The sequence below is a fragment of the Glutamicibacter uratoxydans genome (assembly GCF_050753455.1).
Classification (GTDB): domain Bacteria; phylum Actinomycetota; class Actinomycetes; order Actinomycetales; family Micrococcaceae; genus Glutamicibacter; species Glutamicibacter uratoxydans_A.
In genome coordinates, this window is sequence record NZ_CP192736.1 from 2,524,458 (window position 1) to 2,580,603 (window position 56,146).

General features: G+C 58.6%; 55 protein-coding genes (2 of these 55 only partly in view). 20 read left to right on the top strand and 35 right to left on the bottom strand.

Annotated elements, in window-relative coordinates; translation table 11 throughout:
- Together ACQQZ8_RS11680 and ACQQZ8_RS11685 are read right to left on the bottom strand one after the other, a co-directional pair.
- Positions 1-124, bottom strand: the start of a protein-coding gene (locus ACQQZ8_RS11680) for a TlpA family protein disulfide reductase (RefSeq protein WP_431709978.1). 500 nt of this gene lie to the left of the window's left edge; 124 of the gene's 624 nt are visible here — the first part of the coding sequence; the start codon lies at positions 122-124; the stop codon falls past the left edge of the window.
- Positions 125-128: 4 nt separating this feature from the next.
- Positions 129-791: a histidine phosphatase family protein gene (locus ACQQZ8_RS11685; protein ID WP_431709979.1), complete on the bottom strand. Its 663-nt coding sequence runs from the start codon at positions 789-791 to the stop codon at positions 129-131.
- A 178-nt stretch (positions 792-969) separates the two neighbouring features.
- Between ACQQZ8_RS11685 and ACQQZ8_RS11690 the strand changes: the two genes are divergently transcribed.
- A complete protein-coding gene (locus ACQQZ8_RS11690) occupies positions 970-1,731 on the top strand; it encodes a DUF3824 domain-containing protein (protein ID WP_431709980.1) in 762 nt (253 codons plus the stop codon).
- A gap of 84 nt (positions 1,732-1,815) precedes the next feature.
- Here the strand turns inward: ACQQZ8_RS11690 and ACQQZ8_RS11695 are convergent, their stop codons facing one another.
- Together ACQQZ8_RS11695 and ACQQZ8_RS11700 are read right to left on the bottom strand one after the other, a co-directional pair.
- A complete protein-coding gene (locus ACQQZ8_RS11695; RefSeq protein ID WP_431709981.1) occupies positions 1,816-2,475 on the bottom strand; it encodes a redox-sensing transcriptional repressor Rex in 660 nt (219 codons plus the stop codon).
- A gap of 49 nt (positions 2,476-2,524) precedes the next feature.
- Complete coding sequence (locus ACQQZ8_RS11700) at positions 2,525-2,770, bottom strand: glutaredoxin family protein (RefSeq protein WP_431709982.1); 246 nt, start codon at positions 2,768-2,770, stop codon at positions 2,525-2,527.
- A gap of 111 nt (positions 2,771-2,881) precedes the next feature.
- Between ACQQZ8_RS11700 and ACQQZ8_RS11705 the strand changes: the two genes are divergently transcribed.
- Complete coding sequence (locus ACQQZ8_RS11705) at positions 2,882-3,700, top strand: HAD family hydrolase (protein ID WP_431709983.1); 819 nt, start codon at positions 2,882-2,884, stop codon at positions 3,698-3,700.
- Between the two features lie 76 nt (positions 3,701-3,776).
- Here ACQQZ8_RS11705 and ACQQZ8_RS11710 read toward each other — a convergent pair whose 3' ends face one another.
- The 5 genes from ACQQZ8_RS11710 to ACQQZ8_RS11730 all read right to left on the bottom strand — a co-directional run bounded on the left by ACQQZ8_RS11710 (position 3,777) and on the right by ACQQZ8_RS11730 (position 7,713).
- Positions 3,777-3,875: a 30S ribosomal protein bS22 gene (locus ACQQZ8_RS11710; RefSeq protein WP_019174583.1), complete on the bottom strand. Its 99-nt coding sequence runs from the start codon at positions 3,873-3,875 to the stop codon at positions 3,777-3,779.
- Positions 3,876-4,013: 138 nt separating this feature from the next.
- Positions 4,014-4,238 (bottom strand): helix-turn-helix domain-containing protein, encoded by a 225-nt coding sequence (locus ACQQZ8_RS11715; protein ID WP_431709984.1) that lies wholly within the window; start codon positions 4,236-4,238, stop codon positions 4,014-4,016.
- A 252-nt stretch (positions 4,239-4,490) separates the two neighbouring features.
- Positions 4,491-5,834 (bottom strand): NADP-specific glutamate dehydrogenase, encoded by a 1,344-nt coding sequence (gdhA, locus tag ACQQZ8_RS11720; RefSeq protein WP_431709985.1) that lies wholly within the window; start codon positions 5,832-5,834, stop codon positions 4,491-4,493.
- A gap of 191 nt (positions 5,835-6,025) precedes the next feature.
- The gene (locus ACQQZ8_RS11725; RefSeq protein WP_431709986.1) at positions 6,026-6,478 is read right to left on the bottom strand and encodes an ArsR/SmtB family transcription factor; all 453 of its coding nucleotides are present in this window, start codon (positions 6,476-6,478) and stop codon (positions 6,026-6,028) included.
- 119 nt (positions 6,479-6,597) lie between these two features.
- A complete protein-coding gene (locus ACQQZ8_RS11730; protein ID WP_431712186.1) occupies positions 6,598-7,713 on the bottom strand; it encodes an acetoin utilization protein AcuC in 1,116 nt (371 codons plus the stop codon).
- 241 nt (positions 7,714-7,954) lie between these two features.
- Between ACQQZ8_RS11730 and ACQQZ8_RS11735 the strand changes: the two genes are divergently transcribed.
- Positions 7,955-9,388, top strand: a complete 1,434-nt coding sequence (locus tag ACQQZ8_RS11735; protein WP_431709987.1) for a TrkH family potassium uptake protein — start codon at positions 7,955-7,957, stop codon at positions 9,386-9,388.
- Between the two features lie 25 nt (positions 9,389-9,413).
- A complete protein-coding gene (locus ACQQZ8_RS11740; protein ID WP_431712187.1) occupies positions 9,414-10,052 on the top strand; it encodes a potassium channel family protein in 639 nt (212 codons plus the stop codon).
- Positions 10,053-10,127: 75 nt separating this feature from the next.
- Here the strand turns inward: ACQQZ8_RS11740 and proC are convergent, their stop codons facing one another.
- The 6 genes from proC to ACQQZ8_RS11770 form a co-directional block, all read right to left on the bottom strand.
- A complete protein-coding gene (gene proC, locus ACQQZ8_RS11745; protein WP_431709988.1) occupies positions 10,128-10,970 on the bottom strand; it encodes a pyrroline-5-carboxylate reductase in 843 nt (280 codons plus the stop codon).
- A complete protein-coding gene (locus ACQQZ8_RS11750) occupies positions 10,963-11,796 on the bottom strand; it encodes a sugar phosphate isomerase/epimerase family protein (RefSeq protein ID WP_431709989.1) in 834 nt (277 codons plus the stop codon). Before ACQQZ8_RS11750 ends, proC begins: the two co-directional genes overlap by 8 nt.
- 48 nt (positions 11,797-11,844) lie before the next feature.
- A complete protein-coding gene (locus ACQQZ8_RS11755) occupies positions 11,845-12,867 on the bottom strand; it encodes a Ppx/GppA phosphatase family protein (RefSeq protein WP_431709990.1) in 1,023 nt (340 codons plus the stop codon).
- Between the two features lie 30 nt (positions 12,868-12,897).
- Positions 12,898-15,678, bottom strand: a complete 2,781-nt coding sequence (gene topA, locus ACQQZ8_RS11760) for a type I DNA topoisomerase (RefSeq protein WP_431709991.1) — start codon at positions 15,676-15,678, stop codon at positions 12,898-12,900.
- Between the two features lie 145 nt (positions 15,679-15,823).
- On the bottom strand, positions 15,824-16,468 hold the full coding sequence (locus tag ACQQZ8_RS11765) for an ArsR/SmtB family transcription factor (protein ID WP_431709992.1): 645 nt from the start codon (positions 16,466-16,468) through the stop codon (positions 15,824-15,826).
- Between the two features lie 23 nt (positions 16,469-16,491).
- Entirely contained in the window at positions 16,492-18,066 is a 1,575-nt protein-coding gene (locus tag ACQQZ8_RS11770) for a DUF7059 domain-containing protein (protein ID WP_431709993.1), read from the bottom strand.
- 60 nt (positions 18,067-18,126) lie between these two features.
- On the opposite strand from ACQQZ8_RS11770, the gene ACQQZ8_RS11775 reads away from it, so the two are divergent.
- Positions 18,127-18,699, top strand: a complete 573-nt coding sequence (locus ACQQZ8_RS11775) for a GNAT family N-acetyltransferase (RefSeq protein WP_431709994.1) — start codon at positions 18,127-18,129, stop codon at positions 18,697-18,699.
- A gap of 81 nt (positions 18,700-18,780) precedes the next feature.
- Here the strand turns inward: ACQQZ8_RS11775 and ACQQZ8_RS11780 are convergent, their stop codons facing one another.
- Complete coding sequence (locus ACQQZ8_RS11780; protein ID WP_431712188.1) at positions 18,781-19,686, bottom strand: rhodanese-related sulfurtransferase; 906 nt, start codon at positions 19,684-19,686, stop codon at positions 18,781-18,783.
- Positions 19,687-19,825: 139 nt separating this feature from the next.
- Here ACQQZ8_RS11780 and ACQQZ8_RS11785 point away from each other — a divergent pair, with 139 nt between their 5' ends.
- Both ACQQZ8_RS11785 and ACQQZ8_RS11790 read left to right on the top strand, forming a co-directional pair.
- Positions 19,826-20,482, top strand: a complete 657-nt coding sequence (locus ACQQZ8_RS11785) for a GNAT family N-acetyltransferase (protein ID WP_431709995.1) — start codon at positions 19,826-19,828, stop codon at positions 20,480-20,482.
- 96 nt (positions 20,483-20,578) lie between these two features.
- The gene (locus tag ACQQZ8_RS11790; RefSeq protein ID WP_431709996.1) at positions 20,579-22,912 is read left to right on the top strand and encodes a DEAD/DEAH box helicase; all 2,334 of its coding nucleotides are present in this window, start codon (positions 20,579-20,581) and stop codon (positions 22,910-22,912) included.
- Here the strand turns inward: ACQQZ8_RS11790 and ACQQZ8_RS11795 are convergent.
- The 7 genes from ACQQZ8_RS11795 to ACQQZ8_RS11825 form a co-directional block, all read right to left on the bottom strand.
- On the bottom strand, positions 22,909-23,283 hold the full coding sequence (locus ACQQZ8_RS11795) for an Rv3654c family TadE-like protein (RefSeq protein WP_431709997.1): 375 nt from the start codon (positions 23,281-23,283) through the stop codon (positions 22,909-22,911). The two genes, ACQQZ8_RS11790 and ACQQZ8_RS11795, sit on opposite strands and share 4 nt — an antisense overlap.
- Positions 23,280-23,621 (bottom strand): TadE family type IV pilus minor pilin, encoded by a 342-nt coding sequence (locus ACQQZ8_RS11800; RefSeq protein WP_431709998.1) that lies wholly within the window; start codon positions 23,619-23,621, stop codon positions 23,280-23,282. The genes ACQQZ8_RS11795 and ACQQZ8_RS11800 overlap by 4 nt, the downstream gene beginning before the upstream one ends.
- Positions 23,622-23,623: 2 nt before the next feature.
- Complete coding sequence (locus ACQQZ8_RS11805) at positions 23,624-23,830, bottom strand: DUF4244 domain-containing protein (protein ID WP_431709999.1); 207 nt, start codon at positions 23,828-23,830, stop codon at positions 23,624-23,626.
- A gap of 126 nt (positions 23,831-23,956) precedes the next feature.
- On the bottom strand, positions 23,957-24,481 hold the full coding sequence (locus ACQQZ8_RS11810) for a type II secretion system F family protein (protein ID WP_431710000.1): 525 nt from the start codon (positions 24,479-24,481) through the stop codon (positions 23,957-23,959).
- The gene (locus ACQQZ8_RS11815; RefSeq protein ID WP_431710001.1) at positions 24,481-25,170 is read right to left on the bottom strand and encodes a type II secretion system F family protein; all 690 of its coding nucleotides are present in this window, start codon (positions 25,168-25,170) and stop codon (positions 24,481-24,483) included. The genes ACQQZ8_RS11810 and ACQQZ8_RS11815 overlap by 1 nt, the downstream gene beginning before the upstream one ends.
- Positions 25,171-25,174: 4 nt before the next feature.
- On the bottom strand, positions 25,175-26,410 hold the full coding sequence (locus ACQQZ8_RS11820) for a TadA family conjugal transfer-associated ATPase (RefSeq protein WP_431710002.1): 1,236 nt from the start codon (positions 26,408-26,410) through the stop codon (positions 25,175-25,177).
- Positions 26,407-27,597, bottom strand: a complete 1,191-nt coding sequence (locus ACQQZ8_RS11825; RefSeq protein ID WP_431710003.1) for a hypothetical protein — start codon at positions 27,595-27,597, stop codon at positions 26,407-26,409. The genes ACQQZ8_RS11820 and ACQQZ8_RS11825 overlap by 4 nt, the downstream gene beginning before the upstream one ends.
- A gap of 87 nt (positions 27,598-27,684) precedes the next feature.
- On the opposite strand from ACQQZ8_RS11825, the gene ACQQZ8_RS11830 reads away from it, so the two are divergent.
- On the top strand, positions 27,685-29,340 hold the full coding sequence (locus tag ACQQZ8_RS11830) for a bifunctional 3'-5' exonuclease/DNA polymerase (RefSeq protein WP_431710004.1): 1,656 nt from the start codon (positions 27,685-27,687) through the stop codon (positions 29,338-29,340).
- Positions 29,341-29,354: 14 nt separating this feature from the next.
- Here the strand turns inward: ACQQZ8_RS11830 and ACQQZ8_RS11835 are convergent, their stop codons facing one another.
- Together ACQQZ8_RS11835 and nth are read right to left on the bottom strand one after the other, a co-directional pair.
- On the bottom strand, positions 29,355-30,032 hold the full coding sequence (locus tag ACQQZ8_RS11835) for an NUDIX hydrolase (RefSeq protein ID WP_431710005.1): 678 nt from the start codon (positions 30,030-30,032) through the stop codon (positions 29,355-29,357).
- A complete protein-coding gene (nth, locus tag ACQQZ8_RS11840) occupies positions 30,029-30,766 on the bottom strand; it encodes an endonuclease III (RefSeq protein WP_431712189.1) in 738 nt (245 codons plus the stop codon). The genes ACQQZ8_RS11835 and nth overlap by 4 nt, the downstream gene beginning before the upstream one ends.
- A 247-nt stretch (positions 30,767-31,013) precedes the next feature.
- Here nth and acs point away from each other — a divergent pair, with 247 nt between their 5' ends.
- Positions 31,014-32,993 carry an acetate--CoA ligase gene (acs, locus tag ACQQZ8_RS11845; RefSeq protein WP_431710006.1) on the top strand — a complete coding sequence of 660 codons (1,980 nt, stop codon included), beginning with the start codon at positions 31,014-31,016 and terminating at the stop codon, positions 32,991-32,993.
- Positions 32,994-33,134: 141 nt separating this feature from the next.
- Positions 33,135-33,590, top strand: coding sequence for a type II 3-dehydroquinate dehydratase (gene aroQ / locus ACQQZ8_RS11850; RefSeq protein ID WP_431710007.1), 456 nt, complete (start codon positions 33,135-33,137; stop codon positions 33,588-33,590).
- A 28-nt stretch (positions 33,591-33,618) separates the two neighbouring features.
- On the opposite strand, the gene ACQQZ8_RS11855 is transcribed toward aroQ, so the two are convergent.
- Positions 33,619-34,806: a MarP family serine protease gene (locus ACQQZ8_RS11855; protein ID WP_431710008.1), complete on the bottom strand. Its 1,188-nt coding sequence runs from the start codon at positions 34,804-34,806 to the stop codon at positions 33,619-33,621.
- Positions 34,807-35,011: 205 nt separating this feature from the next.
- Between ACQQZ8_RS11855 and ACQQZ8_RS11860 the strand changes: the two genes are divergently transcribed.
- Positions 35,012-35,689 carry a Crp/Fnr family transcriptional regulator gene (locus tag ACQQZ8_RS11860; RefSeq protein WP_265155373.1) on the top strand — a complete coding sequence of 226 codons (678 nt, stop codon included), beginning with the start codon at positions 35,012-35,014 and terminating at the stop codon, positions 35,687-35,689.
- A gap of 66 nt (positions 35,690-35,755) precedes the next feature.
- Here the strand turns inward: ACQQZ8_RS11860 and ACQQZ8_RS11865 are convergent, their stop codons facing one another.
- From ACQQZ8_RS11865 to ACQQZ8_RS11875, 3 genes are read right to left on the bottom strand one after another with little or no spacing between them, the layout of a single operon-like run.
- Positions 35,756-36,724 (bottom strand): NUDIX hydrolase, encoded by a 969-nt coding sequence (locus ACQQZ8_RS11865; RefSeq protein ID WP_431710009.1) that lies wholly within the window; start codon positions 36,722-36,724, stop codon positions 35,756-35,758.
- Entirely contained in the window at positions 36,717-37,193 is a 477-nt protein-coding gene (locus ACQQZ8_RS11870) for a RidA family protein (protein ID WP_431710010.1), read from the bottom strand. The genes ACQQZ8_RS11865 and ACQQZ8_RS11870 overlap by 8 nt, the downstream gene beginning before the upstream one ends.
- A gap of 21 nt (positions 37,194-37,214) precedes the next feature.
- Positions 37,215-37,370: a DUF4177 domain-containing protein gene (locus ACQQZ8_RS11875; protein WP_265155370.1), complete on the bottom strand. Its 156-nt coding sequence runs from the start codon at positions 37,368-37,370 to the stop codon at positions 37,215-37,217.
- Positions 37,371-37,407: 37 nt separating this feature from the next.
- Between ACQQZ8_RS11875 and ACQQZ8_RS11880 the strand changes: the two genes are divergently transcribed.
- From ACQQZ8_RS11880 to ACQQZ8_RS11895, 4 genes are all read left to right on the top strand, one after another.
- Positions 37,408-39,723, top strand: coding sequence for a transglycosylase domain-containing protein (locus ACQQZ8_RS11880; protein ID WP_431710011.1), 2,316 nt, complete (start codon positions 37,408-37,410; stop codon positions 39,721-39,723).
- Between the two features lie 107 nt (positions 39,724-39,830).
- Positions 39,831-40,787, top strand: coding sequence for a metallophosphoesterase (locus ACQQZ8_RS11885; RefSeq protein WP_431712190.1), 957 nt, complete (start codon positions 39,831-39,833; stop codon positions 40,785-40,787).
- Positions 40,788-40,993: 206 nt separating this feature from the next.
- A complete protein-coding gene (locus ACQQZ8_RS11890) occupies positions 40,994-42,802 on the top strand; it encodes an ABC transporter ATP-binding protein (protein WP_431710012.1) in 1,809 nt (602 codons plus the stop codon).
- Positions 42,799-44,622: an ABC transporter ATP-binding protein gene (locus tag ACQQZ8_RS11895; RefSeq protein ID WP_431710013.1), complete on the top strand. Its 1,824-nt coding sequence runs from the start codon at positions 42,799-42,801 to the stop codon at positions 44,620-44,622. Before ACQQZ8_RS11890 ends, ACQQZ8_RS11895 begins: the two co-directional genes overlap by 4 nt.
- An 83-nt stretch (positions 44,623-44,705) precedes the next feature.
- Here ACQQZ8_RS11895 and ACQQZ8_RS11900 read toward each other — a convergent pair whose 3' ends face one another.
- The 3 genes from ACQQZ8_RS11900 to ACQQZ8_RS11910 form a co-directional block, all read right to left on the bottom strand.
- Entirely contained in the window at positions 44,706-45,611 is a 906-nt protein-coding gene (locus tag ACQQZ8_RS11900) for a phosphoribosylaminoimidazolesuccinocarboxamide synthase (protein ID WP_431710014.1), read from the bottom strand.
- A 1-nt stretch (position 45,612) separates the two neighbouring features.
- Positions 45,613-46,899 carry a phosphoribosylamine--glycine ligase gene (gene purD / locus ACQQZ8_RS11905; RefSeq protein WP_431710015.1) on the bottom strand — a complete coding sequence of 429 codons (1,287 nt, stop codon included), beginning with the start codon at positions 46,897-46,899 and terminating at the stop codon, positions 45,613-45,615.
- 157 nt (positions 46,900-47,056) lie between these two features.
- Complete coding sequence (locus tag ACQQZ8_RS11910; RefSeq protein WP_431710016.1) at positions 47,057-48,451, bottom strand: choice-of-anchor L domain-containing protein; 1,395 nt, start codon at positions 48,449-48,451, stop codon at positions 47,057-47,059.
- Positions 48,452-48,637: 186 nt separating this feature from the next.
- On the opposite strand from ACQQZ8_RS11910, the gene ACQQZ8_RS11915 reads away from it, so the two are divergent.
- From ACQQZ8_RS11915 to purM, 4 genes are all read left to right on the top strand, one after another.
- Positions 48,638-49,009: a sterol carrier family protein gene (locus ACQQZ8_RS11915; protein ID WP_431710017.1), complete on the top strand. Its 372-nt coding sequence runs from the start codon at positions 48,638-48,640 to the stop codon at positions 49,007-49,009.
- A 9-nt stretch (positions 49,010-49,018) separates the two neighbouring features.
- Entirely contained in the window at positions 49,019-49,369 is a 351-nt protein-coding gene (locus ACQQZ8_RS11920; protein ID WP_431710018.1) for a hypothetical protein, read from the top strand.
- A gap of 106 nt (positions 49,370-49,475) precedes the next feature.
- Positions 49,476-50,999 (top strand): amidophosphoribosyltransferase, encoded by a 1,524-nt coding sequence (gene purF / locus ACQQZ8_RS11925; RefSeq protein ID WP_431710019.1) that lies wholly within the window; start codon positions 49,476-49,478, stop codon positions 50,997-50,999.
- A gap of 80 nt (positions 51,000-51,079) precedes the next feature.
- Positions 51,080-52,222 (top strand): phosphoribosylformylglycinamidine cyclo-ligase, encoded by a 1,143-nt coding sequence (gene purM / locus ACQQZ8_RS11930; RefSeq protein ID WP_431710020.1) that lies wholly within the window; start codon positions 51,080-51,082, stop codon positions 52,220-52,222.
- A 259-nt stretch (positions 52,223-52,481) separates the two neighbouring features.
- Here purM and ACQQZ8_RS11935 read toward each other — a convergent pair whose 3' ends face one another.
- Positions 52,482-53,372: a Sir2 family NAD-dependent protein deacetylase gene (locus tag ACQQZ8_RS11935; RefSeq protein ID WP_431712191.1), complete on the bottom strand. Its 891-nt coding sequence runs from the start codon at positions 53,370-53,372 to the stop codon at positions 52,482-52,484.
- A gap of 198 nt (positions 53,373-53,570) precedes the next feature.
- A complete protein-coding gene (locus tag ACQQZ8_RS11940; protein WP_431710021.1) occupies positions 53,571-53,795 on the bottom strand; it encodes a DUF3073 domain-containing protein in 225 nt (74 codons plus the stop codon).
- A 211-nt stretch (positions 53,796-54,006) separates the two neighbouring features.
- On the opposite strand from ACQQZ8_RS11940, the gene ACQQZ8_RS11945 reads away from it, so the two are divergent.
- Complete coding sequence (locus ACQQZ8_RS11945) at positions 54,007-54,591, top strand: septum formation family protein (protein WP_431710022.1); 585 nt, start codon at positions 54,007-54,009, stop codon at positions 54,589-54,591.
- An 80-nt stretch (positions 54,592-54,671) separates the two neighbouring features.
- Here ACQQZ8_RS11945 and clpB read toward each other — a convergent pair whose 3' ends face one another.
- Positions 54,672-56,146, bottom strand: the 3' portion of a protein-coding gene (clpB, locus tag ACQQZ8_RS11950; RefSeq protein WP_431710023.1) for an ATP-dependent chaperone ClpB. It continues 1,111 nt past the right edge of the window; the window shows 1,475 of its 2,586 coding nt (coding positions 1,112-2,586); its start codon lies off the right edge, out of view — the gene reads right to left on this strand; its stop codon occupies positions 54,672-54,674.

Consider the following 56,146-nt stretch of genomic DNA (forward strand, 5'->3'; position numbering starts at 1 on the left):
GCTGAGCCAGCGGGTCATCCTTGACCGTGCACGCGGCCAAAGGGACAGCTGCGGCGGCTAACAGCATCGAACGCATCAACGCCCGGCGCCCCAACTGTGGTGCGGGCTTCGAAGAATCGGTCATCGTCTTAGGCTCCAGGGATATTCGCCGCGCCGGCTAAAAGGTCGGCATTAGGCTCGGTGTACCGCAGGTCGACCAACTGATCGCCCTCGAATTCAAAACTTGTGACACTGGTCAGCGTGCATTCACGTTGCCGTGGATCATGCCAGAGCCGCTGGCCTTGGGAAGCCCGGCGAGTCACCCAGATCGGAAGCTGGTGACTGACGATCACTACTTCAGCGCCATCCCCAGCTTCACGCACCGCGGCTTGACGGTGTTCCTGCATGGCTTCGCGCATCCGGGTCACCTGATCCCGGTAAGCCTCACCCCACGAGGGCTTAAACGGATTACGCACATAGGACCAGTACTTGGGTTGGCGCAGCTGCGTGGCCACCTTGGACATCCCCTCGAAGCGGTTTCCGGCCTCAATCACCCGCTCATCGGTGTGAATGGGCAAATCGAGGGTGCTCGCGGTTGGCTCGGCAGTTTGCTGAGCTCGCAACAACGGGGATGCCACTACTCGCACCAGCTTGACACCGGCCTGGTGCTGTTCAGCAAAATGCTCACCGGCTCGACGGGCCATTTCGAAACCCAGCTCGGAGAGCCCGTAACCGGGAATCCGTCCGTAGAGAATACCTTCGGGGTTAAACACTTCTCCGTGGCGCAACAAATGGACGGTCGATTTAGGCATGTCCCCAGTCTCTCAAATATTTGCCGCAAAGTTGCACAATTGTGGCCACACTCAACTTTTCACAGCTTGCGCATGGGATTCCCATAAGCAAAAACCATCCTTTAGGAGGTGCCAGTCACAATTGTCTGTCCATTAGGCTTATCAGTAGGAAGATAACAGCATTAGTCGAGGGATACAGATGAGCAACTACGACCCGAATCAGCCCGGGGATCAGGCAGGTTCCGGCCAGCCATATAACCCCTACGGAAATTACCCTTCTCAGCCGCCAAGCCAGCAACCGAATCCTTACGGTCAACCGGCTCCGGAACAACCTAGCCCTTATGGGCAGTCTCAGCAGTACCCGTATCCGCCAGGCGGAGGGTACGCACCGGTGCAGCCGCCCACCGAACGTCCGCAGAGCCTGAAGATTGCTTTCTGGCTGATCATGGGCGCTGGCATCCTTTCAGCCCTGTGCACCTGGCTGATCAATAGCACCCAGCTGCTCACCAACGTGATGCGTTCGGAATGGGCTCTGTTTGAAAGTGAGTTCCGTACGCAGTTGGAATCCGATCCAGCGCTAGCGGATAACCCTGAACTACAGCGGCTGATTGAAAATCCTGAGCTCTTGTTTGACACCCTTGCTCAGGGGATGACCAGTCTGGCGATCTTCAGCATTGTGGTGAGTCTGGTGCTCTATTTCTTGGTGGGCTTCTTTGTCGGCCGCGGGGTGAACGCCATGCGGATCATAGCCACCATTCTGGCAGTGCTCTCACTCTTCGGTCTGGCTACCACGGTGCCGATGATTTCGCTCTACGCCAATTCCGCCGACACCGCGATATTGATGCTCACTTTCGTAGGTAGCATCCTATTAGGTATTGCTGGCGTGGTCTTTGCTTGGCTACGCCCATCGAGCCAGTACATCGCCCAGCGCAAGGCCGCCCGGATGGCTGGCTACCGCTAAACCGTAGTTCTGCCACGGGCCTCACCGTTGCCCCACGCTTCACCCCCGGGTGAATGCGGTGGGCGCCGGTGGGGCTCGCGGTTTTTAAGCTCCCTGCGCGTCTTCTGACGGGGCCAGCGAACGCACCGCGTGATAGGTCAGGATCTGCAGTTCCGTGGACAAATCTACGCGGCGCAGCTCCACCCCTTCGGGCACACGAATCACTTGGGGAGCGAAGCTGAGGATGCTGCGCACACCCAGTACCGCCAGCTGGTCGATCAATACCTGAGCTGCGTCCCCAGGAACCGCCAACACGGCAATATTGATGTCTTCATCCGCAACCACCTTGGCCAACTGCGCCGAATCTTGGACCGTCAGCTCCCCCACGCTGGTACCGATCAGCGCCGGAGCGCTATCGAGGATTGCTTTGACGTGGAAGCCACGGGAGCGGAAACCGGCATACCCGCTCAACGCGCGGCCAAGGTTACCTGCACCAATAATGGCCACGCGCCAGTCCTGATGCAGGCCCAAGGTGCGGTTGATGTGATTTGCTAGGTCCTGCACGACATAACCCACTCCACGTGTCCCGTAGGAGCCGAGCAGGGACAAGTCCTTGCGCAAGATCGCCGGGTTCACCCCCGCCACTTCGGCTAGTACTCCCGAACTGGTGCGTTCCGTGCCCTGGATGCTCAGGGTATTGAGTGCCCGCAGATACTGCGTTAGGCGCATCAAGGTGGCCTCGGGCAGGATTCGTGGTTCAGTCAATGGATTCTTTCGGTCGGTCGGCCAATCCGGCAGCAGCTGCCGCAAAGTTTTAGGCGGTGAGTAGGCGGTGCAGACGTTGCGGGTCAATTCTCCAAAAGTCTCGGACCGCACCATCGATGAGCAATACCGGTACTTCCTCATGATGCTGCGCCAACAGTTCAGGGTGCTCATCGATATCGAGCTCAGCAAATGACAGCCCCAATGACGCGGTCACCTCGTCCACGGTCTGGCGTGCGGCGGCGCACAGGTGACAGTCTTGACGGACTAGGAGCTGAATGTTCGGTGTTTGACTCACCATCCCATGTTCTCATGAGCCCGCCGGGCAACGCGGTGCGTGACCGAATTGAGACTCTCCGAGAGGTGAAGGCACAACAACTTGGCAGGTACTGCGGATAAAATGGGTCAAATGCGTGCTCCCGAAAATTCTTCGCCCCTCTCACCGGATTCGACTCCTGAACCGGTGGTTGCTGCGTTCTTTGATGTGGACAACACCATTGTTCGCGGGGCTTCATTATTCGCGGTGGCCCGCAAAATGCATCAACGAAAGCTCTTCCGCTTTCGGGAGGTGCTGTTCTTCGCCATCAAACAGCTACGTTTTCTGCTCAGTGGTGAGCACATGGCCGATATTCAGATCATTCGCGACCGCGCCCTGAAATTGGTTGCGGGCACCAGCGTGAGCCAGATGGAACAGCTTGGCGACGAGATTTACGACGAGTTCATCCACCCGAAGCTCTGGCAGAACACGGTCGCCATCGCCCGCGGCCATCTGCGCGTGGGTCGCGAGGTGTGGTTGGTGACCGCCACCCCCATGGAGGTTGCCGGAGTTATTGCCCGTCGGCTAGAACTCACCGGGGCTTTAGGCACCCACGTAGCCAGCCATAACGGGCAGTACACCGGCGAACTCATCGGTTCGATTTTGCATGGGGAACAGAAAGCCCGGGCGGTACGACAGCTGGCCGCAGAGAAGAATATTCGGCTGGTGGACTCTTGGGCCTACTCGGATTCCTTTAACGATGTCCCCCTGTTAGAAGCCGTGGGGCATCCAGTGGCGATCAATCCCGATGCACGCTTGCGGGCCTACGCCAAGGCTCAGGGCTGGCAGATCTATGATTTTCGCACCGGGCAGCAAGCCGCGAAGCTGAGCCTCAAACTCGCAGGGGTGATCGGTGCGGTGTGGGCCGCTCAGCGGAGCCTGTCGCGCTTACGGAATATGTGGCGCGGTTAAAACAATAATCGCCACCGCCGGGAAGTCCCGGATCACGGTGGCGATCATTAGTGGCGAAGTAGCTCGAAAGTCGAGACTACTTCTTGTTGCGGCGCTGGTGACGAGTTTTACGAAGCAGCTTGCGGTGCTTCTTCTTCGACATACGCTTGCGGCGCTTCTTTACTACTGAGCCCATAGTGGTTCCTCACAGACTAATAAAATGCATCAACCGCGTGACCGTCAGACCACTAAGATCTTGACGCACGGTCGACCGGACGTTAAACGTTCCTTAATAGATTACCCGCTCTTCGGCCAAGTTCTGACCATCGCGAAGCTAACTACCGTATGATCCCGTTCCCCTGTGAGGATCAACACCTGCGGCTTGCAGGTAAGCTTCGACGGCGTTTTCTGGAACGCGATAGGAGCGGCCAAATTGCACGGCGGGTAAATCGCCGGCGTGGATCAGACGATAAACGGTCATCTTTGAAACACGCATCATCTCGGCCACTTCGGCCACAGTCATGAACCGTGCTCCGGCAAAATTCTGTTTATCCGCCATAGGGGAATATCTCCTGACGCTGATCTCTATTTTGTCGCGCTACGAAAAGCTGTACTTCAACGACTAGTGATCAACATCGGCAATCAAAGTTGGGTACGCTTCATCCCATAGTCTAATGGTTCGTCTTGTCCTTTAAGAAGCAGGAACACACGCGTGACCAAAGAAGTTTGAGAAGTTCTATGGTTAATGCGATTCACCGCACCAGTTAGCGGCACATTGCCGTACTGATGCGGTGAATTTTGTCTTGCTCGCTTAGATTAAGCCCTGTGCCAGCATGGCATCAGCAACCTTCACGAAACCGGCGATATTCGCGCCAGCCACGTAGTTACCTGGCACGCCATATTCTTCGGCGGTCGAGGCACAGCGGTCGTGAATGCCCACCATGATCTCGCTGAGTCGACGCTCGGTGTGAGCGAAGGACCAAGAGTCACGGCTGGCGTTCTGCTGCATTTCCAGCGCCGAGGTGGCCACACCACCGGCGTTGGCGGCCTTCCCGGGACCAAAGAGGATCCCGGCGTCTTGGAAGAGGGAGGTAGCTTGCGCGGTACATGGCATGTTCGCGCCTTCAGCCACGGCAATCAGACCGTTGTTGATCAGCTTCTTAGCCGAGGCAGCACCCAACTCGTTCTGGGTGGCACACGGCAGGGCCACGGTGCAGGTTTCATCCCAGACGTTGCCGCCTTCGACGTATCGGACCTTCTTCGATCCGCGACGTTCAGCGTATTCGCTGATGCGTCCGCGCTCGACTTCCTTGATCTGACGAAGCAACGGCACATCGATACCGTTTTCGTCCACGATGTATCCGCCGGAGTCCGATGCAGCCACCACATGGGCACCGAACTGCTGTGCCTTCTCAATGGCATGGATGGCGACATTGCCGGATCCGGAGACCACAACGCGCTGACCTTCAAAACTGGTGTTGCGGGTAGCAAGCATTTCCTGGGTGAACAGCACCGCCCCGTAACCGGTGGCTTCTGGACGTACTAACGATCCGCCCCAGCTCAAGCCCTTACCGGTGAGCACACCGGATTCGTAGCGGTTAGTGATGCGCTTGTACTGGCCAAAGAGGTAACCGATCTCGCGACCGCCCACCCCAATGTCACCGGCTGGCACGTCGGTGTACTCACCAATATGACGGAACAGCTCGGTCATAAATGACTGGCAGAAACGCATCACTTCGGCGTCCGAACGCCCGCGGGGGTCGAAGTCCGACCCACCCTTGCCGCCACCGATAGGCATACCGGTTAGGGAGTTCTTGAAGATCTGTTCAAAGCCTAGGAACTTCACGGTGCCTAGGTATACCGATGGGTGGAAACGCAATCCACCCTTATATGGGCCCAGTGCGGAGTTGAACTCAACGCGGAAGCCACGGTTAATCTGGACTCGACCTTCGTCATCGGCCCATGGAACGCGGAAAATGATCTGGCGTTCGGGTTCGCACATGCGCTGCAGAATGGCAGCTTCGGCGTATTCAGGGTGCTTCTGGGAGACTGCTTCGAGGCTTTCGAAGACTTCTGTCACAGCCTGATGGAATTCGGCTTCGCCAGGATTTCTGCGGAATACCTCATCACGGATAGTCGCTAGATGCTTGTCCAAGTTGTTCTCCTCATCACTTGGGGCAGGCGCTGGGGCAGACTTCTACCGCAGTACCGGCGTCTTTGCCCCATCGTCGAGAATGCCACGGAAACGGGTCTCCACGGAAATTCTGCGTAAATTTTTTTCTGCCACACGTAACGTATGGCCCGCTGCCCGTGACTTTTCCGGGTGGCGGTTGCTCTTGTCTCGTCTTAGCGTTTGCGCCCAAAGCGGGGAAAACGTTCAATAATTTCCTGGGCTCGTCCAGTGACATGTTCGAGCTTGCGCCCGACGCTGCGTCCCAGAGTTTGCGCCGCCGCCGGGATCCCAGCGGAGTTGGCACCGTTGACCGTCACTAACTGGGTTCCAGCCAGGTCTGCTTCCGGTTCGTCGATGATTTCAGGTTCTGGGAGGAACTGCTCGCACCACTGCCCCAAAGCTTGAACCGCGTCCAGCTCTAATGCGTAGATACGTCGCTGCCCCTGAGCATTCATCGTCACCAAGGACGCTTCACGCAGCACCTTCAGATGCTTGGATACCGTGGGTTGGGAAATCCCTAGCCTGTCGACCAGCATCCCAACCGCCAGCGCCTCGTCCTTGAGTTCTTCAAGGATACGACGGCGAGTCGGTTCGGCCAGCGCAGAGAACAAATCATCAATAGCCACAGACATTACCCTAACGGCATATATGGATTAACAGCGAGAATTTCTTCCAAGTCCTTGCGTGTGAGATCTCATAATCGATACTGCCGCGCGGCGACGGCAGGAGCCGCTACAAGCTCGGCTTAATCGAACCAGGGGTCCAACCCGTAAAGCGGGAACACTTCCTTGCGTGTAGCAATAATTGCCCGGTCCACCGGATCGGCAGGATCATAGCCCACTTCCCAGTTACGCCACCACAGTTGTGCGTCATCACCCATCAGGTAGGGCACGGCCTTCCCATAGGTTTCCAGCACATAGCGGCGGAACTCCTCGGGGACGTACGTGCGCAGCGGCACCGGGGTGCCGGCGGCGATCGCGATCAGATGGCTCCAACTACGGGGTACTACGCCGGTGACGTTATATCCACCGCCACCGGTGGCCAACCAGCGACCCTCACAGATCTCGTCGGCTAGCTGGGAGATGTCCAAGGCGACTTGGCGTTGGGCATCAACGGAAAGTTTTAGATTGGTCAGATCATCATCACGGTGTGCATCACAACCGTGCTGAGACACAATGACCTCTGGCTTGAAGGCGCGCACCAACTGCGGAACGACCGCATGGAAGGCACGCATCCATCCGGCGTCCCCCGTCATAGCCGGTAGGGCCAGGTTGACGGCACTGCCCTCAGCTTGCGGCCCACCAATCTCGTTGGCAAAACCGGTGCCGGGAAACAGGCTCATCCCAGACTCATGCACCGAAATGGTCAGTACCCGTTCATCATCCCAAAACAGGGATTCGGTGCCATCCCCGTGATGTGCGTCCACGTCGATGTAGCACACGCGTTGCACCCCGCTATCGAGCAGGTGCTGAATGGCGGCGGCAGCATCGTTATAAATACAGAATCCGCTGGCTTTGCTTTTCGCTGCGTGGTGCATGCCACCAGCGAAGTTCACCGCACGCACAGTTTTTTCGCTGGCAATTGCTTCGGCGGCTACCAGCGAACCCCCGAAGATGCGGGCACTGGCCTCATGCATCCCGGCGAAGACCGGGTCATCTTCGGTGCCCAGCCCAAAGTCCGGAGCGGAGATACTAGGGTCATCGCTGACCTTGCGCACTTCTTTGATGTACTGAGCATCATGCACCGCGGCCAGCTCGCTGTCCGAAGCCACCACCGGGGTGTCGCGGGTGAGATTTTTCCCACCGAGCACGCCCAGTTGTTCACTGAGCCGCATGGTGAGCTCCAGTCGGCACGGATGCATGGGATGGTAGTCGCTGAACTTGTATTGCAGGTACTTCTCATCCCACACCACGAGGGTTGGACGGGGCGGATACTGAGGCTCTAACACCCTCTCAGGCTACCGGACTGTGACGCATCTCAATACTTTGCCGTTTACTTGGACGGAACAACCTGTCATTTAACCCTGTAGCCTGCACCTGAAAAGAACTGTGCGTAGATTATCTTTGAGGCATGGCGTTGGGCCACGATCAAGGAGGCGATGGGTGAACGATCCTGTAGCACGCCACCGTGTGGGGCTGACCGAACAGCAGCGGATCCGCCGTCAGCGCCGCTGGCAACACCTGAAAACGGCGGCTGCCGATTTTACGGTCCGCTCCCCCGCACGCTTAGCTCTGGCCGCGTTCCTGCTGGTGATCACAATCTTCACTTCCCTGCTGGCATTACCTCTTGCGGCCGCGGACGGTGAAGCTACCGCCTTACACGATGCCCTGTTTACCGCGGTCTCTGCCGTGTGCGTGACCGGGTTGACCACGGTGAGCACCGCGATCCATTGGTCCTTCTTCGGTCAGCTGATGATCTTGATCGCCATGTTCGTCGGTGGTTTGGGCATCCTGACCATCGCTTCGCTACTATCTTTGGCCGTCTCCAAACGGCTCGGGGTGCGCGGCAAACTGGTGGTGCAGAGCTCGCTGAACACCGCCGGAGCATCGGCCTTGGGCGAGATCGGGTCACTGTTGCGGATCGTGATCGCCACCGCGATTAGTCTGCAGCTGGTGATCGCACTGTTGCTGATCCCCCGCTTCGTCGTGCTCGGTGAGACACTTGGTTCGGCGATCTGGCACGGGGTGTTCTATGCCGTCTCGGCGTTCAACAATGCCGGGTTTACCCCGCACTCCAACGGGCTGGTCCCCTATAACTTGGACGGCTGGATCTTAGGACCGTTAATGCTCGGGGTATTCCTCGGCTCGCTTGGTTTCCCGGTGATTATGGTGCTACTGGCACATCGTTTCAACTACCGTAAATGGAACCTGCACACCAAACTCACCTTGGCGGTCACCGTAGCCCTGTTGTTGGTTGGCACCCTGTTATGGCTCATCGCCGAATGGAATAACGCACGCACCATCGCCGGATTAAACCCGGCTGAAAAGTTCACCCATGCGCTCTTCGCCTCGGTGATGACCCGATCTGGCGGGTTCAATCTGGTGGAGCCAGACCAGCTGGAACCGGTGAGTGTGTTGTTGACCAATGCGCTGATGTTCGCCGGTGGTGGTTCGGCCTCGACCGCCGGCGGTATTAAGGTCACCACCATCGCGGTGATGTTCTTGGCCATCGCAGCGGAGGTTCGTGGCGATTCCGAGGTGCGTGCCTTTGGCCGGCGGCTTCCAGAATCCACCATGCGCGTGGCGATCTCGGTGATCGTGCTCGGTGCCACACTGGTGGCGGTAGCTACCGCGGCGCTACTGGTCATCGACACCCGACTGTCTTTTGATAAGGCCTTGTTTGAATCGATCTCAGCTTTCGCCACGGTGGGTTTGAGCATGAATGTCTCGGCGAATCTTCCTCCGGAAGGCAAGTATGTGCTTTCGGCGCTAATGTTTGCCGGACGCATCGGTAGCATTACCTTGGCAAGTGCGTTGACCATGCGTCACCGCGACACCCTGTACCAATACCCGGAAGAGAGACCCATCGTTGGCTGAGAAATCCATTGACCACAACGCCCCCGTGCTGGTGATCGGGCTTGGTCGTTTCGGCATCGCGGTGGCCGAACAGTTGGTGAAGCAGGGACGCGAAGTACTGGCCATTGAACGCAACCCGGATCTGGTGCAGAAATGGGCCAGTACGCTGACCCATGTGGTGGCCGCGGATGCGACCAATATCGATGCGCTCCGTCAGTTAGGTGCCCAAGAGTTTTCCTCTGCCGTGGTCGGGGTGGGTACCTCGATCGAATCCAGCGTGCTGATCACCGTGAATCTGGTGGATCTAGGAATTGAGCACCTGTGGGTCAAAGCGATCACTCCGGCGCATGGGAAGATTCTCACCCGCATCGGTGCAAATCACGTCATTTACCCGGAAGCCGATGCCGGGGTGCGCGCCGCCCACTTGGTTGGTGGGCGCATGTTGGACTTTATCGAATTCGATGACGGGTTCGCGATCGTGAAAATGTATCCGCCGAAGGAGACTCAAGGATTCACGCTGGCGCATTCCAAGGTCCGCTCCAAATATGGGGTGACGATCGTCGGGGTGAAGTCCCCGGGCGAGGATTTCACCTATGCGGTACCGGATACCATGGTGACCCGGCGAGACGTGCTGATCGTTTCCGGGCATGTGGATCTGCTCGAACGTTTTGCTTCCCGTCCCTAAGCCACAGCTTTCGGCGGACCGAAAACGGCCCACCGAAAGCGATGTGCTGGACTGTTGTGCAAAAGTTTGTAGGGTTTAGCCCAGTTCAGTGCTGAGTTCCGCGGCTCGGCGTGCTGCTTGCGCCATGCCCTCAGCCACGATCTGCGGCAGCTCAGCCCGATCAAAGGCGGCGATAGCCTGCTCGGTAGTGCCTTTCGGGCTGGTGACCTTACGTCGTAACTCAGCGGGATCCACCTGGGGGTCGGCCAGCATTTTCCCAGCCCCGGCTACCGTCGCACGGGCCAACGCGATAGCCACCGACTCATCCAAGCCCATCTGCACTCCCGCCTTGGCCATAGCCTCAGCCAGGTAGAATACATAAGCCGGTCCCGAGCCGGAGAGCGCAGCGAGCGCGTCCTGCTGCGCTTCGGCAATTACATGCACGTCCCCGGATCCGGAGAAGAGATCGACCACCTGTGCCAGGCTCTCTTCACTCACCGCCTCCGCGGGAGTCAAGCCGACCACGCCGGCCCCCACCTGTAACGGGGTGTTAGGCATCGAACGGATCAAAGGTTGGTTCGCGGGCAGCTTCGCCGCCATGGATTCCAGGGTGATCGCCGCGGCCACCGACACCACGACCGTGCTGTTTTTCAGGCTGCTGGCGATCTGAGCACACAGCTGGGTGATTCCTACAGGTTTCACGCCGAGGAACACGACGTCAGCCGCGGCAGCTACCTGCGCGTTAGCATTGGCCTCCTCCCCGGTCACCACGACATTGATGCCCAGTTCCTGCAACTCGGCTTTCCGGTTCTCACTGCGGATGGTCGCCGTGATCAGATCAGGGTCATGCCCCGAGGCCAGAATCCCGCGCAGGATCGCTCCGTTCATTGACCCGGTGCCGAGAAATGCCAGTCGTAGGTTGCTGCTAAGTTCACTCATGGTTCTGTAGTGTTGTCCGTTCCGTACTGTCGTCTTGTGCTAAATGTTTCCGGGCAAAATCTAGGGTTTGCGCCAACCATTCTTCTTTCTGACCGGCGCCTTTGGCTTTCCGGGTGGAGACCTCCACCGCAACAACCCCAGCGAAATTACTATCGCGCAGATGGTACATGGTTTCAGAGACCTTCTGAGTCCCTAACCCGGGCACCAGATGCTCGTCCTTACCGTTGTTCAACCCGTCACAGAGGTGCACATGAGCAAGCCGGTCCCCGAGGGCCTGGACGGCGGCCAGCGAATCCATTTCGGCGATCGCGGCATGGGAAAAGTCCCAGGTGACATGCGGGTAGGACAGTGGCACCGGATCCCAGTGCGGTAGATACATCTTGGCTTCACGGCCTCGGGCACGCCACGGGTACATGTTTTCCACGGCGATTTTCATGCCGGTTGATTCGGTGATTCGTTGCACCCCGCCGGCGAATTCCAGGGCATAGTTGCCTTGCCAACGGAACGGTGGGTGCGCCACAACCACCTCGGCGCCCACCGCTTGGGCCAGAATGACCGAACGCTCGATTTTGGCCCACGCCGAACCCCACACCTGCTGGGTGAGGAGCAAAGTGGGGGCATGTACGGCCATGATCGGCAATTGGTACTTGTCGATCAGAGAGAGCAGGGCGGTTGCGGACTGGGTGGCTTGGTTGCCGGTAATGAGCACCTCAATGCCGTCATACCCCACGTCTTTGGCCAACGCGAAGGCATCGTGGACCGTCAGTGGGTACACCGAGGCGCTCGATAGCGTGACCGGAATCGACTTCGTAGCAGGCTCTTGCATCTCTCGCCCTTCCCTCAAGCTCCGGTGTCCCACACTAGCGCGTCGCAGCTAGTTTGAGTCGACGGGAGCGGGCACTTGCCCCATCCCGTCACCGAGAGCTACCTCTCCTACTCCCACGCTACTACTTAGCGGAGTCGATGAGTCAAACAAGACATGATCGAATCGGCGCAACATTAAACCTTCACGTAACGCCCAGGGACAGATCTGCAATTGTTTGATCTTCAACGCCTTCATCGCTTCAATCGCGACGATCGCCCCAGCCAGCATCTGAGGTGCACGAACATGCGAGACCCCGGGCAATTCTGCGCGTTGCTCCCAAGTCATGGCCAGCAACCGGTTGGTCCACAGTTTCAGCGTCTCCCGGCTGAGCACCCGCTTAACATAGATTCCTTCGGCACTCGGCGCGGCGCCGGTAATCCGGGCCAGGGAGCGGAAGGTTTTGGAGGTCGCGGTGGCGATCGACGGTTTTCCGTACTGGTTCAGCTCATTGGCCGGATCAGCTAAGACGTCTTGGACGTAGGTACGCAATTCCTTGACCTGTTTCAGGGTCGGTGGGTCATCCGGTAACCATTCGCGAGTCAACCGTCCGGCACCCAAGGGCACCGAGTAAGCCACCTGCGGGAATTCGTCGTTGCCACGAGCCAGTTCCAAGGACCCACCGCCCATGTCCAAATTGAGGATTGAATCATAAGACCAACCCACCCAGCGGCGTACCGCGTGAAAAGTCATCCCGGCCTCTTGCTCGCCGGAAAGCTCCAGTAAGGTGACCCCGGTTTCCTTCTCCACCCGCTCAAGCACCAGGCGCCCGTTGGAAGATTCGCGAATCGCCGAGGTACAAAAGGCCATGAAGTCCTCAACCCGGTGGTTGCGTGCAAACTGCGCGGCTTCCTTGATGAAACCGATCAGTTCACGCTGCCCCTCATCGGTAATCGCCCCATACTCGTTCAGGTATTGCACCAGCGACAAGGGACGCTTGTGTGAGGCATAAGGGGTAGGCCGGGCCCCCGGATATGCGTCAACGAGCAATAGATGCACGGTATTTGAACCGATATCCAGTACGCCCAGCCTCATGTTCTGTCCTTCACCTTGGGAGAAACGTTACTACTTATCGCTTGGTTTCGCCGCGGTCTTTCGGGCCGTGGTGGTCTTCTTTGCCGGAGCCTTTTTTGCCGGGGCCTTCTTCGCGGTGCTGGTCTTGCGTTTCACTGGACCACGCGCACGTTTCTCGGCGAGCAATTCGATCGCCTTCTCCCGGGTCAGCTCCTCGATCGGCAGTCCACGCGGAACGGTAATATTCGTTTCACCGTCGGTGATATACGGACCGAAGCGCCCATCCTTGACCACAATATTCTTCTCGCTGGTCGGATCCGCCCCGAACTCGGCCAACGGTGGAACGGCGGCGCGGCGGCCACGCTGCTTAGGTTGCGCGTAGATCGCGAGAGCCTCGTCCAAGGTGATCGTGAAGATCTGCTCTTCGGACTCAATCGACCGGGAGTCGCTGCCCTTCTTCAGGTAGGGTCCGAAGCGCCCGTTCTGTACAGTGATCTCCTCACCCTCAGCATCCGCACCCACCACCCGCGGCAGGCTCAAAAGCTGCAGAGCTTCTTCCAAACTCACGGTTTCAATGCTCATCGATTTGAACAGTGAGCCGGTGCGTGGTTTGACCTTGGCTGGCTTCTTCGGCGGCTTGGGTTTGCCGTTCTTGTAGTACTCCACCGGCAGCGCAGCGATCTCTTCCTCGGTTAGCTCCGGGATGATTTCCGTGACGTAGGCACCGTAGCGACCATCCTTGGCCATGATGGTTCGACCAGTTTCCGGGTCAACACCCAGTTCACGCTCGGATACCTGCGAATTGGCGAACAGCTCCTCCGCTTTTTCCGCGGTCAGCTCATCCGGGGCCAGCTCCTCGGGGACATTGGCACGCTCTGGGTCAGTGCCTTCCGGGGCATCGGCGGGGAGAACGCGTTCGAGGTAGGGACCGAACTTGCCCACGCGCAACACAATGTCGTCGGTGACCGCGATTGAATTGATCGCCCGGGCGTCAATGTCGCCCAGGTTTTCTACCACGTGCTTCAGACCATCGCCTTGGTCCTTACCGAAGTAGAACAGATTCAACCAATCGGTGCGGGCCCGCTCACCCTTGGCGATCTCATCCAGATCATCTTCTAGGCGCGCGGTGAAATCGTAATCGACGTACTTGGCGAAGTGTTCTTCGAGCAACCGGATCACCGAGAAGGCTATCCAGCTTGGTACCAGTGCGCCACCGCGTTTGGTGACGTAGCCACGATCCATAATCGTGGAAATCGTCGGCGCGTAAGTCGAAGGACGGCCGATCTCACGTTTTTCCAGTTCAGCCACAATCGAGGCTTCGGTGTACCGTGCCGGCGGGGTGGTCTCGTGACCCAAAGCTTCCAGATCCGAACCGTTCAGCTCATCGCCGACCTTCAACTGCGGCAGTCGGGCCTCGGACTGTTCGGTGTTCTCGGCCTCCGGGTTGGAGTCCTTGCCCTCTTCATAGGCTGCAAGGAAACCGCGGAAGGTGATCACGGTACCTGAAGCGGAGAACTCGGCCACCCGGGAATCGCTGGCGGTGCCTTGTAGTTTGATGGTGGCGGTAAAGCCCTTCGCATCGGCCATCTGCGAGGCGACGGTGCGCTTCCAGATCAGCTCGTACAGGGCGTTTTCGTCCTTGGTGAGGGCGCTACGCACATCTTGCGGGCGGCGGAACATGTCACCGGCCGGGCGGATTGCTTCGTGGGCCTCTTGGGCAGCATCGCTCTTGGCCTTGTAGACGCGTGGACGTTCGGGAATCGAGTCGCCCCCGTAAAGTTCGGTGGCCTGTGCCCGGGCAGCTCGCACCGCCTCGTTGGAAAGGAACACCGAGTCGGTACGCATATAGGTGATGTAACCGTTTTCGTACAGACGCTGCGCCACCTGCATGGTGATGCGCGAGCTCCACCGCAACTTACGCGAGGCTTCCTGCTGCAAGGTTGAGGTGGTAAATGGTGCGGCCGGGCGGCGGGTGTACGGCTTGTCCTCCACCGAGGAGACCGCAAAACTGGACTCGGCCAGGTTATCCACCAACGACCGGGCCTGCTGCTCATTGAGATGAGTCAGTGCACTGCGGCTGGTCTTCAGCTGTCCGCGGTCATCGAAGTCACGTCCGGAGGCGACCCGCGCTCCGTCCACCGAGGATAGTTTGGCGTTGAAGGCCTCGCCTGACCCATTGTCGAAGCGGCCCTTGATGTCCCAGTAGCCGGCACTGATGAAAGCCATGCGCTCGCGTTCACGCTCGACCACCAGACGGGTGGCCACGGACTGCACTCGCCCTGCCGACAGCCCGCGTGCGACCTTACGCCACAGCACCGGGGAGATCTCGTAACCGTACAAACGGTCCAGAACACGACGGGTTTCCTGCGCATCAACCAGATCGGTGTCTAGCTCCCGGGTGTTCTCCAAGGCACGCTGGATACCTTCTTTAGTGATTTCAGTGAAGGCCAGACGGCGAACCGGCACCTTGGGCTTGAGCACCTGCAAAAGGTGCCACGCGATGGCTTCGCCCTCGCGGTCCGCATCTGTTGCCAGATAGAGTTCATCGGCGTCTTTGAGCTTGGCTTTCAGCTCCGAAACCCGCTTCTTCTTATCCGGGTACACCACGTAATACGGTTCGAAGTCGTTGTCCAAGTCCACGGCGAACTTGCCGACCGAAGTCTTTTTTAGCTCAGTAGGGAGCTCTGAGGGCTGCGGAAGGTCACGAATGTGTCCCACGGACGCATCCACGTCGAAGCCTTCGCCGAGGTATTTGGCGATCGACTTCACTTTGGCAGGAGACTCGACAATAACGAGTTTCTTACCAGTTGATTCCTTGGCCTTCGGGGGCACGGCTCTCCTTTATACAGTGTCGGCAACTACCTGTCCCGAAATATTCGGGATCACGCTCGATATTGCCAAAGTGTATTCGCGCCCCGTCTTGAGGCTACGATTCTCGATGATCATACATCGTAGAGCTCACCATTCCGTCTGAAGCTTACGGTTCGGTCGGATGCGGGTACTCGGGCAACAACGATACCAAGTAGAACATTTTGGTGGAGTCAATACCGCGTTCCTCGGCTGTGGCCATGGCCTCATATTCGTAAATGAGGTCCAATAAACGCCGGTTAAATTCCTTCTGCTTTTCCTCCGGAAGGAACACAAGTCCACTGGTCAAAAGCGGTGGACGGTCTTCCGACGGAACAATCCCCGCCCTGGCCTCGGTCTGTCGGCGCTCTACTTCGGCGTTCAGGCGAGTCCTGAACTGGTTTAACTGCACATTCAGGTATGCGGTTTTGGCGTTTGCCGACCCGTCGTGGGTGTTCAGTTCCAAACGTTCACCGGCGGCACGCCAGCGACGTTCGCGCGCGTCGCCTTCACTGGCTGCGCGGATGACATAACCGTACTTCTCTAAGGCACGCAGGTGATAGCTCATGGCGCTGGGTGTCAGAGAGCACAGCGAGGCCAGCTCGGTGGCGGTGCGCGTGGCTTGGGAAGCGAACAGTTCATCAAGCACGATCAGACGCGCGTCATGGGCTAGGGCACGGATCGCTTGCGGGTCGGTAATGGACACCAAAGCGGGGTTCTGCCCGTCCCCGGTTGACGGTTGCACGGCACCCCTGCCGGATGTGTTGTGTGTCATAAGAAAAAACTTTAGCCCTTGTTTCACACTTTACGAAGAAAGCCGTGCCTGATTAAGCGTTCAACTGCCGCCAGCAGGTTCTGAGTAAAGTTTTCCTGCCCTTCACCGATGAGCGCATCTAGGGCGTTGACTAGTTGATTTACACTCAGCTCCGCATCGCAGGCCGAGACGAAACCTGCTTGGGCGGTATCCAAAATTTCAGTCCGTCTCAGCCCTGCTCCTTGCCGTAGCAGAATCACTCCGGGGTGCTCGGCGCCGGGACGCTGATGCCGTTCCTCGGTGACGTCCTCGGCCACTTCAAGATGCCAGTGCACCCATTGTGCTCCGGCAACCCGTAATTCGTGCAGGGTGCGCAAATCGCGTTCCAGATAGGTTGCTAACGGCTGCTCCACCGGGTGTGAAATCTCCTCGAAAACTCGACTGGTTTCACGTTCCTGGAGCGGGCGAGCGGCATACACGTAACCGAAACCCACCCGGGCTACCGACCGGGAGGCAAAATCATCGAGATAGGCGGCGTACTCAACTTGATACGCCTCCAGATCCTCGGTCTGCGAGGAGTCGCGCAACCAGGTTTCGGCGTATTGGCTGGGACTGGACTGCTCGCGCTGGATTACCCAGACATCCAGTTCCGGGGCAAACCAGTGCTCGATCCGTTCGTGCCAAGAGCTTTGGGCTTCGGGGATCTCCCAGTTAGCCAACATCTGGGCGCTTCCGCCGGGCGACAGATAGTCGGCGAGCTGTTCAATGAGTGAACGTACCAGATCATCCCCGGCCATCCCGCCGTCACGGTAGGTGAACAGCTCTTGCTCATCGGTGGTGCGTGGAGTAATCACAAAGGGCGGGTTCGTGGCGATCAGATCGAACTTTTCGCCGGATACCGGTTCAAAGAGACTACCGGCGCGTAAGGACACTCGGGCATCGAGGTTTAGCGGATCCACCTGTAACTGCCGGTGGTTCAACAGCAGATTAAAGCGGGTGAATCCTAGCGCGCGTTCGGACAGGTCCGTGGCGGTGACGTGTTCGGCATGCCCCAAAAGGTGGAACAGCTGAATACCGCAGCCGGTTCCCAGATCTAAGGCCCGGGCCACCTGTGGGCGTAACGTAATTTGGGCCAGCGTCGTGGAGGCGTGCCCAATGCCCAGCACATGATCGGTCCGCAGCACACCAGGGCGTTGGTGAGCGCCCAGATCATGGGCTACCCACAAATCGGCTGCGGTGTCCGAAGCGTGTGGGGTCAATGCCACCTTGGCACGGTAGCTGCCCTGATGCTCCTCGATTAATCCCAACTCGCGTAACCCGTGACTGCCGGTTCGCGTGAACACACGATCGAGCCGGAGCGCATTCAGGCTTTGCCCCAGCTGGAAGATGCTAATGGCTTCGGCGAGCGCAAGCTGGGATTCACCAACCTGAGACAGTCTTCTTAGGGCCGGGGCGATCTGGTCGCGGCCGAATGCTTCCATGGCTTCGGCACCGAGCAGGTCAGCAATCGGGTCCAAGCGGAAGTCAAGGGCGTCTAGGTCTTGGTACAGCAGGTCCAACAGGTGGAGGTTAGTGCTGTCCGGTGCGTCGAGCACAGAAGCAAAATCAAGGGAAGTCACACAAGCGATTCTAGCCACTTGGCATAGGTCGTTGCCGCATGTTATCCGTACGATATGGCTATGACCCTTGTAACCGTCACCTATTTGCAGCAATTGCAATCCACGGATCTGGTGCCCTCCAGTAAGTCGCTACCCGAGGATACGCGGCTTGAATTAGTCGAGCAGATTACTCCGGAATTCTCCCGGTTTCTGTACCTGAGTGTCGGAAGTGAACTGAATTGGGCCGATCGGTTGGTGTTGACCAGGCAACAGTGGGCAGAACAGCTAGCCCAGCCAGGGTCCGAAACCCATGTGCTCTACCGTCAGGGCGCTCCGCAGGGCTACGTAGAACTGGCCGCCAAGGTCACCGCGCAAGGCAGCGACGTAGAAATCTTTTACTTTGGGCTTTTTCCGCAGGCCACGGGCCAGGGGTTGGGTGGGGCGTTGCTCACCGAAGCAATCTTGCGGGCCTGGACGTTGGCCGAGCGGGTGCCCGACTTACCTCCGGTGTCACGCGTCTGGCTGCATACCTGTTCTTTGGATGGACCTGCTGCGCTACCGAATTATCTGGCTCGCGGTTTCAAGATCTATCGCACCGAGGAAGAACAGACCCAGGTGCGTGACCCGTCCCTTGCGTTATGGCCGAGCGAATGATCCTCAGCCCGCTACACATTTAATCGTACGAAGGCTTGGCCCCCACGAGTAGGGAACCAAGCCTTCGCTTATTGCTGGTCTTTAGGAGCTGACTTCGCTCTGCTGGCAATCGGGGCAACGACGCAATTCCTCGTTCTGCGCACAGTCTTCACAGAACAAGCGCAGATTACGGCAGGACAGATCCGAGCAGTTCTCAAATTTGTTAGTTGGCGCAGCGCACCCCACACACTGGCCGATGGTTACCGCTTCGTCGCTGAATTCCATGTGCATCCGCTTGTCGAAAACGTACAGCGAACCTTCCCACAGCCCCTTGTCACCGTATTTCTCGCCGTAGCGCACGATGCCGCCTTGCATCTGGTAAACCTCTTGGAAGCCACGGTTGATCATGAGCGCCGAGAGCACCTCGCATCGGATACCACCGGTGCAGTAAGTGACGACGGGCTGATCCTTCAGGTGATCATATTTGCCCGATTCGATCTCGTCGAGGAATTCTCGGGTGGTTTCCACCTCCGGCACGATGGCGTCCTTGAACTTGCCGATCTGTGCCTCAAAGGCATTGCGGCCGTCAAAGAAGGAAACCTTGGTTCCTTCTTGGGACTTCTTTTCCATCAGCTCATGGAGCTCTTCGGGGCGCAGATGCGTTCCCCCGCCGACCACACCGTTTTCATCCACTTTCAGTTCCCCCGGGGCACCGAAGGTTACGATTTCGTCACGAACCTTAACGGAAATGCGCGGGAAGTCTTCGGCCGATCCTTCAGACCATTTGATGTCCATCTTGTGGAAGGCCGGGTATTCGCGGGTCGCTTTGACGTATTGCTTCACGGCTGAGATCTCCCCGCCGACGGTACCGTTGATACCGTCCTTAGAGATGATGATGCGTCCGCGCAGACCCCACTGTTCCAGTAGGGAGCGCTGCCACAGACGGATCGCTTCCGGATCGTTTAGCGGAGTAAAAGCGTAATACAAGACAATGCGATGAATGGCCACAAGGTAAAAGGATACTGGCTTTAAGGCAGCTTGGGCCGATACATGGAGCAACGTCACACTGATTTGTTTATGATTTCAGGTAGGCAACGATTGGCCTGTTGTCAGCGTTTTACTAGGAAAGACAGGGTAGGGTCAAAGCATGGCATCAAACGCGAGTGATGAACTGATCGGCACCTGGGTCACCGGCTGGGCAGGTGCACGAGGATATGAGGCCCGCCATGAGGGTCGGGTACACGCTGCTTTGCGGCATGACACCACCGAAGACTGGGAATACGTCATTTTCGACCCAACGGTGGAAGAGCTACTGGCTGTTTCTGAGACGTTGAAGAAGCATCCTGCCCGTCGCTTGACCGCGTTTGCTGATGACGTGAGTGAGCTGATCAATATCGCGAACCAATCCGGTCTGCAGGTAGCCGCCGATGACGAGGTGCTGATGGTCACCGAGTTGGCCAGCCACGACGTCGAAGTTCCATTGCCTCCAGACGGTTTTATTTTCCAGATCGAACGCGACGGCACCCACGCCTACGTGTCTTTGCATCCTGAAGACAGCCAGGATGTGGTGGCGGCTTCCGGTCACGTGTCGGCGGTGGATGGCTACGCCATCTTTGACCGCATCATTACTGCCCCGGATTTCCGTCGCCGTGGTTTGGGTTCCCTGACCATGCGTGCGCTGGCGTCGCTAGCCCAAGAACACGACGTTGATGAGGGCCTGTTGATCGCTTCGGTGGACGGCCAAAAACTCTACGCGTCGCTGGGGTGGACCAACCTCGGAAGCGTCGTGGCTTTCAAAGCCTAAACCTCCTCCACCCGGCTACTCGCCGCCATCCGTGTCTCGGACTGGCGGCGAGTAGCAGTTAACCCTCGTTATTCACTGTGATCTCGAAAGTCGGTTATGGCCAAGACTGTCAGCGCGCTGCTTGACCCCTTCGAGCGGCAGAACGACCCGGATGCAATAATTCATCGGCGCGCGGTGCCCGCCAAGGACGAAATCACTGCCGATTGGCCAGCTTGGTTGGCTGTCGAAGTGCGCGAAGTTTTTCAATCCATCGGTATCCAGCGTCCGTGGTTGCATCAGGTACAGGCTGCCGAGCTGATCCACGATGCGCTGCACACCATCGTGTCTACTGGCACCGCCTCCGGTAAATCCTTGGCCTATCTCATGCCCTCCTTGGATGCGCTGTACCGCAGTCGCGACTCGGCTTTTAATGATGCGCAAGCTCAGGCCAGTGTTCTCTACCTCTGCCCCACCAAAGCCTTAGCGGCCGACCAACTCGCCGCGGTGCAAGCTCTTGAGGTCCCCGGGGTGCGGGCTGCAGCGTATGACGGGGATACTGACCCGGCGAGCCGGGCTTGGGTCCGGCAACACGCTAATTTCATTTTTAGCAACCCCGACATGTTGCACCGGGGAATCCTGCCGAACCATGCGGGGTGGGACCGATTCTTCAAAAGGTTACGTTATGTCGTGATCGATGAGGCTCATTCCTACCGCGGGGTGTTTGGTTCGCATGTGGCCAACCTGCTGCGTCGGTTGCGTCGAATCTGTGCGCATTACGGAGCTGATCCGGTATTTATCGGTGCCTCGGCCACCAGCGCGGCACCAGAGGACTCTTTCTCTCGGCTGATCGGTGCGCCCGCCCGGGCCGTGTCCCACGACTTCTCGGCTTCTGGTGAACTGGTCATTGGCTTGTGGGAGCCGCCCTTGAGCGAGCGGGTGGGAGAGAACGGGGCTCCGCTGCGTCGCACGGCCATTGCCGAAAGTGCCTCCATCCTGACGGACCTGATGGCCGATCAGGTCCGCAGTATTGTGTTCATCAAATCTCGGCGAGGCGCGGAAACCATTGCCACCCTGACCCGGAAACATTTAGAGCAGTTCGCCCCGGATCTCAGTGTGCGGCTAGCTGCCTACCGTTCTGGCTATCTGCCCAGTGAACGCCGCCAGATCGAGTCGGATTTACGCAGCGGAAAGCTGTTGGCCGTTACCTCCACCTCCGCGCTGGAACTGGGCATCGACATTGCCGGGTTGGATGCGGTAGTGGTGGCTGGTTGGCCCGGAACTCGTGCTTCCTTCTTTCAGCAGATCGGGCGGGCCGGACGCGCCGGGCAGGGGTCCTTGGCGATCTTTGTGGCCGGTGAGGACCCGCTGGATACCTATCTAGTGCATCATCCTGAAGCAATTTTCGACATTGGTGTGGAAGCCACGGTCTTTGATCCGCATAACAAGTACGTGCTCTCCGGACATTTGTGTGCCGCGGCCCAAGAACTTCCCTTGCGTCCGGATGAGGTGGAGATTTTCGGTGAGAACGTCATTGGGCTGCTGGATTCCTTGGTATCTCGTGGCTACCTGCGGCGGCGTCCGGTGGGCTGGTTCTGGACTCATGCCCAGCACGCGGCCGCGATGTTTTCTATCCGTGCCGACGGTGGTGGGCCGGTGAATATTATTGATAGTGAGTCTGGAGCCATTTTAGGCACCATGGACTCCCCACAAACGCATTATCAGGCACACCCCGGGGCTATCTATGTGCATCAGGGATCAAGCTACTTCGTTGATGAGCTTGATGAGCAGAACCACACGGTGCTGGTTACCCGGGTCAACCCGGATTATTACACCACCGCCCGCGATATCACCACGGTGCATATTGAATCCACCGAGCGGCGTAGCGCGCATGCGCAGCTGTCGATCTATTTTGGGGATGTCATTGTCACCACCCAGGTGGTGTCCTTCCAACGAAAGTCCATTGCCTCGAACGAAGTGCTTTCCGAGGAACCTTTGGAACTTGAAGCTAGGGACCTGCATACCAAGTCCATCTGGTTCACCCTCACCGAGCAACGGCTGATTAGAGCCGGAATCACCCCGGAATTTTTCCCCGGCGCGTTGCATGCTGCCGAGCATGCCATGATCGGATTGCTCCCATTGCTGGCGACCAGCGACCGTTGGGACATTGGCGGGGTGTCCACGGCGTTACACGTGGACACCGGTGAACCGACGATCTTCGTCTATGATGCCCAGCCCGGTGGAGCTGGCTTCGCCGAACGCGGCTTTGAACAATTCGTGCATTGGGTCCGGGCTACCCGCGACACCATCGCCAGCTGCGAATGTACTAGCGGCTGCCCCAGTTGTGTCCAGTCCCCCAAATGTGGAAATCGCAATAATCCGTTGAATAAGCCCGGAGCCATCTTCTTACTGAGCGCCGTGTTGGAAGACATCGAGCCACACCACCACCGTTAGAACAAGTGCGGTGGACCTGCCCGCGCTACGGCGGTGGCCGGGTACAGCTGGATCCCAGCAAACCCGAAGCTCACCGGCACACTGACTTTCACCCTGACCGTATCGCCGGTGGGTTCAATTGCGCATTCTTCCAGCACCGCCCCGTTGGCCCGGCTCAGCATCTCGGCCACCGTGCAAGGTGCACCGTGGCGGATCCCGCGCGCCGTGTCGGCGGCGCCCAGCGCCGCCAGATCGGCTGCGGTCCCTGCCTGGGTTGCGGCGTGGCTGGCCGCCACGAAAAGCAACACGCATCCGGCGGCTAAGAGTGCCACGATGATCAACAGTATGCCCAGCACCGTCCCATTGCCTTGGCTCGACTTGAACCTTGTCATGGTTGTTCCAAGGTTGACTGTGCTCGGCCATGCAGGGTGATGCTTCCTCCAATGGGTAATTGCAGGTCCCGGCTGACGTGCACGATAGCGAAGCCCGCGGAGCGATCCAGCCGGTAGGTCGCCTCATTCCCCGCGATCCGTACCCCACTGTTTTCAGCCTGCTCTGGGTCTTCCCCGCGGGCCAGTTCCCGGGCAACGACCGAGGCGGCTTGCTGCACCCGGATCTGCTGCGCGCCAAGCACCCCCAGACTGAGCAGCAACATCAAACACAGCGCAATCGATGGCAGTAAGACCGCCACTTCCGCGGTGGCGCTACCTCGCTCGTTGCCCAGCTTCATCGCTAGATACTCAATGCTCGACTAATTAGGCTCATCAGCATCCCGCGCACGTCCCCACTGGAGAGGATGCTGATTAGTAGCCCGGCGAAGGCAACCGCCGCGAGAGTTACCATGGCAAATTCTGCCGTAGTGCTCCCTTCATCCTCCGTCCAGTAGGCCCGGCCGTGCTGTGCACCGACGAGCTGTTCCATACACTGACGAATTCCCATAATGGTGTTCCTTTCCTGAGGCTCCCCGCCCTGTGCGGGGAATACTGCTACGGCAGAGATTCTTGCTGTCTCACTAGCTTGTGCCCGGGGTGCTGCGGGCGTCCTGCGGCGGCCGCGGATTGGGGATTACCAGCGCGGAAAGAGCGCAATAATGATCGGGACAACGCCTAGGGCGATAAACGAGGGCAACGCGCACAACCCCAATGGCAAAACCAGCTTGGTCCCAAACCGGGCCCCAATCTCTTGCGCTCTTCGGATCCGTTCGCGGCGTTGTACCTGAGCGAAGCTGCGCAACAATTGCGCGGATCCTGCCCCAGAATTCATGCTGAAGTTCAAAGCCTGTTGCAAGGGATCCAACCATTGCGGGGACCCGGCCCAGGCTTTATCCCACGGCATATTCAATTCGAGGCAGCGCGCCACGGTGCGTAACGGGGCACAGTGACTGATCTGTGTGCCGAGCACTTCCAATACCCGCCTGACCGGCAGTCCCGATTCGAGCAAGCTGGCGGCCAAGTCCAACACCAGTTCCACCGGCGGCAAGCTTTGCGTTGGGCGCCGCCCAGCCGTGACGCGATACCCTTCGGTCCGTCTCAGCGGCGCCTGGCTCACGATAATGGCGGCCACACAGCACACTGCCCCCAACCACAACATCACCCCACCGCCTCACGAGTGCAGCGTGCTAAGAGCCAACGGCACCACCAGCGGTTCACAAACCACAGGCCCACTCCTACACCCACGGTCAGTTGCCCGGCCACGGACGACACAAACGTGGTGTACAGGTCGATACCGAACAGGGCTGCCCCCAGCAGCCCGAGAGCCGGTAACCAGGTCAGCAACCTGCTGGTGGCTCGCGGGCCAGCCATGGCCACATCGAAACTGCGTCGCGCATCGATGCTCGCTTCTAAGTCATCGGCGAGCTGATCGAGAACCTGAGCCAGCGGTGCCCCGCTTTCGGCGCAGATCTGCACGCACCATTGAAGACGTTCGAGCAGCCGGGAGCTGATCGCGTTTTCTAGCGCGGTAATTCTAGGTTCACTTACCGAGGCCCCATGGTGGATGCGTAGGCTACCAAGTACGTGTACCAGTGAGGAATCGTGCGCTTCGATTCGGGCTAATTGCACCAAGGCTGCATCCAGATTCTGACCGCTCCGGAGCAGGCTGGCTAGCTCACGCACCACCCGGGCATGGTGCCGCAAATCTTCGGCCCGGAGATTCCGCTCGGTTGCGCCGTGAACGGCGGTCTTCATCCGCCAACGCTGCAACCAGCTCTTGCTGTTCCGGTTCGTTGTCGCCGGCCACCACAAGATCCCGGCGAGGAAGATCAGCACAAGCCCTAGCATGATGCTATTTCTGTGCTCGTTGCGTATACAGGCGTTGTACCTGCAGCCATGTGGCGTGGGAGAAATACTCACTGATCCAGTCCTCGGTTCCTTTCAAGAACGGGCACTGAACACCGGTGTCGATCAGTGCGCTGACCTCGATTCTGTCCGTGTGATCCAATATCAGCCGGCTCAGCTTCACCGGGGAGCGCCGCCCGTGGGAATCCCGACCCATGTGCAGGAGCAGATTCAAGGCGCTGTTGGCTTGCAGGGCGGTAGCTTGGGTGTCCCATCCAGCCAAGGCACCCAGCGCGGCCAGTCGTGCCGGAATGGCGGATGGATCATTGGCGTGAATGGTGCCGGCCGCGCCCTGATGTCCCGTGTTCATCGCAGCTAAGAAGTCACGAATTTCCGCGCCGCGGCATTCACCAACGATCAGCCGGTCTGGGCGCATGCGCAGGGCCTGCATCACCAGGTCGCTGAGCTGCACCTCACCGCTGGATTCCACATTTGCGGCCCGCGATTGCAGGCAAATCACATGTTCGTGATCAATCGAGAGTTCTTGGGAATCTTCGATCACCACGATTCGCTCGCTGGCTGGAACCAGTGACAGCATCGCTTGTAGCAGGGTGGTCTTTCCGGAACCGGTTCCACCGGAAATCAGAAAGTTTTGCCGGTCACTAATGATCTGCTCCAGTAACGGTAGCCACCAACGATTTTCGGCACCTAACAAATTCTCTAGGCTCAGATTGGTTGCTTCCCGCACCCGGATCGAAATCACTGGGCCCTGCGCTGCGATAGGTGGCAGTACCGCGTGAATCCGGTAGCGGCGCACGGTCACGTCCACATAGGGTGAAGCTTCATCCAGGCGTTTGCCGGCCATCGCGGCGAAATGCACGGCGAGCCGGCGCACCTGCTGCGGTGAGGTAAAACGAAAACCGGTGCGTGCTAAGCCCCGCGGTGTGTCTGTCCAGACCTGTCCCCGATGGTCAACCAGCACATCGCTGACACCCGGTTGGGCGGCGAAACGTTCGAGCACCGAAAGCCCATAAACCTCGTCGCGCAATTTCTGCAGGGCCTGCCCCGACCGATCAGAGCCCCACGCGGTACCCGCTTCACTGACCGCTTCGGCGAGCGCGATCGGACTAAGCTCACCACCGTTTTCCAGAGCCTTGCGGCGCACCGTGGCTAATAGTGCGGGGTCTAGCTCCGAACTGGGATTCGCCGGTGAGGGTTGCTTGGAGCGACGTCCGGTACTCATCTCGAATTCACCTGCTTGGTGGGTAACAGATCGTAGTCGGCGATCCGTTGTCGTAGTCTGTGCGAGCGCAGACAGTCCCAGAGTTCCGCTCGTTCAATACGGTGGGCGATCTTTTCGGTGAAGGGAAAGACCCCGAGCATACCTTCGGTATCGGTCGTGGTTTTCACCGGTCGGCCACTTGGGGTCGCACAAATATAGGGGTGGCCAATTTCGCTGAGTCGTTTGCGTTGTTCCAGATGACCGGTGAGTACGTGTTGGTCGGTGAACTGGGTGAGCGCTGGCGCTAATGGATGGATGTATCGACCGGTGTCGATCACCACCAGATCGAAGGCTTGACGGGCCGCGGCTAATACCCGTACGGCGAGGGATTCATCGATGGTGAAAAGTCCGGGTTCGCGGTGCCAGGTCAGCACCGCGGTCTGTTGTGTCCGGGCTAGAGCTTCAGCGAATTGATGTGCTGCCAGCGTACCGCCGGAGCTTTGAAGTTCTTCCCAACCGATACCCTTAGCCGGTTGCCAGTCAAGCAGGGGCCACAACGAACTGGAAAACGGATCAAGGTCGATCAGCACGGTGTGCAGCGCACTGAGTGTTCCGGCATGGGCCAGGAGGCTGGCAAGTGCACTCGTGCCGATGCCGCCGGCAAGTCCGGCAAAACTCAGCGTGTACCCCTGACCGCTGCGGAGCGACCACTGCCCCAAGTACTCGCCTAACCAGCCGGCTGCCTCGGGAAGTATCGCGACCCGACTTTGGGGTCGGCAGCTGGCCGCCAGCCAAAGCTGTGCGCTGTCGCTGCCCGCGCTGAGCAGCACATCGCATCGCAAGTGCTCTTGTGGGTGCAGCTGCCCGAAGGTGTCGATCGCCCAGAGCACCGGACCGGCGAATTGCGCTATGGTGGCCGACTCGGCCGGTGAGCACTGTTGGACCCGCACCGCGGCAGCTAAAGCGATCCCCGCCACTTGCTCAATCATCCACGGATCCTCGGTTACCAGCAGGCAGGATAGCTGCTCTTGGGGCATCCGCTGCGCAGCATCCGTCAGTCGCGGGTCAAGCTGAACGGTGAGCCCATCGCCGCGTCCCGATGGTCGGGCTGTGTATGCCGGGGGTGCCGTTGACGGCGGCTTCGCCACGAAGCGATTGTCTGCCGGGGGTTGTGCCCCGGCACCAGAAATCCGTTCAAGCCATTTCATCTGCCGAGCATGCCTTTAATGCTCGGCCGGTGGGGTTCGACCCGGCCGGACTGGGGATATCGACTGCCGCACAGGCAGAATGGAGGCATGTCATTTCTTGTTTTCGTGGGCCCGGGCGCCGATCAACAGTTTGCGGCCCTGAAGGTGCGCGAGTTCGAGAGCGGACAAGTGGTTCAGGAACACCAGAAGCTGTCACGGGAAGAGTTCGTTAGGTTGGCGGCTACGCTGGAACGGGACTTGGCGCCACGCTGGGTGATGAGCCGCTCCACCCCGTGGCTCACGCCCTTAGTGGAAGCCAACGTTCATCTAGCCAAAACCTATATGTTGGATTTATCCCAACGGATCTTGCACCGCAGCCCCTTTAGCGCGCACCCGGTGCCCGATGTGGATCTGGATTATCATATCCCCCGGGTCACGCACCCGGGACAGGATGCCCTCTTCGCCGAACCCACCGCAGCCGGCGAAACCCTTCCCGAGCTTGAAGGACGCTATCTGAGCCAACGCCGGGCACTACCCACTGATCCGCAACGTCGGCAACGTTTGGAGCTATTACTGCATGCCGAGAGCATCGGTTCGCTCATCGCGCTCGAAATGGAGCATCACGGGCTGGCCTGGGATGAGCGTGGGCACCGCGCCCTGTTACGCGAACAACTCGGGGCTCGAGTTGCCGAAGGACTGCGTCCCCCACGGTTAGCCGAACTAGCCGAACAGCTGGCGCAGCAACTGAACGCTCCGGGGCTAAACCCGGATTCCCCGCAGGAGCTTCTGCGTGCCTTGCAACGCGTCGGATATTCGCTGTCTTCGGTGCGAGCCTGGGAGCTTGAAGAACACCGCGACCCGCTCATAGAGCAAGTGCTGCAGTATAAAAGCCTGTCGCGTTTGGCCAGCAGCCACGGGGATGCCTGGTTGGATCAGTGGATCCGTGATTCACGGTTTCATCCGCATTATGTGTTGGGAACGGTGGCGTCCGGGCGTTGGGCGGCCAGCGGTGGTGGGGCCCTGCAATTGCCGCGGGCGATCCGCCAGGTGATCACCGCCCCGCCGGGCAAAGTCTTTGTGGTGGCCGATGGCAGCCAGCTCGAACCACGCATCTTGGGGGCGATCTCGCAGGACACCGCGCTGCAACGTGCCGGAGCGGGGAAGGACCTGTATCAGGGGCTGATCGACTCGAAGGTGGCAGCAAACCGTGAGGAAGCCAAGCTGGGAATGCTCTCGGCAATATACGGGGGCGGCACGGCCAAAGCCAGCGGCGTCGTGAGCGCCTTGGAACGAAACTTTCCGCGTGCCATGGAATATGTGGCCAGTGCGGCACGGGCCGGAGAGCGTGGGGACGGGGTAGAGAGTTGGCTGGGTCGCGGCTGCCCACCGGCCGACGCCGATTGGATGCAGCTCCAACGCAATACCGTGGATGCCACCGCGCAACGCGCCGCGGATCTGGCGGCCCGAGCCCGAGGTCGTTTCACCCGAAACTTTGTGGTGCAGGCAACCGCGGCCGAATGGGCGCTGATCTGGATGGCTCAAACCCGGCACCTGATTTTCAGTGCCGGGCTACACACTCGGTGCAAACAGGTTTTCTTTGTCCATGACGAAGTGGTTTTTGAAACGGACACGGAGCTTGCCCAGGGTCTGGCTCAGGCGCTGAAACTTGCAGCGCAGCGTGCCGGCCAAACACTCTTCGGAGCAAATGCGCCGGATTTCCCGGTCAGCATCAACACTGTCGCCAATTACGCGGACGCAAAATAATCCGCTGTAGCCGGTTAGCCCATCCGAATCTCGCGCTGGCTCTTCCAATGCCGGGTCCAGCCCAATTCGGTAAAGAGTCTGTCTAGGATGATGGCGGTGAAACCCCAAATGATCCGCCCCTCGTAGTCAAAGGCGGGTCCCCTAAATTGGCGGCCACCACGTTCCACGACCGCATGTAAACGGTTATGTGGGCTGAGTAGTTCGCTGACCGGTGCGCGAAAAACATCCTGGGATTCCCCGGGGTCTACCGCATACACTTCACATTCCTCACGCCACCAGCCGATCACCGGAGTGACCAGAAAGTTGGTGACCGGAAGCTCCACTTCGGACAGCTCGCCTAAAACTTCGATCCCACCGGTGATTACACCGGTTTCCTCGTTAGCTTCACGCAAGGCGGCTGCGCTGGGCGAATCATCTTCGGGGTCGATCCCACCTCCGGGGAAGGCAATCTGCCCGGCATGCTTACGTAGTGTGGCCGCGCGCGTCACGAACAGCAGATCGAGCTCCTCGGCCGAACTGTGCGGTTGCAAGGCGGCCCCATTATCGGAGCCAAAAAGCAACAGAACCGCGGCACGCCGGGCACTGGGCTGATCCATGGGCTTGCTGATCCAGCTTCCCGGTAACCGTTCGGTGGCTCCCGCCTTGGTCTGATGTCGCCGGACAATATGCTCCAGCTCGGTGCGTGCGCTCATGCTTCCAATCCGTATCCCTGAGCCCGAAGCTCTCTTCGGGTGGCCCCGGCACGCATTTTTTCCAAAAGTTCCTCGCGGCCCGGCGCCAGTTCATACTTAAGTAACCGTTGAGCCTTGGCAGGTATTTCCTCACCGATCCCGGCCGAGGGGCACAGCGTAGCCAAGGGGCAGACACCGCAGGCCGGAGTCCTCGCGTGGCAGATGCGCCGCCCATGGAAAACGACGTGGTGGCTGAGCATCGTCCAATCACGCTTTTCAAAGAGCTCCCCCACCGCGTGCTCCACCTTCACCGGGTCGGTTTCCTGAGTCCACCCGAACCGGTTGGCTAACCGCCCGAAATGGGTGTCCACGGTGATGCCAGGAACCCCAAAAGCGTTACCGAGCACCACATTGGCGGTTTTGCGTCCCACACCGGGTAGCTTCACCAGCTCGGCCAATTTACCGGGAACTTGCCCATCATGCTGATCGACCAACGCGGTGGCCAATCCCAGCAGGGAGTCAGTCTTGGCCCGAAAGAACCCGGTGGGACGGATCAGTTGTTCCAGTTCAGCTCGGTCGGCTTGGCTCATGGCCAGCGCATCAGGATAGCGCGCAAAAAGCGCCGGGGTAATGGAATTAACCCGCACATCGGTGGTCTGTGCCGAAAGGACGGTCGCTACCAGCAGTTCGAACGGGTTCTCAAAGTCGAGTTCGGGCACCGCATAGGAGTAGAGCTCGGCTAGGATCCGGTTCATTTTGCGCGCTCGCCGTTTCAGAGCCAGTGGGGTTTCGTTTACTCGTGTTTTCGCCACTCTCCGATCGTGACATGTTCGGTGAACAAAATCCGCTTTTGCTGGCTATTCACCGCCCGCCATCGACCGTTCGGCGCACAATCACAACCTCTAAAGCCACGAGAGGTGACATATTTCACTTTGCATTCGGTGCGGAGGGTAACGTGGTTCACAGAGAAGTTTGGAATCACGCTGGAAGGAATACCCGCTCATGAGTGAAGCGAAGACCTTGGATAACCTGTCGCACGAATCACGCGCATTTGCCCCCAGTACGCAGTTCAGCGCGAACGCGATCGGTCAAGCTGAACAATACCTCCAAGGCAACCAGGACCGGCTAGCCTACTGGGCCAACCAAGCCCGCAAGGTCATCACCTGGGACACCGATTTCACCGACACCTTGGACTGGAGTGAAGCACCGGTTGCGAAATGGTTTGTCGGTGGCAAACTCAACGCCGCCTACAACGCACTAGACCGCCATGTTGAGAACGGACTCGGGGACCGCGTCGCGATTTACTTCGAAGGCGAACCCGGTGATACCCGTTCCTACACCTATGCCGAACTCACCGAAGAAGTCAAAAAAGCAGCGAATGCCTTCGAATCCCTCGGGGTGGCCAAGGGAGATCGGGTCGCTGTCTACCTCCCGATGATTCCCGAAGCAGTGATCACCATGCTCGCTTGCGCCCGCATCGGAGCGATCCACTCGGTAGTCTTCGGCGGATTCTCCGCCGACGCGCTCCGCAGCCGCATCGATGATGCCGAAGCGAAACTCGTCGTCACCGCCGATGGCACGTGGCGGCGTGGCAAGCCCTCCAGCCTGAAACCCGCCGTGGATGAAGCTCTCGCGGCCGAAGGCCACACCGTCCAAAACGTGCTCGTGGTCAAACGCAACGGCCAAGATGTGGCCTTTGGCGAATTGGATAAGTGGTGGGATGAGGTAGTTGGTCAGGCCAGCACTGAGCACACCCCGGTCCCCCACGACGCGGAGCACCCGTTGTTTGTGCTTTATACCTCGGGCACCACTGGCAAGCCTAAAGGAATCGTGCACACCACTGGCGGCTACTTGGTCCAAGGCGCGGTCACGCACCGTGACACCTTTGACCTACACCCCGAAACCGACGTGTTCTGGTGCACTGCAGATGTGGGTTGGGTGACCGGACACTCCTACGTCACCTACGCCCCACTGATCAATGGGGCTACCCAGGTCATGTACGAAGGCACCCCCGACACCCCGCATCAGGGCCGCTGGTGGGAAATCGTTGAAAAGTACCGGGTCAGCATCCTGTACACCGCACCGACCGCGATCCGTACCTTCATGAAGTGGGGACGAGAGATCCCCGATGGCTATGACCTATCCTCGCTACGGCTACTGGGTTCGGTCGGAGAACCCATCAACCCTGAAGCGTGGATGTGGTACCGCGATGTGATCGGTAGCAACAATGGGAAAAACGGGGAACGCAAAGAGCACCCCACCCCGATCGTGGATACCTGGTGGCAAACCGAAACCGGGGCCCACATGATCGCACCCCTGCCCGGAGTCACCGCCACCAAACCCGGCTCGGCCCAGGTAGCCGTGCCCGGAATCAGCGTGGACGTGGTCGATGAAGAAGGCAACTCCGTCGGGAACGGTGAGGGCGGGTTCCTCGTCATCCGGGACCCGTGGCCAGCCATGCTGCGCGGTATCTGGGGCGATATGGAACGCTACAAAGACACCTACTGGTCCCGTTTTGAGAACATGTACTTCGCCGGGGACGGGGCAAAGAAGGACGAGGACGGGGATATCTGGCTACTGGGCCGGGTGGATGATGTGATGAACGTGTCCGGGCACCGTCTATCCACCACCGAAATCGAGTCTTCTCTGGTCGCTCACCCGTATGTGGCCGAAGCCGCGGTGGTCGGGGCGAAGGATGACACCACCGGTGAAGCGGTGGTCGCTTTCGTGATCCTGCAGACCGAACCAGCCGAAGGTGAAGATGTGGTGGCGACGCTACGCAATCACGTGGGCAAGGACATCGGCCCGATCGCTAAGCCACGTCACGTCCTGGTGGTCCCGGAGCTTCCGAAGACCCGCTCGGGGAAGATCATGCGTCGGCTGCTGAAGGACGTGGCTGAAGGCCGCGAAGTCGGTGACGCGACCACCCTGTCCGATGCCACAGTCATGACCCAAATCGCCGACTCCATGCGTCAGAGTTAGGCGCGCAATACCACGGGTCACGAGCCCTCTGAGGTGCCGCTCCCGATCAGCTAGTGTGCTGATCGGGGGCGGCACGTCATTTTCTGCTCGCCTGCTACTCCGGCTGGGTGGCAAACCCGCACCTGCAGTAGATTTGAGAGCATGGCATCTACTTCACCACGCAATATTTTGCTGCTTAACGGCCCTAATCTGAACCTGCTGGGCACCCGCGAACCGGAAATTTACGGTGCAGCCACCCTCGACGATGTGCTGGTCTTGGCCCGTGACACTGCCGCGAAGCATCAGCTGCAGCTACAAGATCTCCAGTCGAATCACGAGGGTGTGCTCATCGATGCCATCCATGCGGCTGCTGGCACCGCCGCTGGGATCATTATCAACCCCGGCGCGTTCACCCATACCTCAGTTGCGATTGCCGATGCGCTAGCCGGGGTGGCGCTACCGACCATCGAAGTTCATATCTCCAACGTGCATAAGCGCGAAAGCTTCCGCCACCATTCCTACGTATCTCCGGTGGCTTCCGCGATCATTATTGGAGCCGGAATCAACGGCTATCGCCTAGCGGTAGAGCAGTTGGCCGAAATCCTGCAACAGGGCTAAGCAAGAAGTCTGTGAGGCATCCGGGCGGCTATTCGATGCACTGCCCGGTGCTCACTGGCTCGGTTTCATTCTCAGCCTGTGCCAGCGCCTGACGCAGCTCGTTCAGACTCAGCGCAAAGCCGACTTCATCATTACTTTGCGACTTCGCAAAAATCATTCCCACCGCGTGACCTTGTTCGTCGATCAACGGACCGCCGGAGTTGCCCTGCATCACCTCAGCGGTGAGCTGATAGACCGATAGTGAGCCAGGCTCTTGTCCATAAATATTGGCAATCGAGACGGTGGCTTGTGAGGCGACGACCGCACCACGGGTTTGCAACGGGCCACCGGAGGGGTGCCCGATAAACGCCGCTGAATCACCACGGTCTAAGTCCGTGGTTGCCAAGGGTACCGGCTGACTTTCAAGGCCCTCTACGTGCAACAGCGCGATATCGGCGGCCGGGTCAAAGTAAATCACCCGTCCGCGACGCAGCGCCTCATCAGGCACCTCCACGGTGGCCGCACTCAGCCCAGCCACCACGTGTGCGTTGGTCATTACGAGTTCCTGGCCCACCACGAATCCGGAGCCCGAAAGGTTCAGACCGCACTGGGCGGAGGTACCGGAGATTTTTGCGACCGAGCTTCCCGCCGCTAACTGTGCCTCCGTTGGAGTCCAGTCCCCCGGTTCCACCGGTTCCACGGTTGGCGCGAAGGGTTCTAGGATGGCCGGGAGGGTCTGGGCCATCACCGCCGAACGGGCGGTCGAAATCGCGCGGGTCACAAACTCTGGGGTGGCCCCACGGATCGATTCGATCATTTTCGAATTAGCAATTTCAGTGGAGAGTCGCGGAATACCCATCGAGGAGGTGGAGAAGGCCAGTGCACCAATCACGGTGGCGGTAATCAATACCGACAGGGCTCCACCCACTAGCCGGTCCACCACGCGCACCACATCGAAGTTCAACCGACGCTTGATCCAGGTCGCGATCACCCTTCCCAAGGCTTGCCCCAGAATGATCAAAACGGCCGCCACCCCGACCATCAATCCGACACGGCCCCACGGATTGGTAACCAGCGGAGAAACCAAGGGGATAGCAAAGAACGCGGCAATACCACCGAGAACCAAGCCGAGCATGTCACCAATGGTCAATAAGAAACCACGGCGGAGCCCGGCGATGAAAAATGCGAGCAGAGCGATGCAGATCAACAGGTCTAGCCAGTTAAAAGCTCCGAGCACCAGTTCCCCACTTCATTCCACAATTGTCGGCTAACTCCAAGGTACCGCCGTTCCCTGATGGAATTCTGTCAGTTACCTCGCCCTTCAACGGCTGTTCAGCGTGATTTGTGGCATTTTTCGGGCAAAATGGGGTGTGGAAACTGTCACATTGTTACCGGATGCGGCACAATGAAGATAGCGCTCACTACTGTTGACAGGAGAATTAATGGATATCGAGGTTCTGCGCCGCGCACCGCTTTTCGCATCGCTAGGTGATGAAGTCTTCACTACCTTGACCGAAGAGCTAACCGAAGTTGACCTGTCCCGCGGTGCTTCCGTGTTCCGCGAAGGTGACCAAGGCGACCAGCTGTACTTCATCGTTTCCGGCAAAATCAAGCTGGGACGTACCTCTGCTGATGGACGCGAAAACCTGATCGCCGTTCTCGGCCCAGGTGAGCTATTTGGCGAAATGGCACTTTTCGACCCACACCCACGTAATGCGACTGCAACTGCCGTGTCCGAGACGCGGCTTGCCGGCCTACGTCACGAGAACCTGCGTCGTGCAATCCTGAACTCTCCTGAAGTTTCAATCCAGCTACTGCAGGCTCTGGCTGCGCGTTTGCGCCGCACTAACGAGTCCTTGGCAGATCTGGTCTTCTCGGATGTTCCGGGCCGTGTGGCTAAGGCTCTGTTGGATCTGGCTGACCGTTTCGGTCGTCCGGCCACCGACGGCATCTTGGTTGCCCACGAGCTGACTCAGGAAGAACTGGCTCAGCTGGTTGGCGCGTCGCGTGAAACTGTAAATAAGGCTCTGGCCGAGTTCGTTCAGCGCGGTTGGCTTCGTTTGGAAGCCCGTGCCGTGGTGATCTTGGATATCCAGCGCCTGCGTCAGCGTTCACGCTAAACAGCACGCATAGTTTTTGGGGCTTCGGTGGTTTCACCGGAGCCCCAATGCTTTTAAGTTAGCAAGTCACAATTGCCACTTTGAATCGTGATCTTCTTCGTTGATGACGACTTCCAGAAGGTATCTGCCATCGCGCACCAGCAGATTAGCTTGATGCAAGTTCAGACTCCGCACCCGAGCAAGGTAGGCGATAGCTCCGTTGGCTGCTGCCATCCGTTCCAAGATTGTTTCGACCGCTGGGCTGGTGATCTGGCTCAGACGCAGGTCCGTGGTGTCGTCCTGCCCCACACTGTTGCCCAACCAGTGACTGTGTCGTTTGCGGATGACTTCCGCGGCCGAAAGCCAGGCACCCCAAATACCTTTAGAATCTAACAAACTGGCGTGTTGCCCCTGCGGTACGGCTGCGCTGAAGTACCAGGTGTCGAAACGCCGCAACGCGAAATTAGGGCTTAGCCAATGAGCTACCGGGCGCAATAGATCACTGCGCACCCCTAGCCCGCGGCGACCTAAGAATTCACTAAAACTGATGTCACGTCCGGCAATGGCTTCGCGCATGCTCATCCATTCCACCGGATCATTGATTTCCGCCACGGACTGTTCATCGCTGCCGGCTAAGAGGATGCCGGTTTCTTCGAAAAGCTCACGGATCGCACACACCACGTAAGTGCGGGCCAGCTTTTGATCCAGGATGCCGAGTTTCGCGGCCCACGAACGCAGCGAGGGACCAAACCACCGCGCCTCGCTGGCATCATCCGCTTCCATGCTCCCGCCGGGGAAAGCCACGCTGCCCAGCGGGGAGGTCCCTGCCCGATAGCTCAGATAGGTCTCAACTCCCGAGGTCGCCTCGCGCACCAGGCAGACTGAGGAGGCGCGCACGGCACTACGTGGAGCTCTGACCCCGTAGGTGACCCAGTTCTCCGCGGCGGAGAGATGTTCCGGCGGCAGCTCAAAAATCCGCCGTTGGACGCCACTGGGCGGGTGGGTGGTCAATTCACCACCCACCCGCCCAGCACGCGTCGGGAAGCGATTATTCAAACTCGGCGATAACCTCAACCTCAACCGCAGCGTTCAGCGGCAGCGACGCCACACCCACGGCGGAACGGGCATGCAGACCCGCTTCACCCAGGGCCTGGCCAAGGAACTCCGAGGCCCCGTTAATCACAACGGGCTGTCCGGTGAAAGCTGGATCGGATGAAACGAATCCAACCACCTTGACGATGCGTTTGATGCGATCCAAGTTACCGATTTCGGACTTAATGGCAGCTAGCGCATTCAGAGCACAGACCTGTGCCTGCTGTGCAGCTTCTTCGGCCGAAACCTCAGCGCCGACCTTTCCAACAACTGTGAGTTCACCGTTAATTAGCGGTAATTGTCCTGAGGTGTACACATAGTTGCCGGTGGTGATCGCCGGAAGGTAAGCCGCGACTGGTTTGGCTACCTCGGGTAGCGTGAAACCCAGTTCGCTCAGGCGGGCTTCAACGCGCGAAGAATTCGCTTCTTTCATGGGGGTTTTCTCCTTTGGTTCTTAGCCCTTCGGGCGCTTGAGGTAGGCGACGGGAGAGGTTCCGTTAGGTCCTGGAACGACGGCGACAAGCTCCCAGCCGTCGTCTCCCCACTGGTCCAGAATCTGCTTGGTCGCATGGATTACAAGAGGCAATGTTGCGTATTCCCATTTAGTCATACTCGATACGTTAGCGCGTCCTTGTAAACTAGTAAGCATGGCAGCTAAGAAGTCCCCTTTTTTTGACACGGCTACCACTTTGGGAAAAATCGTTGCATTCCTTGGAATCAGCGCCCTTTGTGGTGTGCTCGCAGCAGGTATGTTGATCCCCGTTGCAGCGATGGCAAAGTCCGGTATGACTACCGGAAACAACATCCTCAACGCACTCCCAGCATCCTTTGACAAGCTCCCGATTTCGCAGCCTTCGACAGTGCTGGATCGGGATGGAAAGGTGCTCGCAACCTTCTATGAGCAGAACCGTGACCCGGTGAAACTTGAAGACATCTCCCCGTACATGCGTAAAGCCATTGTTTCGGTGGAAGACGAGCGTTTCTACGAGCACAACGGCGTGGATCCGCGCGGTATCGCCCGTGCTGCCGTGTCAAATATCACTTCTTCTTCGCGTCAAGGTGCCTCAACCCTGACCCAGCAGTACGTGAATAACCTGTTGATCAACAATCAGGAACTGACCGGTTCGGACGAAAGCACCGTTCCAGGCCAGAAGGACTACGCCGATAAGATCCGTGAAATTCGGTATTCGGTGGCCATCGAAAATGAAATGTCCAAGGACGAGATCCTGGAAGGCTACCTGAATCTGGTGCTCTTCTCGGGCCGCGAGTATGGCGTACAGGCTGCCGCACAGCGCTTTTACTCGGTGGATGCCAAGGATCTGAACCTGCAGCAGTCGGCCATGCTGGCCGGTATGGTGCAGCTGCCAAATGTTTACAACCCTCTGGCCAACCCCGAGCGTTCTAAGGAACGTCGCGATAAGGTGCTGGGCAATATGTTGCGCACCGGAGCGATCACCCGTGAAGAACACGACGAAGCGGTGGCTTCCGACCTAGAAACTGATCCAAGCGTGGCACAGTCCGGGTGTATAGCTGCCGGCGATAGCGCCCACTTCTGCGATTACGTTTCACGTTTGATCACCAGCGACGAAGCTTTCGGTAAGACCAAGGAAGATCGGACGAACCTGCTCTACCGTGGCGGTCTGACTATCAAGACCACCTTGGACGCCAACGCGCAGAAGGTTGCCACTAAGGAAGCGCGCAAGATGGTCGACCCAGCCGATGATTCGAACTTGGGTACTGCGATTGTTTCGGTGGAACCGGGTACCGGCAACATTCTGGCCATGGCGCAGAACAAGTACTACAACCCAGAAGTTTCCGACGAGAACTCCGAATACAACTTTTCGGTATCTCGTGCGCTGGGTGGAGCAGGTGGCTTCCAGGGTGGTTCGACTATGAAGCCGTACACCACGCTCGCTTGGCTCCACGAAGGTCACAATATGTGGGACAAGATCGATTCTCGCGTCAAGAACTACAGCACCAGCTACAAATGGAAAGCTTCATGCTTACCCGGTGGCAATACCCGCGTAGGTGAAGATTGGCGTCCGGAAAACGCGGTCCGTGGCTACCCGGGATCGATGACTGTGGACTACGGGTTGTACTGGTCGGTTAACACCGCCACGATCCGTCAGGCTTCGATGGTTGACCTGTGCACCATCACCGATTACACCACCAAGCTGGGGGTACTCAGCCACGATCAATTCACCGATGCGGATGGTAACAAGAGCTTCGAGCCACACCCCATCGACCCGTCCTTCCCATCCTTCGTGATTGGTTCGGCCAAGATCACGCCACTGTCACAGGCTGCAGCTTTTGCTGCCTTCGCCAATAAGGGAGAGTTCTGTGAACCTCGCGCTTTGACCTCGGTCACCGATGCCAAAGGAACCGAATATAAGGTCAAGGCTGAAACCTGTAACCAGGTGATTGATCCGCAGATCGTGGCCGACATGAATGGCACGCTGCAGAAGATTGCCGGGCAACGCGTTTCCAAGGGTCGTGTCCCCGGGCCGGTTGCCGGTAAGACCGGTACGAACAACGGTGCTTCGTCGACTTGGTTCGTCGGGTACACCTCCGGCATGTCGACCGCAGCTTGGGTTGGCCGTGTGGATGAGCAGAATAAGAAGGTTCTGGGCACCACTGTGATGGGCAAGTCTTACCGCTGGGTTGACTCGGCCACCTTCGCCGCACCAATGTGGGTGAACTACATGTCCAAGGTTGCCGGGGATTACGAGCACGAGTCCTTCGGTAAGGCTCGCGTGGCTCCAAAGCCAAAGCCGAAGCCAGAAGAAAACGACGACGAGAAGGAAGAGTCATCCGACTCATCGGAGTCCTCGAAACCGGAGAATTCTGACGACAACGATAGCGAGGGGTCGGAACGTCCGAGGCCAAACCGCAACGACGGCAATGGCTCCGATCGGCCACAGCCGGATCGTCAGGGTTCGCCGCAGGACGATAACGACGACTAAACTGAAGGCCGTGATCACCATCTGGTGGTCACGGCCCTCGTGTATCCGGCAGTCCCGGACTTATCACTGCACGCACACGCGTCGAAAGGACGATGACGGTCCAGCTCATGGCTTCCTCCACCACTTTCCCCCAGGCACTGTCCACCATGGCACGCAATACCGCGCTGCTGGCAGGGACGGCGTTGGCTGCGGGTACCGCCTTGGTCGGCTACGGCATGTACGAGACACAGAAATTCGGTCTTCGCCGCGAGACGCTTCCGTTGCTTCCGCAGGGTAGCAATGACATTCGGATCCTGCATTTGTCCGATATTCACATGGTTCCTGGTCAACAACTCAAGCGCCGCTGGCTTCACGAGCTGGCCGAGCTACGACCGGACTTTGTGATCAACACCGGGGATAACCTTAGCCACCCCCGCGGTATCCCCGCGCTCTTGGAAGCTTTGGGCCCACTGATGCAGTTTCCTGGCGCCTTCGTACCCGGCTCCAACTGCTACTTCGCCCCTCAGCTGAAGAACCCTTTCCGTTATCTCAAGCGCTCCCGCACCACCCCACGAAACCCCGCAGAAAAAGCTCTGCCCTACGAACAGATGCATCGGGCTTTCGGTGCGGCCGGATGGGTGAATATGACCAACCGGAATTTGTCGGTTCCCTTGAACGGGATTCGGCTGGATCTCAGCGGTGTCGATGACCCGCATCTGGACCGCGATAGTTTTGCCGGGTGGCCAGCTGGTTCAGCCAGTGCGCTGCGTGCACCACATGTGAAAATTGCTTTGACCCATGCCCCTTACCAGCGGGTGTTGGATGCCTTTACCGGCAGCGGTGCCGAAATTATTTTTGCTGGCCATACCCATGGTGGTCAGGTCTGTATCCCAGGCTATGGCGCACTGGTGACCAACTGTGATCTGCCCACTTGGCGGGCCCGCGGGCTGACCGAGTGGGAATTCGAGGGCCGTAGCGTTCCACTGAACGTGTCTGCCGGGATCGGCAATTCGCGCTTCGTTCCGATCCGGATTGCCTGCCCGCCGGAGGCTGTGCTGGTCACACTCACCGCCGCCACCAACTGATCTTCACGGATCATCCATAGAACTTGATCTTTTCGGGTCGGAACCCAAACGGGTACCGGCCCGAAAGACTTTTCGGTGAGTGTGACTAGTCTTCGCCTCCGGCATTGATTGATATCTATCAACCACTCCGCTAACCTATAGTGAGGTCACATCAGCATCTTGGGGAGAAGCACGAGGTTGGAAATACGGTGCCAGCAACACAAAGTATGAGGGGCACTACCCCGGACACCTCGTTACGCGCGACGTTGCGGCGACTGGGCCCCTTCGTTCGGCCCATCCTGCCTCGTCTACTTGTCGGCTTCCTCTGCGCCCTGACCGCCGGGCTAATCGCTCTAGCCATCCCGCAGGTACTGTCTTGGCTGGTCAATACGGTGATCGCGGTGGACGGTGCCACCGCGGATGTCTGGCTGGCTGCCGGGGTGCTCGCTGGTTTGGGCTTCTTTGAAGCCCTGCTCTTCTTTCTGCGCCGCCAGTTCGTGTTAGCTCCGGCCGCCAAACTCGAAACGCAGATGCGGATCCGTTTCTTCAACCATCTCCAACACCTGCCGATGGCATTCCATGAGCGTTGGGGGTCAGGACAGTTACTCTCCCGCTCCATGTCGGATCTCTCACTGTTGCGCCGCTGGTTAGCCTTCGGCGCCATGATGCTGGTGGTGGACACCGTCACCGTGCTGGTGGGCGTGGCCCTGATGGTTTATCACAGCCCGTGGTTGGCTCTGCTGTACATTCTTGGTGCCGCACCAATTACAGTGCGCGCCTTTAAGTTCCGCAATAACTTCCGTGCGGTCAGTCGGCTCAGTCAGGATCAAGCCGGAGACTTGGCCACTGCAGTGGAAGAGTCGGTCCATGGCATTCGCGTCATCAAAGCCTTTGGACGTGGTCGCCACGTCTATGAGGGTTTCAACAATCAAGCCGAAGCGCTACGCACCACGGAGCTATCTAAAGCACGCACCCTGTCCCGGTTCCTCACCACGGTGGTGGCGGTTCCAGAAGTCTTCCTCGGTTTAGGTCTGGTTCTCGGGTTGATCCTGTGCGCTAATGGCAGCTTGAGTGTTGGCTCACTCGTCGCTTATTTCGCCACCGCCGCGGTGCTCGCTCGTCCGGTCGAAGGCATGGGCATGCTACTGGGCATGACACTGACCACTAAGACCGCTTTGGACCGCCATTTTGAAGTGATGGATGCGGAGAATCACCTCACTAGCCCACAGCGCCCCGGGGTAGCGCCGGGACCGGCAGGTGCGGTGGAACTGAAGCACGTGCGTTTCACCTACCCGGATGAGACCGGCAATGCCCGTCCGATCCTGGCCGACATTAATCTGAGTCTGCGTCCAGGCGAAACCATGGCTCTGGTCGGGATGACCGGTAGCGGCAAGTCCACCCTGTTGAACTTGATTCCACGCTTGCACGACGTGGATGCTGGAGCGGTCTTGGTGGATGGGATGGACGTGCGTGAATGGGATCTGGAGGCCTTACGTACCGCCATGGCGGTCGCCTTTGAGGACACCACCTTGTTCTCCACCTCGGTTCGAGATAACGTCCTGCTCGGCGTATCTGCGGAACTCAGTGCCGAAGAACGCGACCAACTTCTAGCCTCGGCATTGGATGTGGCCGAAGCTCACTTCGCTTATGACCTGCCAGAGGGCGTAGATACCCTGATCGGTGAGGAAGGCCTGTCGCTCTCCGGTGGGCAACGCCAGCGTCTAGCACTGGCTCGTGCCATCGCTGCCTCACCACGGATCCTGATCATGGACGACCCGCTCTCCGCGCTGGATGTGCGTACCGAGGAAGCGGTCACCGCCAAACTACGAAGCGTCTTGGAAGGCACCACCACCTTAGTGGTCGCTCATCGCCCGTCAACGGTGATGTTGGCCGACCGCGTTGCGTTGCTCCGAGACGGTGAGATCGAGGCTGTAGGACGCCACTCCGATCTGCTGGCTACTAGTGAACACTATCGATATGTCATCGCCTCCTTAGATGATGAAGACACGGCCGTAGATGTGGAGGCTCGACCATGAGTAAACCAGCAGCTAAGCAAACCTACGGCGTAGCCAACGAGGATGCGATTACCCTCAGCGGTGCCGAACGTACCGTGGTGCGTCGCCGCTCCTTCAAGCTGCTCGCCGAACTGGCCGGACCGCAGAAGAAAACCCTGATCCTGACCATCCTGTTGGTGCTCACGACCAACGCCGCTCGGGTCGCGTTGCCGGTGATTATTGCCTTCGCAATCGATACCAGCCTGCCGCAATTACGTGAGGGCAATTGGACTTCCGTGGGCATCGTCGGGGCTAGCTACCTGCTCTGTGCTCTAACCGGTGGCATCTTACTGGGCTGGTACATCCGCACGGCCGCACGTATTTCGCAAGCCATGCTCTTGGATCTGCGTCAGCAGGTCTTCCGGCATACCCAGCGTTTGAGTCTAGAGTTCCATGAAAACTACACTTCGGGGCGCATCATCTCGCGGCAAACCTCGGATTTGGAGACACTGCGCGAACTGTTGGATCAGGGCATCAGCGAACTGGCCTCAGCGGTGGTGTTCATGGTCTTCACTCTGGCCACGATCTTCTTCCTCGATTGGCGTATCGGCTTGGTGGTCTGTGTTGCCTTCATACCGGTGCTCGTGATTTTCCGTTGGTATCAGAGTCGTTCGGAGGTCCTCTACCGCGAGTCTCGGGTGGTCTCAGCGAAGGTGATTTCGAGTTTCGTGGAGACCATGACCGGCATGCGGGCCGTGAAAGCCTTCCGTCGCGAAACGGCCAATGACCGTTCCTACTCGCAGGTGGCTGAAAGCTACCGCAGCAACACCATCAAGGCGCTGAACCTCAACGGCATTATGCAACCTGGCCTCATGCTCACCGGCAACCTCGCAGTGGCCACGGTGCTTGCTTATGGTGGCTTCCGTGTCTTGGATGGCACGTTGGAGGTTGGTGTGCTGGTAGCCCTGTTGCTCTCCTCGAAACGTGTATTCCAGCCGATGGAAGCCATCGCGATGTTCTACTCGTCATTGCAGTCGGCTACCGCCGCCCTAGAGAAGATTTCGGGACTGCTGGCCGAGGAACCCACACTGAGCGAACCGGAGCAACCCCGCAGTATTGCCAAGGTTGCCGGGCACATCCAGTTCAATGACGCGGTCTTTGGCTACGGTGATGGACCGGTAGTCATGGACAAATTCACGTTGGATATCCCGGCTGGACAAACCGTCGCGATTGTCGGTCAGACCGGCGCCGGCAAGTCCACACTGGCTAAACTCATCGCACGCTTTTACGATCTGCGGGAGGGTGAGCTGACCCTGGATTCGGTGCCGATTCGTGAGCTCGCCAACGCCGAGTTGCGTCAGCACGTGGTTATGGTGACCCAGGAAGCGTTCCTTTTCTCCGGTTCGGTTGCCGAAAATATCGCCTTGGGACGTCCCGGGGCTAGCAGCGAGGAGATTGAGGCCGCGGCTCGCGCTGTGGGAGCCCACGAATTTATTTCGAAGCTACCCGAGGGCTATGACACGGATGTGAACAAGCGCGGTGGGCGTGTGTCGGCGGGCCAACGACAGTTGATTTCCTTTGCTCGCGCCTTCCTTGCCGACCCTGCCGTGTTGATCCTGGACGAGGCGACTAGCTCCTTGGACATCCCCTCGGAGCGTGCTGTGCAAGCCGGGCTGCAGAAGCTACTGGGTAACCGTACCGCGCTGATCATCGCGCACCGCCTATCCACGGTACAGATCGCCGACCGGGTGCTAGTAGTGCACGGGGGCAAGATCGTTGAAGACGGCACCCCGGCACAGCTGATTGCCTCCGAAGGACGTTTCGCCACGCTGCACAAGGCTTGGCGCGACTCGCTGGTCTAGGCGTAGTCTCAACGACGCATTAACCCACAGTGTCCTGTCGACAATCATCCGATTGTCGGCAGGACACTGTGGGTTAGTCGTTCTTAGGCGCTGAACTTCTGGCCGGTGAGACGTTCATAGGCTTCAATGTATCGAGCCCGGGTCTTCTGCACGATTTCTTCGGGCAACGCCGGCGGCTCTTCACCGGAGTTCTTATCCCACCCGGATTCGCTGGAAGTTAACCAGTCACGCACAAACTGCTTATCGAAGCTGGCCTGTGCCTTACCCGGGGCGTAGTCGGCGCTATCCCAGAAACGTGAGGAATCCGGGGTGAGTACTTCATCGCCGAGGGTGAGCTGCCCGGTGGCGGGGTCTGCTCCGAACTCCACCTTCGTATCAGCCAAGATGATCCCGCGCTCGCGTGCGATCTTTTCGGCCTGCATGTAAAGTTCCACGGTCTGCTCACGCAGCGCCTCGGCAACCTCTTGACCCACGCGTTCCACCGTCGCGGCAAAGGAAATATTCTCATCGTGCTCCCCCACCTCAGCTTTAGCCGACGGGGTGAACAGCGCCGGGGTCAGCTTTGAACCGTCAACGAGCCCATCGGGCAGCGGAAGGTCACAGACGGTGCGGCTCTGCTTGTACTCGACCAACCCGGAGCCAGTGAGGTAACCGCGGGCAATGCATTCGATCGGGTACATCTCAAGCTTCTTGCAGACCATCGCCCGGCCGGCTACTTCGGCCGGCACCTCGGTGGAAATGACGTGGTTCGCGAAGTCGCTCAACTGCTCGAACCACCACAGGCTCAGCTGGGTCAAGACCTTGCCCTTATCGGGAATTTCGGTGCTCAACACGAAATCATAGGCGCTGATCCGATCGGAGGCGACGACCAATACCCGGTCGGTTTCCGCGAAACTCGCTCCGCTGGGGATGTACAGATCCCGCACCTTCCCGGAGTAAAAGTGTTCCCAACCCTCTAGGCTGAGCACTTCGGTTTGAAAACCTGCCATCTTAATTGGACTCCCGCTTCACTAGGATTTCGCCGCGTTCGGCTTTCAAACCAATATCGGTACGCCACTGGGCACCCGGCCAAGAGATCTCAGCCACCCCGGCATAGGCGCTCTGGCGTGCTTGTGCCAGGTCCTCGCCCAGTGCCACCACGGCCAACACTCGGCCGCCAGCTACGGTGATATTTCCTTCCGCATCCTGTGCGGTGCCGGCATGGGCCACGTGCACGTTCGGTACGGCGTTAGCAGCGTCTAGGCCTTGAATGATCGCACCCTTGACTGGAGTGTCAGGGTAGTTCTCGGCCGCGATCACCACGTCCACGGCGGTTTGAGGATGCCAATGCAACTGTTCTGCATCATCCAGTTCACCCTTAGCCGCAGCTAGCAACAGTCCACCCAACGGAGTCTTCAACCGTGCCAGCACCGCTTGGGTTTCTGGGTCACCAAATCGGGCATTGAATTCGATGACTCGAATCCCCCGCTTCGTCAGCGCCAATCCGCAGTACAGCACTCCGGTGAAAGGAGTGCCGCGCTTGGCCATCTCGCGAATGGTGGGGTAAGCCACCCGTTCCATAACTTCTTCGGTGAAGCCTTCCGGCAGCCAAGCCAGCGGCGAGTAAGCACCCATACCACCGGTGTTTGGACCCTGATCGTTGTCGAAGATCCGCTTGAAATCTTGGGCTGGGGCCAAAGGTACGGCGTGTTTCCCGTCGCAAATGACGAAGAGCGACACTTCTGGTCCGTCGAGGAACTCCTCGATGACCACGCTACCGCCAGCCTCAAAACAAGCTTCAGCATGTGCCAAGGCTTCGGCGCGGTCCTCGGTGACCACCACACCCTTGCCGGCGGCAAGACCGTCGTCCTTCACCACATGTGGTGCACCGAAGGCATCAAGAGCTTCGGCTGCTTCGGCACTGTTGGTGGCGACGCGCGCCATGGCGGTAGGCACCTCGGCTTCGGCCATTACTTCCTTGGCAAAGGCCTTGGACGCTTCGAGTTGGGCCGCGGCTTGAGTGGGGCCGAACACCGGGATCTTGGCCGCGATTAGGGCATCTGCCACACCGGCTGCCAGTGGGGCTTCGGGACCCACTACGACCAGGTCGCTTCCGAGCTCGCTGGCTAGTTTAACCACCGCTGCCGGGTCCTGCGCGTCAATGGCGTGGACCGGAACATCGCGTGAGATTCCGGCGTTGCCGGGGGCGCAATGAACTTCTTCCACATAGGGGTCTGCAGCTAGTGCACGGACAATTGCATGTTCACGGCCACCGGGGCCAATAACCAGTACCTTCACAGGCCAAAAGCTTACCGGACTAACTGGCCGCAGCAGCGTTCTATGACCACAGCATTAATCCCGGTAGTCGGAACATTGCCCCACTTCAGCGGAATACAGAAAAGACCCGCGAGCAACCAATGATGGAGGCTCACGGGTCTGATCCGCGATCAGCTACTTAGTGACGTGTGCTGCGGCGTTTGACCATGAAGATCAGCGTGCCAGCAACCAGCAGGACACCACCGACAGCGCTTAGCACTAAGGCACTATTCGAACCAGTGTCTGCTAGATCTTCATCCGGATCGGCGGGGTCTTCGCTTGGCGAAGGCTTCGAATCGCTGGATGAAGGGGTTGGGCTTGCGCTGTCAGTAGGCGTAGCACTCACCGAGGGGCTTGGCGAACTGGACGGCTCGACACTTGGCGAGCTGGATGGCTCGGCACTAGGCGAGCTGGATGGCTCGGTCGTTGGCTCGGTACTCGGGGTAGGAGTTGGTAGAGCCTCATCCACCACGGTAATGCTGACGGTGGCCTCTGCGGAATTAGCAGTGCCATCATTGGCCAGGTAAGCAAAGGTCGCCTCGCCAAGGTAATCCGCGGCAGGGGTAAAGGTCACCACATTCCCGTCGACGACCGACAGGGTTCCATGCTCCGGATTCGGGCCCTGAACAATCTCGAAGGTCAGCTCATCCCCATCTGGGTCCGAACCCTGCAAGCTAATGTCGATTGGTGTGTTGATCGGGGTGGTTTCACTCAGGTCGGTAACCGTAGGTGGCATATTGGATTGGAAGCTTCCCGCGGCAATGATCACTGCCGAGTCCAACGAGTCATCAGCGGTGTCGGCAATAGCCAACTTCATGGTGTTAACTTCTCCAGCGTTGACCGGGGCTTCAAAGTTCAGCACCACGGTAAAGCCGTCCAACTCCGTATTGGCCGAATAAGGTTCCACGGAATTATCGACGTAATAGTTCGAGTTGGTCTCGTGGTTAATCGAGTTAATGGTGATCGGCTGAGTTCCCGCGGGGGTATCCACCGTGGCGTAGTTAGTGCCGTTGACGAAGAACCCAAAAACATCGTTGTAGGAAGAATTCACATATTCTTGATACTCTTCCGAGCCAAAAACGTAGGAGAAGGTCACCAGCGAGGAACTCGGCACAAAATCAAACTCGAGAACCGTAGCATCGTTGGTGGTACGTGGAGCGACGATAAGGTCCAGATCCTTGTCTCCGGGCACATCGAGCCCGCCGGTGTTGCTGGTATCAGTGTTCGGACCAATCAGCGTGCTGTTCTCACCGGCCACTTCACCACTGGCCAGCACAACACCCTCAGCAATACCCAGCGCATCAGCAAAGCCGGTGGCCAGTCCGGCCCCGAGTGGGCTACCGGTGAACTTCACATTGCTGATTTCGGTCTCATCACCTACCAAAGATTCGGCTAGTGCTTGAGCGGTTAGTACCGCGGGATCACTCAAATCCGTCACATTTTGTTCCGCCGCTTGCGCAGGAACCGCCAACAAGCCGGTGGCTGCCAGGGCGAACGCGCCTAGTCCCCCAGCTAAAACACGTCCAACTTTCACAAAAAAGTCCCCTCGATAAAAAATAAACCATTTGGATGTGATCAACCCAACGATAATGTACCCGAAGATGTGCACTAACTGGAAGACCTCTGCGAAAAAGGTGAACGAAAACGTCGCCCCTCGGCGCATCAGGGGGCACTAGACTGGAGTGCTGGCAATCAAAGCAGGGCATGGAAGGTGTAACTCTTGGCCATCAAGCGCAGAATTGATCCGGTACTTGGCGCAGCGGCACTGCATGAGTGGAATTCCACCAGTGGCGGTACTAAAGCCGCACGCTCGGTACGCGCCACCGCCGTACGCTTCGCCTTAGAAGAATTAGCCACCCGCGCCGAAGGTAACTCCGTAGAGGTACGGGTGCCACCCTTCGGTGTGACCCAATGCATCCCGGGTCCCCGGCACACCCGTGGCACCCCACCAAATGTCGTGGAAATGTCAGATGAAACTTTCTTATCCCTAGTCACCGGAAAGATTCATTGGGAACAGGCGTTGGGCGAAGGGACGATCCAAGCCTCCGGGTTACGCGCTGACCTTTCGGCGTATCTGCCACTCTTTGAGTAGGCTTAAGCCATGGAGCAAAACCCCTCTCGTCCCGACCTAGCCGCAGCACGCGGTGACCAGTCGTTTGAAGTTGAAGTTCATACCTCCCCGAAGCTCTGGCCGATGCTGATTACCGGTGGCGTGGTGGGGGCCTTGGCAGGTGCAATCATTGCTCTGCTCGGAGAGCCTTCAGCCAATTACACCGTTGCCGCAACTTTGGGCTACTTCGCTGCAGCCTGTGCTGCTATTGGATTTGCCATTGCCGCGATAGTCTATGTCGTCATTGATCGGATCACATCCAAACGCACAACACGGAAAATTGCCGTACCTCTGCCCGAGGATGAGCAACCAAATAACGGGACACCTACACCCAAGGAATAGCCGCAAGAACTACCGTCCATCTCGGAAGTTCTCAGATCTCCAGGATGGCCGTAACGAACCATAGTTTTGGCCGGAAACGGCCCGGATGCATGAGAGAATTAGTAACATGGCGCGTGGCGATGGACAACTGAATCATGACCTTCTTCCCTACGAAAAAGGACCGCAAGATGAGTGCGGTGTTTTCGGTGTCTGGGCACCAGGCGAAGAGGTCGCAAAACTCACTTACTACGGTTTGTACTCGCTACAGCACCGTGGTCAAGAATCAGCAGGCATCGCCACCAGCGATGGTGAGCGCATTAACGTGTACAAAGATATGGGTCTGGTGTCCCAGGTCTTTGACGAAAACACCCTAAACTCCATGACCGGGCATCTGGCGATCGGCCACTGCCGCTACTCCACCACCGGCTCCAGCCACTGGGCTAATGCGCAGCCGACTCTGGGACCAACTAAATCCGGCACCGTTGCCTTAGCGCATAACGGCAACCTGACAAACTCCGCCGATTTGGCCGACATGGTTCGTAGCCGCATTGATGCCGAGGGCGGGAAAGTCACCGGTGAACTCGCCCAAGGCAATACCACTGACACCGCCCTGGTCACCTCACTGTTCAACGGCACCGAGGGACTAAGCCTCGAAGAAACCGCGTTGGCCCTGCTACCTCAAATCAAGGGTGCCTTCTGCTTTGTTTTCATGGATGAAAACACCCTCTACGCAGCTCGTGACCCACATGGTGTACGTCCCCTCGTTCTAGGTCGTTTGGACCGTGGTTGGGTGGTAGCTTCTGAGCAACCAGCCCTCGCCACCGTCGGTGCGTCCTTTATTCGTGAAATCGAGCCAGGCGAAATGATCGCCATCGATGAAGCTGGTGTGCGGTCTCAGCGCTTCGCCGAATCCACCCCGGCCGGTTGCGTCTTCGAGTACGTCTACCTAGCTCGTCCCGATGCATCCATTGCAGGCCGTTCAGTCTACGAAGCACGCGTGGAAATGGGCCGGCAGCTGGCGCGCGAAAATCAGTCCGAAGCCGACATCGTGATCCCGGTTCCGGAATCCGGAACCCCGGCAGCCATTGGTTATGCCGAAGAGTCAGGTATCCCCTTCACTCACGGCTTCGTCAAGAACTCATACGTGGGTCGAACCTTCATTCAGCCAAGCCAGACCCTGCGCCAGCTGGGTATCAAGCTCAAACTCAACGCATTGGAAACCGTACTCAAAGGCAAGCGTGTGGCCGTGGTCGACGACTCGATCGTTCGCGGTAACACCCAACGTGCCGTGGTACGGATGCTTCGTGAAGCAGGAGCCGCAGAAGTACACGTCAAGATCTCTTCACCTCCGGTGAAGTGGCCTTGTTTCTACGGGATTGACTTCGCTACCCGAGCCGAACTCATCGCCAACGGTGCGGCCGTGGATGAAATCGCCAAATCTATCGGCGCCGATTCCTTGGCCTACATTTCTGAAGACGGCATGATCGAGGCCACCCATCAGCCACGAGCCAACCTGTGCACAGCTTGCTTCACCGGCGACTACCCGATCCCATTGCCGGAGACCGGTCGTCGTGGCAAGAACCTCCTAGAGCAGCGCACCCAGAGCGGTTGCGAGCCAGGCCCCGATTCGGAATTCGAAGTCACCCTCTAACCGGGCGCCGCATAACTTCCCTCACCGTCCGCGCTAACAATCGTGCGCGGGTGTTCACGACAGAAAAGGATCCCTCTGCCATGAGCGGTACGCAAGAGCAGCCAACCTCCATCACCTACGCCGGCGCCGGCGTCGACGTCGAGGCCGGTGATCGTGCCGTCGAACTGATGAAGGGTGCTATTAAGGCCACCCACACCTCCGGTGTTGTCGGAGGGGTAGGCGGCTTCGCCGGACTGTTCGATGTTTCCTTCTTGACTGGTTACAAGAAGCCTTACTTAGCAACCTCCACCGACGGGGTGGGAACCAAGGTCGCCATCGCCCAGAAATTGGATATTCACCACACCATCGGCCAAGACTTAGTCGGCATGGTCGTTGATGACATCGTGGTAGTGGGCGCCAAGCCGCTATTCATGACTGACTATATTGCCACCGGCAAGGTCATCCCGGAGCGTATTGCAGACATCGTGCGTGGTATCGCCGAAGGCTGCAAGCTGGCCGGTACCGCACTAGTTGGCGGCGAAACCGCTGAGCACCCTGGGCTGCTCGCCGAGGACGAATATGATGTGGCCGGGGCGGCCACCGGTGTGATCGAAGCCGACCAGCTACTCGGCCCAGAACGGGTGAAGGCTGGAGATGTGGTCATCGGCATGGCTTCCTCGGGAATCCACTCCAACGGCTATTCCTTAGTGCGCCGCGTGATCGCTCATGCTAAGTGGGAGCTAGAGCGCGAAGTGGCCGAATTCGGCCGAACTTTGGGCGAAGAACTTCTGGAACCAACTCGGATTTACACCAGCGCCTGCTTGGATCTGGTCGCTGAGCTGAACGACGGACAGAACTTCGGCGTGCACGGCTTCAGCCACGTCACCGGTGGCGGCCTAGCCGCCAATCTGGCTCGTGTGCTGCCTCAGGGCCTGATGGCTCGCGTGGATCGCTCCACGTGGGCGCTACCAGCAGTGTTCTCGACTATCGCCCAGCTGGGTAACGTGCCACAGAGCGACCTGGAGCGCACCCTGAACCTCGGTGTGGGTATGGTTGCTGTCGTTGACGCCACGGTGGCTGATCGTGCCGTCGAACTACTCAACGCACTGAATATGGGTGCCTGGGTTATGGGTCAGGTCGAGAACTTGGATCAAGCCGCAGCGGATGCCGGCTTGGACTTCGTTCAGGGCGCCAAGGGTGTGGACGGCGGCGCAGTACTGCTGACCGGAAACTACGCCAAATAGCTAAGCCAACCCGCCGCCGGCGGTCTAAGGAGCTAAGTCCTTGGACCGCCGGCGGCGTTGTTAATGCAGAATAATAAACCTGAGTTCGCCGCTACTGAACGCTTCGAGCGACGCGCCGTTCGCTGCCACTACTACAGCGGAGCGGGAAACACGGTGCTGGGTTAGCGGCCTGACCCAACCGGGCTAGCCCGGTTGGGTCCACTGGGTGATCCAGCGGCCCCGCTAGCCGACGCCGCAGCGTACCCGCCGGTCGCTCTAGCTAGCTCAACTGACTTAATGCGCGTCCCAGCGGCACTCGCCAACGCCAAGTCGCCTTCTCTTCTCCGCGCACATGTCCGTTTGTCACCAAAGCCACTGGCAAATCGCGCTGCACAAAGTTCAACAGGACTCGATACCCGCTCATCACTGCCAGCGAGGATCCCATGACCAACAGAGCGTTGGATTCTTCTTCTAATTGCGCAATCTGTTGCTTGCGTTCGGCAGGCACGCTTTCACCGAAGTAGACGACATCGGGCTTCAAGGCAATCGATCCGCAACGTAAGCAACCAACCATCACAAACTGATGCACCAGTTCATTGGGCAGTTCCACGTCCCCGTCGGGATTCACGGCCCGCGGATCCAATTCGACTTGCTCCAAATATCCGGGGTTGGCGGCCTGTAAACGAGCATCCAGGGATTCACGGTCTTCGTGGAAACCGCACTCGAGACAGCTGACCACTGACAGGTCTCCGTGAACTGGGATCACCCGGCGTGATCCAGCTTGCTGATGTAACCCATCGACGTTTTGGGTAATAATCCCGGAAATTTTCCCGTGCTCTTCCCAGTCCACCAGACGTCGGTGAATGTTATTCGGCTCGGCACGGAACATGTGCCGCCATCCAACATAGCTCCGTGCCCAGTAACGTTGTCGAGCGTCCGGGCGGTAACGAAACTCCTGGTAAGTCATCGGTCGGTGGCGTTGCAGAGACCCATTGGGGCCACGGTAGTCGGGAATCCCCGAATCCGTAGATACCCCGGCCCCGGTTAGCACCAGAACCTTGCCGGTATCAAGTAACTGTTGCACCCCTGCCCGGGCCTGATCCGGGTCATGAGCTTCGGCGCTTTGTTCCACGATTCGCTGCATCGAACGGACGGCCGAATGGTGGGCCATCTGAATCGACAGGGAATGCTGATCTTTCAAAGCAGGCCTTTCTCAGGAGCTTGCGGACACGACAAATGCCGCAACGAGCTAGGGCTAAATTTAGCCTAGTTATTGCGGCTTGTCCTGTGATGTAGGTACTGAAAGTTCAAAGTACTTCGACAATTGACGGACACTGGGCACATCACCGCCCAATATCCGAAGGACTAGTTACTTGCTCTCGTCCCCAAGGTCATCGGAATACTTCTTGGCCAGATCGTCGTACTCCGAATACTCGTCGTCATACTCGGGTTTGACTGGCTCAGACGCCTGAGCGTAATTCTCGGTACGGATGCCGAGTTCACGTTCCAGTGCGGTCAAATCGGTAGCGGGCGAGTAGTACTTAATGTCTCGCGCCTGACGCTGTGCTTTAGCCTTTTGACGGCCGCGCCCCATGGCGTGACCCCCTCTTTTCAGTAGAGTCGGGAGGTGGTCCACCGCTTAACCGGCGAAGGCCCCCGAATATGTGATCAGTTCTTTCGTAATTAAAGGTTAACACGATTCCACGGCGAGCGCTGAACGCAACACGTGAGCAAACCGCTAGACTAACCTCAAGTCCTGCGAATCATAGACCCGCAAACAGATCCATGTGAAGGAGTTCACATCGGTGGCCGAGAACAATCTCCCCGAGCCGCGGGCAGCACTGCCGCCCTTGAAGCCCGAGCCGGAGCCTGAAAAGAAGCTGACCGGCCAATGGATTCTGCTCGTCATTGCTTTTCTTGCTTTGGCTGCAGCCACGGTGTTCATCGTTATGCGTTTTCTTGCCCCCGATTCCGCGCCATTGGGTTCGGAAGTGGAACGCAACCCCAATCCGGGGCTTGATGGGGTGATAGCCGAGGGTATGGCTCCGGAACATCTGGAAGTGGGCGAATGCTTGCGGGGTTTCCACTCCCCCTTGGACCCGCAAACCATAGTGAGCTGTGATTCGGCGCATAATGCGCAGTTGATTGGCAGTTTCGAGTTGGAGGGCGAAGAATTTCCCGGGGCGGACCGGCTGCTCAGCGAGGCTGAGAACCTATGCAAGTCCATTCCTTTGGACCCAAGTTCGCCGTTGGATTCGAGCTGGACCTACCACTTTTCCCGGCCTAGCCAGGGCACCTGGTCCCAAGGGGATCGTCTCGTTTCTTGCTTCCTGTCACTGAACGAGGGAAATATTCGCAGCTCGCTCTTGCTGCCACCGGAGGAAAGCTAAACAGTAGACTCACCGCAGACGCCGCACCCTCGGGTGCGGCGTCTGCTGCGTTTAACTTGCCTTCAGAATACTGATTCCGTCTAGGCCGGGGCCACGGTCAGCTGGTTCCCTTCAACGTCCAGACCGACCTTGACGGTGTTCCCGTCTTGGATGGTTCCGGCGAGGATTTCACGAGCCAAACGGTCGCCGATTTCCCGCTGTACCAGTCGGCGTAGCGGGCGGGCACCGTAGGCCGGATCGTAACCGGTCAACGCCAGCCAGTCGCGAGCTGCGGCATCTACGTCCAAACTCAGACGCCGTTCGGACAGACGCGCCGACAGGGAGTCGATCTGCAGCTGCACAATATGGCTCAGCTGTTTCACGCTCAACGCGTCGAACAAGATGACCTCATCCAAACGATTCAGGAACTCGGGTTTGAACGAGGCGTTGACCACGTTCATCACCGCGTCACGCTTCGCACTATCCTCCAAGGTCGGGTCAATCAGGAACTGACTGCCGAGGTTGGAGGTGAGGATCAGGATGGTGTTCCTGAAGTCCACAGTGCGACCCTGCCCGTCGGTGAGCCGGCCATCATCCAGTACCTGCAGCAGGATGTCGAAGACTTCCGGGTGCGCCTTTTCGACTTCGTCGAGCAGGATCACCGAGTATGGTCGACGGCGTACCGCCTCGGTGAGCTGGCCACCTTCCTCATAACCGACATACCCTGGAGGGGCACCCACGAGCCTGGAGACCGCGTGTTTCTCGGAGTATTCGGACATGTCGATGCGCACCATCGCGCGGGCGTCATCAAAGAGGAAGTCCGCTAAAGACTTCGCCAGTTCGGTCTTACCCACACCCGTAGGCCCGAGGAAGAGGAAGGAACCGGTAGGTCGATCCGGATCCGCGATTCCGGCACGCGAACGGCGCACCGCATCGGACACCGCGGCGACCGCCTTTTTCTGCCCAATCAGTCGCTGCCCAATGACATCTTCCATCTCTAGTAGCTTCTGGCTCTCGCCCTGCAACATCCGCCCGGCCGGAATACCGGTCCAAGAGGAGATCACCTCGGCGATATCATCGGCGGTCACCTGTTCGGCAACCATCAACTCCCGCTCTTCATCATTGGCTTCGGCGGCCGCAGCAGCGTCCACTTCCTGTTGCAGGCTTGGGATCTGCCCGTAGAGCAACCGCGAGGCGTTCTCCAGATCTCCTTCGCGCTGATACCTTTCGGCTTCGCTGCGCAGTTCATCAAGTTTTGCCTTCAAATCTCCTAAACGGTTCAGTCCTGCCTTTTCGGCTTCCCAACGGGAATTGAGCGCATCAAGTTTCTCGCGCTTGTCGGCCATGTCCTTCCGCAAGGCCTCCAAGCGTTCAACCGATGCCGGGTCGGTTTCGGTGGACAGCGCTAGCTCTTCCATGGTCAGCCGGTCCACATCACGACGCAGCTCGTCAATTTCCTCGGGTGCCGAGTCGATTTCCATGCGCAATCTACTGGCGGCCTCATCAACTAAGTCGATGGCCTTATCCGGCAACTGACGACCCGAAATATAACGGTTCGACAAGGAGGCGGCGGCCA

What these genes read in the sequence shown, in the direction of transcription:
- ACQQZ8_RS11815 (WP_431710001.1), bottom strand. Translation starts at nt 25,170, where the DNA reads ATGCTAGGGCTTGTGCTGATCTTCCTCGCCGGGATCTTGTGGTGGCCG.
- ACQQZ8_RS11790 (WP_431709996.1), top strand. Translation starts at nt 20,579, where the DNA reads ATGGCCAAGACTGTCAGCGCGCTGCTTGACCCCTTCGAGCGGCAGAAC.
- ACQQZ8_RS11705 (WP_431709983.1), top strand. Translation starts at nt 2,882, where the DNA reads ATGCGTGCTCCCGAAAATTCTTCGCCCCTCTCACCGGATTCGACTCCT.
- aroQ (WP_431710007.1), top strand. Translation starts at nt 33,135, where the DNA reads ATGGCATCTACTTCACCACGCAATATTTTGCTGCTTAACGGCCCTAAT.
- ACQQZ8_RS11685 (WP_431709979.1), bottom strand. Translation starts at nt 791, where the DNA reads ATGCCTAAATCGACCGTCCATTTGTTGCGCCACGGAGAAGTGTTTAAC.
- ACQQZ8_RS11940 (WP_431710021.1), bottom strand. Translation starts at nt 53,795, where the DNA reads ATGGGGCGCGGCCGTCAAAAGGCTAAAGCACAGCGTCAGGCGCGAGAC.
- ACQQZ8_RS11880 (WP_431710011.1), top strand. Translation starts at nt 37,408, where the DNA reads ATGGCAGCTAAGAAGTCCCCTTTTTTTGACACGGCTACCACTTTGGGA.
- ACQQZ8_RS11935 (WP_431712191.1), bottom strand. Translation starts at nt 53,372, where the DNA reads ATGGCCCACCATTCGGCCGTCCGTTCGATGCAGCGAATCGTGGAACAA.
- proC (WP_431709988.1), bottom strand. Translation starts at nt 10,970, where the DNA reads ATGAGTGAACTTAGCAGCAACCTACGACTGGCATTTCTCGGCACCGGG.
- ACQQZ8_RS11715 (WP_431709984.1), bottom strand. Translation starts at nt 4,238, where the DNA reads ATGGCGGATAAACAGAATTTTGCCGGAGCACGGTTCATGACTGTGGCC.
- ACQQZ8_RS11730 (WP_431712186.1), bottom strand. Translation starts at nt 7,713, where the DNA reads ATGCATCCGTGCCGACTGGAGCTCACCATGCGGCTCAGTGAACAACTG.
- ACQQZ8_RS11920 (WP_431710018.1), top strand. Translation starts at nt 49,019, where the DNA reads ATGGAGCAAAACCCCTCTCGTCCCGACCTAGCCGCAGCACGCGGTGAC.
- ACQQZ8_RS11810 (WP_431710000.1), bottom strand. Translation starts at nt 24,481, where the DNA reads ATGTTGTGGTTGGGGGCAGTGTGCTGTGTGGCCGCCATTATCGTGAGC.
- ACQQZ8_RS11820 (WP_431710002.1), bottom strand. Translation starts at nt 26,410, where the DNA reads ATGAGTACCGGACGTCGCTCCAAGCAACCCTCACCGGCGAATCCCAGT.
- acs (WP_431710006.1), top strand. Translation starts at nt 31,014, where the DNA reads ATGAGTGAAGCGAAGACCTTGGATAACCTGTCGCACGAATCACGCGCA.
- ACQQZ8_RS11795 (WP_431709997.1), bottom strand. Translation starts at nt 23,283, where the DNA reads ATGACAAGGTTCAAGTCGAGCCAAGGCAATGGGACGGTGCTGGGCATA.
- ACQQZ8_RS11900 (WP_431710014.1), bottom strand. Translation starts at nt 45,611, where the DNA reads ATGGCAGGTTTTCAAACCGAAGTGCTCAGCCTAGAGGGTTGGGAACAC.
- nth (WP_431712189.1), bottom strand. Translation starts at nt 30,766, where the DNA reads ATGAACCGGATCCTAGCCGAGCTCTACTCCTATGCGGTGCCCGAACTC.
- ACQQZ8_RS11690 (WP_431709980.1), top strand. Translation starts at nt 970, where the DNA reads ATGAGCAACTACGACCCGAATCAGCCCGGGGATCAGGCAGGTTCCGGC.
- ACQQZ8_RS11885 (WP_431712190.1), top strand. Translation starts at nt 39,831, where the DNA reads ATGGCTTCCTCCACCACTTTCCCCCAGGCACTGTCCACCATGGCACGC.
- ACQQZ8_RS11785 (WP_431709995.1), top strand. Translation starts at nt 19,826, where the DNA reads ATGGCATCAAACGCGAGTGATGAACTGATCGGCACCTGGGTCACCGGC.
- ACQQZ8_RS11805 (WP_431709999.1), bottom strand. Translation starts at nt 23,830, where the DNA reads ATGGGAATTCGTCAGTGTATGGAACAGCTCGTCGGTGCACAGCACGGC.
- ACQQZ8_RS11895 (WP_431710013.1), top strand. Translation starts at nt 42,799, where the DNA reads ATGAGTAAACCAGCAGCTAAGCAAACCTACGGCGTAGCCAACGAGGAT.
- ACQQZ8_RS11710 (WP_019174583.1), bottom strand. Translation starts at nt 3,875, where the DNA reads ATGGGCTCAGTAGTAAAGAAGCGCCGCAAGCGTATGTCGAAGAAGAAG.
- ACQQZ8_RS11890 (WP_431710012.1), top strand. Translation starts at nt 40,994, where the DNA reads ATGAGGGGCACTACCCCGGACACCTCGTTACGCGCGACGTTGCGGCGA.
- ACQQZ8_RS11775 (WP_431709994.1), top strand. Translation starts at nt 18,127, where the DNA reads ATGACCCTTGTAACCGTCACCTATTTGCAGCAATTGCAATCCACGGAT.
- ACQQZ8_RS11755 (WP_431709990.1), bottom strand. Translation starts at nt 12,867, where the DNA reads ATGAGGCTGGGCGTACTGGATATCGGTTCAAATACCGTGCATCTATTG.
- ACQQZ8_RS11860 (WP_265155373.1), top strand. Translation starts at nt 35,012, where the DNA reads ATGGATATCGAGGTTCTGCGCCGCGCACCGCTTTTCGCATCGCTAGGT.
- ACQQZ8_RS11830 (WP_431710004.1), top strand. Translation starts at nt 27,685, where the DNA reads ATGTCATTTCTTGTTTTCGTGGGCCCGGGCGCCGATCAACAGTTTGCG.
- ACQQZ8_RS11765 (WP_431709992.1), bottom strand. Translation starts at nt 16,468, where the DNA reads ATGACACACAACACATCCGGCAGGGGTGCCGTGCAACCGTCAACCGGG.
- ACQQZ8_RS11835 (WP_431710005.1), bottom strand. Translation starts at nt 30,032, where the DNA reads ATGAGCGCACGCACCGAGCTGGAGCATATTGTCCGGCGACATCAGACC.
- ACQQZ8_RS11870 (WP_431710010.1), bottom strand. Translation starts at nt 37,193, where the DNA reads ATGAAAGAAGCGAATTCTTCGCGCGTTGAAGCCCGCCTGAGCGAACTG.
- ACQQZ8_RS11875 (WP_265155370.1), bottom strand. Translation starts at nt 37,370, where the DNA reads ATGACTAAATGGGAATACGCAACATTGCCTCTTGTAATCCATGCGACC.
- purF (WP_431710019.1), top strand. Translation starts at nt 49,476, where the DNA reads ATGGCGCGTGGCGATGGACAACTGAATCATGACCTTCTTCCCTACGAA.
- ACQQZ8_RS11825 (WP_431710003.1), bottom strand. Translation starts at nt 27,597, where the DNA reads ATGAAATGGCTTGAACGGATTTCTGGTGCCGGGGCACAACCCCCGGCA.
- ACQQZ8_RS11800 (WP_431709998.1), bottom strand. Translation starts at nt 23,621, where the DNA reads ATGAAGCTGGGCAACGAGCGAGGTAGCGCCACCGCGGAAGTGGCGGTC.
- ACQQZ8_RS11750 (WP_431709989.1), bottom strand. Translation starts at nt 11,796, where the DNA reads ATGCAAGAGCCTGCTACGAAGTCGATTCCGGTCACGCTATCGAGCGCC.
- purM (WP_431710020.1), top strand. Translation starts at nt 51,080, where the DNA reads ATGAGCGGTACGCAAGAGCAGCCAACCTCCATCACCTACGCCGGCGCC.